The 57,671-nt window shown below is 43.0% G+C and carries 44 protein-coding genes (1 of these 44 running past the window's edge); 23 read left to right on the forward strand and 21 right to left on the reverse strand.

The genetic code is table 11. From position 1 onward, the window contains the following. Window positions 1-360: 360 nt before the first annotated feature. From ACP69U_RS09010 to ACP69U_RS09020, 3 genes are all read left to right on the forward strand, one after another. Window positions 361-1,791 carry a hypothetical protein gene (locus ACP69U_RS09010; RefSeq protein ID WP_426138418.1) on the forward strand — a complete coding sequence of 477 codons (1,431 nt, stop codon included), beginning with the start codon at window positions 361-363 and terminating at the stop codon, window positions 1,789-1,791. A gap of 139 nt (window positions 1,792-1,930) precedes the next feature. Then, window positions 1,931-7,264 carry an SdrD B-like domain-containing protein gene (locus ACP69U_RS09015; RefSeq protein WP_426138354.1) on the forward strand — a complete coding sequence of 1,778 codons (5,334 nt, stop codon included), beginning with the start codon at window positions 1,931-1,933 and terminating at the stop codon, window positions 7,262-7,264. 166 nt (window positions 7,265-7,430) lie between these two features. Then, complete coding sequence (locus tag ACP69U_RS09020; RefSeq protein WP_426138355.1) at window positions 7,431-8,204, forward strand: hypothetical protein; 774 nt, start codon at window positions 7,431-7,433, stop codon at window positions 8,202-8,204. A 141-nt stretch (window positions 8,205-8,345) separates the two neighbouring features. Here the strand turns inward: ACP69U_RS09020 and ACP69U_RS09025 are convergent, their stop codons facing one another. The 4 genes from ACP69U_RS09025 to glpK all read right to left on the reverse strand — a co-directional run bounded on the left by ACP69U_RS09025 (window position 8,346) and on the right by glpK (window position 12,926). Continuing rightward, window positions 8,346-9,038: a TetR/AcrR family transcriptional regulator gene (locus ACP69U_RS09025; RefSeq protein ID WP_055124242.1), complete on the reverse strand. Its 693-nt coding sequence runs from the start codon at window positions 9,036-9,038 to the stop codon at window positions 8,346-8,348. 238 nt (window positions 9,039-9,276) lie between these two features. Next, window positions 9,277-10,305, reverse strand: a complete 1,029-nt coding sequence (locus tag ACP69U_RS09030; protein ID WP_426138356.1) for an endonuclease/exonuclease/phosphatase family protein — start codon at window positions 10,303-10,305, stop codon at window positions 9,277-9,279. Between the two features lie 248 nt (window positions 10,306-10,553). Further along, window positions 10,554-11,066 carry a hypothetical protein gene (locus tag ACP69U_RS09035; RefSeq protein WP_045446919.1) on the reverse strand — a complete coding sequence of 171 codons (513 nt, stop codon included), beginning with the start codon at window positions 11,064-11,066 and terminating at the stop codon, window positions 10,554-10,556. Between the two features lie 267 nt (window positions 11,067-11,333). Further along, the gene (gene glpK / locus ACP69U_RS09040) at window positions 11,334-12,926 is read right to left on the reverse strand and encodes a glycerol kinase GlpK (RefSeq protein WP_426138357.1); all 1,593 of its coding nucleotides are present in this window, start codon (window positions 12,924-12,926) and stop codon (window positions 11,334-11,336) included. A 613-nt stretch (window positions 12,927-13,539) separates the two neighbouring features. Here glpK and ACP69U_RS09045 point away from each other — a divergent pair. The 5 genes from ACP69U_RS09045 (at window position 13,540) to ACP69U_RS09065 (ending at window position 20,102) form a co-directional block, all read left to right on the forward strand. Next, the gene (locus ACP69U_RS09045) at window positions 13,540-15,249 is read left to right on the forward strand and encodes a TolC family protein (RefSeq protein ID WP_426138358.1); all 1,710 of its coding nucleotides are present in this window, start codon (window positions 13,540-13,542) and stop codon (window positions 15,247-15,249) included. A gap of 210 nt (window positions 15,250-15,459) precedes the next feature. Continuing rightward, a complete protein-coding gene (locus tag ACP69U_RS09050; RefSeq protein ID WP_426138359.1) occupies window positions 15,460-16,326 on the forward strand; it encodes a YihY/virulence factor BrkB family protein in 867 nt (288 codons plus the stop codon). A gap of 48 nt (window positions 16,327-16,374) precedes the next feature. Beyond that, window positions 16,375-17,559, forward strand: coding sequence for an HlyD family secretion protein (locus tag ACP69U_RS09055; RefSeq protein ID WP_372815525.1), 1,185 nt, complete (start codon window positions 16,375-16,377; stop codon window positions 17,557-17,559). 3 nt (window positions 17,560-17,562) lie between these two features. Further along, window positions 17,563-18,900, forward strand: a complete 1,338-nt coding sequence (locus ACP69U_RS09060; RefSeq protein ID WP_426138360.1) for an ABC transporter permease — start codon at window positions 17,563-17,565, stop codon at window positions 18,898-18,900. Beyond that, complete coding sequence (locus ACP69U_RS09065) at window positions 18,900-20,102, forward strand: ABC transporter permease (protein ID WP_426138361.1); 1,203 nt, start codon at window positions 18,900-18,902, stop codon at window positions 20,100-20,102. The genes ACP69U_RS09060 and ACP69U_RS09065 overlap by 1 nt, the downstream gene beginning before the upstream one ends. Window positions 20,103-20,231: 129 nt before the next feature. Here ACP69U_RS09065 and sthA read toward each other — a convergent pair whose 3' ends face one another. From sthA to ppsR, 3 genes are all read right to left on the reverse strand, one after another. Continuing rightward, the gene (gene sthA / locus ACP69U_RS09070; RefSeq protein WP_045452107.1) at window positions 20,232-21,881 is read right to left on the reverse strand and encodes a Si-specific NAD(P)(+) transhydrogenase; all 1,650 of its coding nucleotides are present in this window, start codon (window positions 21,879-21,881) and stop codon (window positions 20,232-20,234) included. 81 nt (window positions 21,882-21,962) lie between these two features. Continuing rightward, window positions 21,963-22,367: a DUF4377 domain-containing protein gene (locus tag ACP69U_RS09075; protein ID WP_201501465.1), complete on the reverse strand. Its 405-nt coding sequence runs from the start codon at window positions 22,365-22,367 to the stop codon at window positions 21,963-21,965. A gap of 161 nt (window positions 22,368-22,528) precedes the next feature. Next, window positions 22,529-23,425: a posphoenolpyruvate synthetase regulatory kinase/phosphorylase PpsR gene (gene ppsR / locus ACP69U_RS09080; protein WP_045446910.1), complete on the reverse strand. Its 897-nt coding sequence runs from the start codon at window positions 23,423-23,425 to the stop codon at window positions 22,529-22,531. A 594-nt stretch (window positions 23,426-24,019) separates the two neighbouring features. On the opposite strand from ppsR, the gene ppsA reads away from it, so the two are divergent. The 6 genes from ppsA (at window position 24,020) to ACP69U_RS09110 (ending at window position 29,516) form a co-directional block, all read left to right on the forward strand. Continuing rightward, window positions 24,020-26,404 (forward strand): phosphoenolpyruvate synthase, encoded by a 2,385-nt coding sequence (ppsA, locus tag ACP69U_RS09085; protein WP_045452104.1) that lies wholly within the window; start codon window positions 24,020-24,022, stop codon window positions 26,402-26,404. A gap of 129 nt (window positions 26,405-26,533) precedes the next feature. Next, entirely contained in the window at window positions 26,534-27,529 is a 996-nt protein-coding gene (locus ACP69U_RS09090; RefSeq protein ID WP_426138362.1) for an RDD family protein, read from the forward strand. A 280-nt stretch (window positions 27,530-27,809) separates the two neighbouring features. Then, the gene (gene rpsF, locus ACP69U_RS09095; protein WP_045446907.1) at window positions 27,810-28,214 is read left to right on the forward strand and encodes a 30S ribosomal protein S6; all 405 of its coding nucleotides are present in this window, start codon (window positions 27,810-27,812) and stop codon (window positions 28,212-28,214) included. 16 nt (window positions 28,215-28,230) lie between these two features. Beyond that, complete coding sequence (rpsR, locus tag ACP69U_RS09100; protein ID WP_010198808.1) at window positions 28,231-28,461, forward strand: 30S ribosomal protein S18; 231 nt, start codon at window positions 28,231-28,233, stop codon at window positions 28,459-28,461. 26 nt (window positions 28,462-28,487) lie between these two features. Beyond that, window positions 28,488-28,997, forward strand: a complete 510-nt coding sequence (gene rplI / locus ACP69U_RS09105) for a 50S ribosomal protein L9 (protein ID WP_045446903.1) — start codon at window positions 28,488-28,490, stop codon at window positions 28,995-28,997. A 270-nt stretch (window positions 28,998-29,267) separates the two neighbouring features. Then, window positions 29,268-29,516: a hypothetical protein gene (locus ACP69U_RS09110; protein ID WP_055124252.1), complete on the forward strand. Its 249-nt coding sequence runs from the start codon at window positions 29,268-29,270 to the stop codon at window positions 29,514-29,516. 77 nt (window positions 29,517-29,593) lie between these two features. On the opposite strand, the gene ACP69U_RS09115 is transcribed toward ACP69U_RS09110, so the two are convergent. From ACP69U_RS09115 to cobT, 3 genes are read right to left on the reverse strand one after another with little or no spacing between them, the layout of a single operon-like run. Further along, window positions 29,594-30,145, reverse strand: a complete 552-nt coding sequence (locus ACP69U_RS09115; protein WP_087815001.1) for a histidine phosphatase family protein — start codon at window positions 30,143-30,145, stop codon at window positions 29,594-29,596. 31 nt (window positions 30,146-30,176) lie between these two features. After that, window positions 30,177-31,037, reverse strand: coding sequence for an adenosylcobinamide-GDP ribazoletransferase (cobS, locus tag ACP69U_RS09120; protein WP_426138363.1), 861 nt, complete (start codon window positions 31,035-31,037; stop codon window positions 30,177-30,179). Further along, on the reverse strand, window positions 31,037-32,089 hold the full coding sequence (cobT, locus tag ACP69U_RS09125; protein WP_426138364.1) for a nicotinate-nucleotide--dimethylbenzimidazole phosphoribosyltransferase: 1,053 nt from the start codon (window positions 32,087-32,089) through the stop codon (window positions 31,037-31,039). Before cobT ends, cobS begins: the two co-directional genes overlap by 1 nt. 226 nt (window positions 32,090-32,315) lie before the next feature. On the opposite strand from cobT, the gene ACP69U_RS09130 reads away from it, so the two are divergent. After that, window positions 32,316-33,674, forward strand: coding sequence for a GntP family permease (locus tag ACP69U_RS09130; protein WP_426138365.1), 1,359 nt, complete (start codon window positions 32,316-32,318; stop codon window positions 33,672-33,674). 20 nt (window positions 33,675-33,694) lie between these two features. Beyond that, window positions 33,695-34,831, forward strand: coding sequence for a glycerate kinase (locus tag ACP69U_RS09135; RefSeq protein WP_198330778.1), 1,137 nt, complete (start codon window positions 33,695-33,697; stop codon window positions 34,829-34,831). Between the two features lie 39 nt (window positions 34,832-34,870). Here ACP69U_RS09135 and ACP69U_RS09140 read toward each other — a convergent pair whose 3' ends face one another. Together ACP69U_RS09140 and ACP69U_RS09145 are read right to left on the reverse strand one after the other, a co-directional pair. Continuing rightward, window positions 34,871-35,767: a tetratricopeptide repeat protein gene (locus ACP69U_RS09140; protein WP_176393070.1), complete on the reverse strand. Its 897-nt coding sequence runs from the start codon at window positions 35,765-35,767 to the stop codon at window positions 34,871-34,873. 188 nt (window positions 35,768-35,955) lie between these two features. After that, window positions 35,956-36,825 (reverse strand): LysR family transcriptional regulator, encoded by an 870-nt coding sequence (locus ACP69U_RS09145; RefSeq protein ID WP_426138366.1) that lies wholly within the window; start codon window positions 36,823-36,825, stop codon window positions 35,956-35,958. A gap of 107 nt (window positions 36,826-36,932) precedes the next feature. On the opposite strand from ACP69U_RS09145, the gene ACP69U_RS09150 reads away from it, so the two are divergent. Next, window positions 36,933-37,430 carry a lactoylglutathione lyase family protein gene (locus ACP69U_RS09150; RefSeq protein WP_426138368.1) on the forward strand — a complete coding sequence of 166 codons (498 nt, stop codon included), beginning with the start codon at window positions 36,933-36,935 and terminating at the stop codon, window positions 37,428-37,430. A 204-nt stretch (window positions 37,431-37,634) separates the two neighbouring features. Further along, window positions 37,635-38,447: an enoyl-CoA hydratase gene (locus ACP69U_RS09155; protein ID WP_426138369.1), complete on the forward strand. Its 813-nt coding sequence runs from the start codon at window positions 37,635-37,637 to the stop codon at window positions 38,445-38,447. A gap of 623 nt (window positions 38,448-39,070) precedes the next feature. Here ACP69U_RS09155 and ACP69U_RS09160 read toward each other — a convergent pair. Then, window positions 39,071-39,409: a RidA family protein gene (locus ACP69U_RS09160; RefSeq protein WP_055124581.1), complete on the reverse strand. Its 339-nt coding sequence runs from the start codon at window positions 39,407-39,409 to the stop codon at window positions 39,071-39,073. Window positions 39,410-39,468: 59 nt separating this feature from the next. Beyond that, window positions 39,469-40,716 carry an NAD(P)/FAD-dependent oxidoreductase gene (locus tag ACP69U_RS09165; RefSeq protein WP_109590201.1) on the reverse strand — a complete coding sequence of 416 codons (1,248 nt, stop codon included), beginning with the start codon at window positions 40,714-40,716 and terminating at the stop codon, window positions 39,469-39,471. 392 nt (window positions 40,717-41,108) lie between these two features. Here ACP69U_RS09165 and ACP69U_RS09170 point away from each other — a divergent pair, with 392 nt between their 5' ends. Continuing rightward, a complete protein-coding gene (locus ACP69U_RS09170) occupies window positions 41,109-45,746 on the forward strand; it encodes an AAA domain-containing protein (RefSeq protein ID WP_198330774.1) in 4,638 nt (1,545 codons plus the stop codon). Between the two features lie 221 nt (window positions 45,747-45,967). Here the strand turns inward: ACP69U_RS09170 and ACP69U_RS09175 are convergent, their stop codons facing one another. Together ACP69U_RS09175 and ACP69U_RS09180 are read right to left on the reverse strand one after the other, a co-directional pair. Next, window positions 45,968-46,924 carry a WG repeat-containing protein gene (locus ACP69U_RS09175; RefSeq protein WP_193009362.1) on the reverse strand — a complete coding sequence of 319 codons (957 nt, stop codon included), beginning with the start codon at window positions 46,922-46,924 and terminating at the stop codon, window positions 45,968-45,970. Window positions 46,925-46,968: 44 nt separating this feature from the next. Next, window positions 46,969-49,161, reverse strand: a complete 2,193-nt coding sequence (locus ACP69U_RS09180) for an ATP-dependent helicase (protein ID WP_426138370.1) — start codon at window positions 49,159-49,161, stop codon at window positions 46,969-46,971. 362 nt (window positions 49,162-49,523) lie between these two features. On the opposite strand from ACP69U_RS09180, the gene ychF reads away from it, so the two are divergent. The 4 genes from ychF to ACP69U_RS09200 all read left to right on the forward strand — a co-directional run bounded on the left by ychF (window position 49,524) and on the right by ACP69U_RS09200 (window position 53,555). Continuing rightward, window positions 49,524-50,615: a redox-regulated ATPase YchF gene (gene ychF, locus ACP69U_RS09185; protein ID WP_201501482.1), complete on the forward strand. Its 1,092-nt coding sequence runs from the start codon at window positions 49,524-49,526 to the stop codon at window positions 50,613-50,615. Between the two features lie 185 nt (window positions 50,616-50,800). Beyond that, window positions 50,801-51,301, forward strand: a complete 501-nt coding sequence (locus ACP69U_RS09190; protein WP_087815014.1) for a hypothetical protein — start codon at window positions 50,801-50,803, stop codon at window positions 51,299-51,301. A 62-nt stretch (window positions 51,302-51,363) separates the two neighbouring features. Next, complete coding sequence (locus ACP69U_RS09195; protein ID WP_198329709.1) at window positions 51,364-52,770, forward strand: deoxyguanosinetriphosphate triphosphohydrolase; 1,407 nt, start codon at window positions 51,364-51,366, stop codon at window positions 52,768-52,770. A gap of 104 nt (window positions 52,771-52,874) precedes the next feature. Then, window positions 52,875-53,555: a TetR family transcriptional regulator gene (locus ACP69U_RS09200; RefSeq protein WP_045446867.1), complete on the forward strand. Its 681-nt coding sequence runs from the start codon at window positions 52,875-52,877 to the stop codon at window positions 53,553-53,555. Window positions 53,556-53,612: 57 nt separating this feature from the next. On the opposite strand, the gene gspK is transcribed toward ACP69U_RS09200, so the two are convergent. From gspK to ACP69U_RS09225, 5 genes are all read right to left on the reverse strand, one after another. Further along, window positions 53,613-54,671, reverse strand: coding sequence for a type II secretion system minor pseudopilin GspK (gspK, locus tag ACP69U_RS09205; RefSeq protein ID WP_198329710.1), 1,059 nt, complete (start codon window positions 54,669-54,671; stop codon window positions 53,613-53,615). 39 nt (window positions 54,672-54,710) lie between these two features. After that, on the reverse strand, window positions 54,711-55,565 hold the full coding sequence (gspJ, locus tag ACP69U_RS09210) for a type II secretion system minor pseudopilin GspJ (RefSeq protein WP_198329711.1): 855 nt from the start codon (window positions 55,563-55,565) through the stop codon (window positions 54,711-54,713). Next, window positions 55,562-56,056 carry a type II secretion system minor pseudopilin GspI gene (gene gspI, locus ACP69U_RS09215; RefSeq protein ID WP_198329712.1) on the reverse strand — a complete coding sequence of 165 codons (495 nt, stop codon included), beginning with the start codon at window positions 56,054-56,056 and terminating at the stop codon, window positions 55,562-55,564. Before gspI ends, gspJ begins: the two co-directional genes overlap by 4 nt. A gap of 3 nt (window positions 56,057-56,059) precedes the next feature. Next, window positions 56,060-56,887 (reverse strand): prepilin-type N-terminal cleavage/methylation domain-containing protein, encoded by an 828-nt coding sequence (locus tag ACP69U_RS09220; RefSeq protein WP_227675913.1) that lies wholly within the window; start codon window positions 56,885-56,887, stop codon window positions 56,060-56,062. Window positions 56,888-57,062: 175 nt separating this feature from the next. Then, window positions 57,063-57,671 carry the 3' portion of a TetR/AcrR family transcriptional regulator gene (locus tag ACP69U_RS09225; protein ID WP_045446854.1) on the reverse strand. Its footprint extends 75 nt past the window's final position, so the window shows 609 of its 684 coding nt (coding positions 76-684); its start codon lies beyond the right edge, outside the window; it ends in the stop codon at window positions 57,063-57,065.

Consider the following 57,671-nt stretch of genomic DNA (forward strand, 5'->3'; position numbering starts at 1 on the left):
ACGATTGGTTATGTGTCACCTTTTGAGTTTGAAAAGCAGTATTATGATAATTTAATCCTGTCAGGTGTTGCTGCCTGACTCAAGTAAATAAGCCTCCGATAAAGTCGGGGCGGTTCAGATTTTGCCAATGCCACTATTATCCTTAAAGCTGGTGATGTATCTTCAATTGTAATCAGTGAAAAAACTTCAGGTAATAAGGGTGGTGCTACTACAGATTTAACCCTATCTGCTACTAGTGATTACTTATCTAAAGACAAAGTTACTGGTAACGAGAAAATCACTAACAACGATGATTCAATTACTAAACTACCAGTATTCAGTATCGTAAAGAGAGTAACAAACTCTTTAGATCTTAACAATATTAACGATACAGCAGAATATACTATTACTGTAAAAAATGACGGTAGCGCAACTTATGCATCTGATGCTAAAAATATCAAAATCGTAGATATTTTACCCGCTGGATTGAAACTAGCAACAGCAAACGGTAGTACCTTACAACCAATTACTGTCACTAACTCCACAAGTAGTGATTCTGTAGGTACTACAACTACGACTAGTACTTCAAGCTCAGTTCCTAATGGTTTTACAATTGACGGTGCGAATTTGAAAGTTGGTAGCACCATTACTATCGTTTTCAAAGTCCAAAGAATTGATGCAACGACGGTATTAGCTGCTTCTACAGTCAACCATGTCCGAGTTGAAGACCTCTTAGACGATACTGCAAATACGACTAACACTAGTAAAGTGATAGATAGTACTAATGCTAGCCCTGCTGGCACTCAAGACGATCCTGCTCAGACTACTGGCACATACTATCCTAGTGGTAGTGATTCAGAGACTTTAAATGGTACTGTGCCAACTACTGTTGGTAGTGACTATGCACAATCTTTAATAACCACTAAGCGTGGATTAAAGATTGAGGGATCAGCTACCAAAGAAATTCCAGTAACCACAAATGGAACAACTCGAGCCAACTACGAGTCAGTTATTACTAACTCTGGCGATCAGGTTGAAGGCGATGTATCAGGTGAGCTAACGTTCACTATCACTGGAGATACTACTGATACAGACGTAAACATTGGTAAACGTGCAAATACTCAAGTCAGAGATGTAACCGTAACGATAGGTACTGTCACAAGAGACATTTTTCCTACCACAGTAGGCGGCAATACATATGATATTTTCAGCGCTTTCCCTGCTGGCATACCTGCTAACGGCACAGCAACGATAAAGTACAACGTTGTCTCTTCAAATGCCATTATCAATACTACTAACAATACGCCAAGTGAAACTACTATCGTAACGTTAGTACCACTTGCACCAGGTAATGATAATAGTGTGCCAACAGAAGGTGCTCGAGTAGTAACTGACAATACTTATGTAAGAGGACTACTGTTGAGTAAAAAACAAGTCATAGACACAAACTGTAACGGCGCAGTGGATAGTGGTGAAACATTAGTAAATACCCAAATATCAGCAATTCCTGGGCAATGTGTCATCTATCAAATCGTAGCGGAAAATAATTCATCTTCTTCAGCAACACCGACAGGCTTAGGCTTTAGTATTACAGATCTAATTATTTCAGATGAACTAGCTAAGTTCACAGGTAACGCTATTTATAAAGATGATGCTGTAACCACTACTACTGGTGGCACTATAACAACAACAGCTACAACCTCAGGTGGCTTCGTTACAACTACTGTCAATCCGCTAACTCCTAAAGGTACAGCAACTTTACAGTTTTCAATTCGTATCAAACCTAATGCTGCGACAGTAACACCTAATTAATCTTATAAGGAATTCCAAATTCTACAAGCATCAAACGATGCTTGTAGGACTCCTCTAGCTTGACCTAGTTATTTTAAATTAGACAAGCTAGAGAATCTCTACCCTTACCCTCACTGATATTTTATTGGATAAGCGACATATGACTCTATCTACCATGACACCGTCTAATCGTACTGCATTGTGTTCAGCAAAGATCTCTGCGCTGTCATTGGCAATGTTGCTTATGCAATCAAATATCGCGATTGCAGCTGATGCAGCAAACCCTAATCTGCAAATCATTAACAATACTGCAAATGCTAATTATAACGTCAATAACCAGACTGACGTCACAATATCTAGCACCTCAAACCAAGTACAAGTCAAAGCCTCAGACCTTCCTGAATACGGTATTAAACTCACTCAACAGCCGTTACTCACCGTTATGCCTAACGCCTTGGTCAACTGGGTAAACGTCCTAAGCAATACCAGCTATAGCAACCAGACTGTTGAGCTAACATTGGCTGTATCGCCAACGCTCTCAAACTTAAAAGTCTATCAAGATTTAAATAAAAACGGCGTCGTTGATAGTGGTGATACTGAAGTTATTTTCGATAATTTAAGCGCACAAATCAAACTTGGACACAGTGAAAGTATCCAGTTTATCGTGCAAGCCTTATCAGATGTTAACGGCAAAAGTGGCGATACTGCAGATATTAAAATTGGCGCTGTCGTTCTAGAAGACCCATCCGTATCGAGTGTCAACGCGATTGATAGACTGATCATCGTTGAGCCTGAAATCAAATTTACAACGCCTAAGTTTGACGAAAACAAAACCACCTCGCAAATCGATGAAAATGTCTATATCGATGCCAGCTATGCGCAGTGTAACGTTCAACTAGATAAGCCAGATCAAGTATGGGTCACGATTACCTCTTTGTTGACGGGTGACAAATACGCATTGAAAGCGATTGAGACGGGCAATAGCACTGGTAAATATCAGCTATCAGCACCAACACAAAACAATGCCAACGCTGTCAATGACAAATTTATTCAGACTCTAGCAAATGATACGTTGACTGCAAGTCTAGACGCCTGTATCGCGCCTTCTGTCGGCACTGGCGCTGAGCAGCTACCAAGCGAAGGTGACTTCACCGTACGTATCGATGACTTAGATACACAAATCAATATCGTCGATGATAGCCCAAGCTTAGTCGTCACCAAAGAAAGCGACGTTAAAAGCGCTGAATTTGGTGATTATGTTAGCTACACCATTAATATCACCAATAGTGGCAACTCTACCGCTTACGATGTGCAACTAAAAGACGCCCTACCACGTGGTTTTGCTTATGTAGATGGTAGTGTACGTATCAACCAAACTACTGATATCAGTATCGACCAAGCGCAAACCACTGAGTTTAAAGCTGATGGTAAATATCAGGTGCTAAATTTAGGTAATATGGCAAATGGCGAAAGTAAAAAAATTACTTACCGTGTCTTAATTGGTGCCTCATCATTGGGCGGTGATGGCATCAACCGCGCGACTGCCGTTGCTAGCAATGAACAAGGTAAAAGCTTAGTTTCAAGAGAAGCACAGTGGAAGATTGAAGTAGAGCGCGGCGTCATGAATACTGATGGCATCATCATCGGTAAGGTCTACCACGATATCAACCGTGACGGCATTCAACAAAAAGAAGATGGCGAACTTGGCGTTGCAGGCGTGCGTATCTACATGGAAAACGGTAACTTTGTCGTGACTGATCCTGAAGGTAAATATAACTTTTATGGTGTCAGTGCCAAAACTCACGTCTTAAAAGTTGACCGCACCACCATCCCTCACTCAACCGAGATGGTCACTCAAAGTAATCGCAATGCTGGCGATGCTGGCAGCCGTTTCGTTGACTTGAAATATGGCGAATTACATCGTGCCGATTTCGGTATCGTGGTCGGTATGGGCGATAGCACTGAGCGTTTGAATACGGAGCTTGTCGCTCGTAGCAAATCAGTGAGCGCTAAGAATGATAGCCTTGAGCAAGCAGTAAAAACCGAGCTAACCCTAGATCCTGACTACAATCGTGACTACGATGATAATGTAGACGCCAGTGGCTGCAACATCAATGGCGACTTAGATCTGGGCAGCAACTGTGACTCTGCTATCGTCAATGAGATGATCAATTCAGCCGCCAATCGTGTTGATATGACCGTCACTACGGTAGCACCGCCAGTAGAAAAAGAGCTGGAAGAATATCTCAAAGAAGTGGCTAACAATGACGTGGCTTTTATCAATTTAAACGAAGGTCAACAGCTCAGCACTTATAAACAAATGGTACAGGTGCAAGCGCCACTGGGTTCAATATTTACACTATATGCCAATGGAAAAGCAGTATCAGAACAACAAATCGGCAAAACTGCTGAGCAAGAAAAACAGAATGTGACTGCCTTTGATTACTATGCCGTCGACTTAAATCGCGGCAACAATATCTTGCGCGGTGTCGCTACTGACGTGAATGGCAAAATTATCTCTGAGCAAACCATTAAAGTATCAACGCCAGACAATTTACAAGCCATTGACTATCGCACTCAAGCGCAGCTAGTACCGGCAGATGGCGTTAGCGATTATCAAGTCGTTATTAGCCTAAAAGACCGTGATGGCCGTCCTTATATCGCCTCAACACCTATCACTATCGATACCAATATTGGCCGTATCAATCTTAATGACAGCAGTAAAGATCAAGCTGGTACGCAAGTTATTGTCTCAGGTGGTGAGCTACTCATACCCGTGACTGCACCAAGTGTGCCGGGTAAAGGTGAGTTGGTCATCGACACTGGTAGCAGTAAACAGATTATCCCGCTACAATTTACCGCGCAATTACGTCCTCTCATTGCCGTCGGCATCGTCGAAGGCGCAATCTCACTTAAAGACTTTGATGGCAGCAGCATTACTGACGCCCAAGGCGCTTTTGAGCAAGAGCTCAATGATTTCGCTGGTAACGATGACTATACCGCTTCTGGTCGCGCCGCGATGTTCCTTAAAGGCAAAGTACGTGGCGATTATTTGCTCACTTTGGCTTATGACAGCGACAAAAAAGGCGAGCGTCTGTTCCGTGATATCGAGCCTGGCGAATACTATCCTGTCTATGGTGATTCATCAGCCAAGGGCTTTGATGCGCAATCTACCAGCAAACTCTATGTGCGTTTGGACAAGGGTCGCTCATTTGCTATGTATGGCGACTTAAAAACTCAAATCGATAACGATGAAGGTATTAAATTAGGTCAATATAACCGTACGTTGACTGGCCTAAAAGCCCAATATGAAGATAGCAATACTCGCATTACTGCCTTTGTCGCGGAGACGAGTACCAGCCAGCGCGTCAATGAGACTCGTGGTCTTGGTATCTCAGGCCCTTATCCATTGGCTGAAAACTTTGATGCCGTATTAGAAAACTCAGAAACTGTCGAAGTGATCACTCGTGACGCCAACAATCCAGGCTTGATCATTAGCCGTGAGACCCTTACCCGCTTTGCCGATTATGAAATTGACCCTATCAGCCGCAGCTTATTTTTAAAAGCCCCTATCGCTAGCCAAGACATCGATGGCAACCCTATTTATCTACGAGTCACTGTAGAAGTCGATGAAGGCGGCGAAAAATACTTGGTCGGTGGCATTGCTGCCAAGCAGCAGTTGACTGATAAAATCGCCATCGGTGGTAGCTATGTCAACAGTGATGACCCTCTTAACAAAGAAGAGCTGGCTAGCGTCAACAGCGTTATCAAGTTTAACGATAAGCTAAAACTGGTCGCTGAATACGCGATGAATAAAGCTGAGAATCCAAATTTTCAGCCAAGCAATCAAATCAATGCGACAGAATTAGACGGTCAGGACGCAGAAGGTAATGCCTTGCGTATCGAGCTTGACTTTGATAACAATAAAAACACTCGTGCCAAAGCTTATTATAACGATACTGACGAAGGTTTCGTGACTGGTGCCTCGCCGCAGACTGCTGGGCGCGCTGAATCGGGCGTCGAAGTCACTCATTTAATTAATGACAAAAAGACCGCGCTAAAACTAGAAGGCGTGCGCACTAAAGATCATACCACTGATGCTAGCCGCCAAGGTGTCTTAGCCAGTATTGAACAGCGCTTGAGCACCAACATCGTTGGCGAGATTGGCTTACGTTATTATAAGCAAGATGCGACAGCGGCTTCACGCAATATCCAAGCGGTAACAGACGTCGTAGATATGACTGACAACACCATCTTTAATGACGATATTATCAATCAATCGGCGCTAAATAATGTCAGTGATTCTGAAAAAGATATTGAAGGTACTACCGCCCGCGCTCGTATCACAGCACGGTTACCCAAGCTCAATGACTCTTTAGTATTTGCAGAATATGAGCAAGATATTGATAACAGTAATCGTAATGCCACCTCCATCGGAGGCGAGACGCCGCTAGGTGGTTTAGGTCGCCTATACGCCCGTCATGACTTGATCAACAGTCTATCTGGTAGCTATGGTCTTGATGATACTGAAGAACGCCAGCGTACCGTATTTGGTTTTGATGCCAACTACATGAAAGACGGCAAAGTCTATAGCGAATATCGCATGAGTGACGCCATTAGTGCTCGCGAAGCGGAAGCGGCCATTGGTCTAAAAAACAAGTGGTATGTTCAAGAAGGTCTGACTTTAAACACCTTATTTGAGCGTGTTGAATCATTAGAGGGCGATACCGAAAACACCGCAACGGCAGCTGGCATTGGTGTAGAGTATCTTGCGAAAGAAGATTATAAAGCCTCGGCGCGTTTTGAGAAGCGTTGGGGTGAGACCAGTGACACATTGCTAGGTAGCGCTGGTATTGCTTATCGCTATACTGATGATGTGACTCTGTTGGCCAAAGACATCTACTCGCGCGTCGATTATGACGATGGCAATCGCACGATTAATCGTTTCCAGTTAGGAGCTGCCTATCGTGATTATGATAGCAATCAGTTAGACATGTTAGCCAAGCTTGAGTATCGCTTAGATGATAACAGTACTGGCGATGACGCCTATCAAAAAGATGCCGTTATCTGGTCATTGAGTGGTAACTATCATCCAACGCGTCCGTTGACGTTATCAGGTCGTTACGCGGGTAAATATACTCAGTTTGATGCTGATAATATCAGTAGCGACAATACAGCCCATGCGCTTTATGCTCGTGGTCTATATGACATCAGTGAGCGCTGGGATGTGGGCTTGCAAGCAGGCACTTATTGGAACAAACAAGCAGATGATATGTCTTATATGTTGGGTGCGGAAGTGGGCTATAGCCCGATGACCAATCTTTGGTTGTCACTAGGTTATAACTTCATGGGCTTTGAGGATGAAGACATCGCTTATGACGATAGCACTATGGAAGGCGCTTACTTTAGATTACGTTTCAAGTTTGACGAAGACCTATTCAAACGTGATGATCCACGTAAGAACCAGCGTTTGACGACTCACTCTACATTGTAATTTATCCCCATTGTCGTGTTATCATCTGACGACAATGCGGGCGTTAACGCGCTGTTCATCATATTATATGACAGATATATTTTAATAAGCGATGAGATCAGCGCCGAAAACCGCAAGTACCAATACCAATATTGATACTGATCCGCTTAATATGAGGTTTTGCATCATGCCTAATCCTGCCAACAAAGCAGCCCATTATAAACAGCCCATAAAGGCTTTATTATCAACCGTTTTTTTCCTGACAATGACCTCGGTTGCATCGGCGAGTCATCATGCTCCTGAAGTGGCAGTAACCCGTGACGCTACTCACTGTGCCAATGAGGTTCAAACTCAGTCTCACCACCCAAAATACCAAAGTACGCGCCAACGTGCTATGAATTGTATGTTGACAGAGTTACAAGCGTATCAACAAAAAAACATGAGCGCGCGTCAACAATACTTTGCCTATAAAGCTCAGGCTTGGCTTAACTATGCCCTCCATCAAGACAGCATGAATAGTCGTTCACCTGCTGGGCAGCAAGCCGCACAGGCAGCAGAGACGATTTTGACTACCTTAAAAAATGGCAAGGAACAAGATCTCAACCTTATTCAAGACATACCCTCAAACTCTGCTCTCATGCGCCCCGACCTATGGGCAACCTTAAGCGCGCTAAAAGATAGCGGTGGTATCGAGTCAGCACCACGAGAGATAGCCTTCAGCGAGGTCGCTTTAATTTGGGCCGCTACGAACCAATGCGAGCGCGGCTGGCGGGAATCAGGCATCCATTTTCGCATGGCAGATCGTTGGCTTGAACAAGCCCGCGAAGCTTACGTCAATACCCATGATTCACAGACCAACGTCGCTTTAGAAGAGCTGATCGTCATCTATTATAAGCAATATGAGACATTAGATGCGAGTACTGATAGTTGCCGTGGGCAAGTATTGACGCCTATCCGTTAAGTTCATTATTACCACTACTCATCAAGGCAGTAAATACAAAAAAGCCGACATCATATGTCGGCTTTTTTGTATTTACTTAGCAGATATTAGAGCATGTTAATCACACTCTAATGTCTATACATCATCTAAATAGCGAAAAAACTAGCGATTCTTACGCGGTAGCTTTTCTGGTAAATAGCAACGCAAATAAGCGATAAACGCAGTGTTTGCTTCTTGAATATATTCATTGGTAATGCTTTGATGACGGCGATAAGACAATGTAAATATCGCATTAATAATGCTATAAGCAATCAATAGCGTGTCTTGAATATCATGGAAACTCGGCATCTCATAGCGCTCTGATAAACGCTTATAAACCAAATCGACGATCTGATGATCGATATCTTCACCAAAACTATCACCTTCAAAATCAGGCGTGTTCGTGTCATAAATGAGCTTGGCTTTGGTTTCATCGTTATGGAATATCGTCACACAATTATCAATAAGCGCCGTCAAATAGCCCTGCCATCTGTCATAATTACCAATATCGACTGTTTCTACTATTTCTAATATTTCGATAGCATTCAAAAAACGCAATGCTAAAAATATCGCTTCGATGTTAGGAAAAAAATGATAAGCAGAAGCTCTTGGAATGCCTGCTTCTTCACATACAGCCGCCAAAGTAATGTCATTGATAGGTTGTGTTTCACTTAACTTCTTGGCACCAGCCAAAAGTTTTTGACGGCGCGCACGGCCTTGTTGGCTGGTAAACTTAAACTTATTCGGGACCAGTTTTTTTGCCAGTTCCGAATCTACCAACACATCTTCAATCTTTTCGTCTTTATTTTCGCTCATCATAAGTCTCTTAATGTTACACCCTATTTTATAAATATAATCTTCAATAGATAGTATTCGCCCTAAATTGAAGAATTACATCCTATTAGCTAATAATGTAGCACTGATATTAGCACTACTATGTCTAATGGAGAGGCATCATAAACGCTTGTACACTATCAAGCAAGGGAGATAAATGGGTTAAAAATTAATGTATAGGTCAACCATTTAATAGCGTTAACCACGTAATGTAAAAAATTTAATCATTGAGTTTAATTTTCGCTCTTATAATACCATGATCGATGACTCTATCTGCATAGTCCCACTTTAAATGGTCATTGAAATAGTCTACTCTTTCAACCTGACCCAGTGAAAATTTACTATCAGGAAGAAACTCTTCTGAAACAAATAATTGATCAATCACTTCTGGCATACCTTGATATATATGGGTATATGCCACATCTTTCATCCATCCATAGCGTGCTTGGATACGCGCAGCATCGAATAATGCAACATCGCGCATGCCTTTGTCATAATTAACTTCACCAGTCTCAGCCATCAATTGGGTGGTGACGCTACCGGTGACATCATTCATATCGCCTAACAAAATCAATGGCTCACGAGTATGACGTAAGCGCTCTATAATAGACATGCGAATAGAGGCTGCTTCTGCGGCGCGCATACATAAGCTACGGAGCTTGGCACGGACTCGAATATTTGGATCGTCCATGTCTTCTAACAAGTTGCCACTTTCATCACGCAAGAAAAATGCCCGTTTACTTTTTAGATGCGCCGTAATAATCGTTATCGGTTGACCAAAGGCATCGACCCGTACTACCAATGGTGGACGATTAAAGCGCTGGTAAGGACCAATATCAGGGATATCAATCACCGCTTTTGGTGCAATGTCTTCAAGCAAGCGGCTTTCTAATTGCTCAAAGCGACTAATAATACCAACGGCAGGAGTGTTTTGTGCCCCTTTGCCATGGGTATAAGGGCTTGAACGGTCGTTACTTGCCAACGGAACAACAACATGCTCGGGCTTAAATCCCAACGACACCGTCAATGCTTCAAGCGCATTACTATCCCAGACTTCTTGCACCGCAATAATATCAGCATGAGCTTTTGCTAATAAATCAGTGATGCCGCTTAGCTTGTGCTCATATTCATGGTTATTGTAAGCTGGCACATTGTCATAATAAATTCGGTTAGGGTTGGCAAAATTGAGCAAGTTGGCAGTGGCGATATAAAATTGTCTGGCGCTTTTAGCTTGCGCATTATTGTTCATAGATTACCTATTATTTTTATTCTAGAATATTGCTTCCAAAGATGATTGGCTATTTAATATATTCATACTTAGTAATATACAGCAAAAAAGCCTCCAAAGAAATCTTTGAAGACTTTAAAATAGCATAAATTGAAAGTATTTAGTCTATCAGCAGACCCAAGTCTACAATCAAACTAAGCCCAGTGATAAGGTAGTAAGCTTATATACTGTCTACTTACTTAAATAAAATGTGCTGTTAGTTTCGCTTATTACGATACACGATTCCATGCGTCATACGATGCTTTGCGTGCTTCTTCCCACTCCATGCGTGATTCACCTTTTACTTCATGCCATGAGCGCTCTAATTCAGCTTCATGGTCTTCAAAACGTGCATCCGCAGGATAACGAGCACGGTTGGCGTACCCTACTGCATAAGCTGGATGTAGATCACGGTCGAAGTCATAACCTTCTTTGTAATAATCAACATTTGCATATTCTGCACGCCAGTAAGCTTCTTCACGTGTTGGATCAATCGCTTCTGCTGCTGCATGTCCTGCACCGCCACCAACGATAGCACCAATCGCACCACCAATAAGTGTGCCAAGTGGTCCTGCCATTGTACCGATTGCCGCACCCGCTGCTGCGCCGCCAAGACCACCAATAGCTGTACCTACTGGATGCGAACCTGGCTCACCTGTGATGATATCAGCATTCAGATCCTGCTTAGCTTCTTTTGACATATGCTTTACTTCACTGCGATCAATACCGTCATAGTTACTCATAATTTTATCCTTAAATTAATTTGTTATATTTTAGATTTATTAAGTGCTAAAAATTAGCGGTCTTACTCGATTCATGTGTTACTTGAGTCGCCTAAAGTATAGAAATTTATGGATGACAACAGATAGATAGGTTGTGTAAATTGTGTCCAGATTGCGATTGCCTTGCGTTACAGCCTGTATCTTTATAATGATTTTGTAGGACAGTGAAGCTGTTTTAAGTAATTTTTCATTGAGTTGTTACAATATTTTAACGTGTTTATTCAATACTTATAAGGATGTCAGTGCTCTATCGATGGCTCGTTGCCACTTATTCAGATGTCGTTCACGGATATCACTGGACATTTGGGGTTCAAAAATACGATCGACTTGCCATGATGCTTGCATCGTCCCTTCATCATATAGCCCCGTTTTTAAACCTGCTAGTAATGCTGCACCTTTGGCAGTGATTTCTGTATCTCTCGGACGCAGGACAGGCACATCGAGTAAATCAGCTTGAAACTGCATCAATAAGTCATTGTTGGCCGCGCCACCATCTACTCTTAGCTCAGTTAATGGATGAGGGCTGTCTTTTTGCATGGCAATGAGCACATCATAAGTTTGATAAGCAACCGCCTCTAACGCAGCACGAGCAATATGGGCTTTAGTTGTGCCGCGGCTCATACCAGTAATACTCGCGCTGATATCGGAGCGCCAATAGGGTGCTCCTAGTCCTGTGAATGCAGGCAGTAACACCACCTCTTCACTACTATCAATTTGGCGGGCTAAATCTTCGACTTCACTGCTGTGTTGAATCATACCCAAATTGTCTCGTAACCATTGGACAATAGCACCTGCCATAAACACACTACCCTCCAAGGCATAAGTGACTTCCTTTCTGGGTGGCTGCAACATGCGTTTGCCTGACTCTACAATTTGATCGAAAGATAAATTGTCTGGACGAGTCGGTGTGGATTTTCGTTGCCAAGCGATTGTCGTTAGTAGTTTATGCTCGCTCAGTTTGGGTTTTTGACCAATATTCATCAGCATAAAACACCCAGTGCCATAAGTGTTTTTGGCCATGCCCGCATCGAGGCAGCCTTGTCCAAAAAGTGCCGCTTGCTGATCGCCCAATACCGCTTGAATAGGAATTTGTTTGGCAAACAGTCCTTTTTTGGTTTTACCAAAGTCACCATCAGATGCTAGGACTTTAGGCAAAATATTCATGGGTATCGCAAAACGGGCGCACAGCTCTTCTGACCACTCAAGCTTGTGGATATCATATAATAAAGTACGGGAAGCGTTGGTCACATCAATGACATGCTCGCCACCAGTTAGCTTATATATGAGCCAACTGTCTATAGTACCAACCGCTATTTCTCCTCTGCTGGCTCGTACGCTCAATTTCGGATTGTGCTCTAGTAACCAAGCGATCTTACTGGCACTGAAATATGGATCTAAACGTAGCCCTGTAATGCGTTGCACTTCGCTTGCCACATCATCATGGCTGTCATTCATCATGCCGCTGGCACCCTCAGCTGCGAGTGTTTTACAGTAGCTCGCCGTACGGCGATCTTGCCAAATGATGGCAGGGGCTAAAGGTTTACCCGTTTGTTTATCCCACATGACAATAGATTCACGCTGATTGGTGATCGCGATACTGGTGACGTCGGTAGCAAGTAGCCCTGCTTGATTAATCACATCATGGGCACAGCTAATCTGCGTATGCCAAATTTGTTGCGCGTCTTGCTCGACAAAGCCCGCTTTTGGGGTTTGTAAAGTGGTGGGCTGCTGTGCCATTTTTATCGGGCGGGCACGATCATCGTACAATATCGCTCGACTCGATGTCGTCCCTTGATCCAAAGCCAAAATATATCCTGCCATTACTCACATCCTATTTTGTCGCATTCATTTTTTACATTTATATTTTATAGTCGAGTCTTTATTGATGGCACATACTTTTTGCGAGCAACGCTTATCACAATAGCCAGTTTTATTTACATTAGCACTGCGCCAATGAGCAATTGCTGACGGTTAAAATAAATGCCGTTCATTTTAATCTTGCTCAACGCTATAAGGTGCTGAAATATAGCACACACCACTATTATGTATAGTTTATAAACTGCTTTGTAGTACAACAATCATCACTAACCATCATTATCGCTGAAAACTTTTAAAAGTGATCTAAAATCGATTTAAGTGCTAATGACTTGATAAACCTTTTATTATTAATTAACAAATGATGTTATTATTTGTCTTAACACCCGACCTCTAACATAAAATCATGGCTTATTCAACGCACAGTAAGCAAATACTGAGCATTGACCCGTCACCATTGTGCCACTACAGTGTAGCGCTTGTTATCCATAACAAAATATTGGCTTCTGTTAATGGTTGACCATATTGAACTGTTTGAACAGGGTTTGACCACAACAGTTGATACTTTTTTGCCTGACTCTAAAATACTTTGCATTCTAATTAATGGCTTATGTGACTTATGAAATTTGCTTTATCGACTCTGTCTACTGCGGTGATGACGATTACGTTCATGGGTTTAACGGCGCCTGCTTTGGCAAGCGCTACTGATCATAATATCGAGTCACCGAATGAGGTCACGGCCGTTGCAGTGACGCAAATTATCGACTCTGACACTCAATACAGTACTCAAAGCAGCATTCAAGACAGCGCTCAAAACAACGCTCATAAAAACGAGATTCAAAATAAAAGGTCAACGACAGATACAGACATGGGTCAAGCCGAGCAAAAAACTGGCTTAACAACGCTTATCGATCCCATTACCCATAAAAGTATTGATAATAGCTATCCATTAGCAGTATCTAGCCTGTTAAGCCTTGAGCAAGCTCAAAATATTTTATTGCAAGTGTCACCGAAACTGGCCGCCAATCAAGCGGCGATTGCGGCTAGTGAATACCAAACGGATGCGCTTAAAACCTTGGACAACCCATTAGTGTTTGCCCAATTATCAGCCAACGCTTACAACTTAGACGCGGATCTTGACTTATCATCATTGAAAAACGGTATTGTTAATGACGTTAACAATGGTGTCGAGAATGTGATTCCGCCTATTCCACCATTACCAGATTTGCCGAATTTTGGTGAATTGGTCGGCGAGCGTATCCCAGACTCTTATGAGTTAAAGCGCTCAGGCTCAACGGCTGGTGCAGGTCTGGGTGTGGTTTGGCCCATCTATACTGCTGGACGTACTAACGCTTTGACAGGTGCTTCCAATGCCCGTACCCAAGAAGCCGTCGCAGACAGTCTATTGGATAAAAACGAGCTTTATAACATCCTGATTGAGCGTTACTTTAAAGCACAGCTGGCCATCATTGCCGCTTATTTACGTGAAGATGCTTATGATACCTTGCAGCAGACTGACCATATGGCGCAGCGGCTTTTTGAAGAAGGTTTTATCTCACGTGTTGATCGCTTAGAAGCACAATCTGCGCTTGCCGATGCAAAAAGTGAGTCCGTCAATGCCAATAACGATGCTCGTCTTGCGATGATGGCTTTACAGCGGCTATTGCGTACCGACTATCGTATCAAACCCACGACACCGTTATTCGTCTCTAGCCGTCCTTTACCCGATGTAAACTATTTTCAAAATTTATCACTCACCAATCACCCAGGTCTACAAAAAGTCGCCGCCAAACGCGCACAAGCTGAGCAGCTACATGCGCTATCAGATACTGGTCACAAGCCTACCGTCATGCTCTATGGCTACGGACAAATTGAAAAAGACCCCAGTTGGGTAGCCGGTATATCAGCCAGCTGGAAGCTGTGGGGTGGTCTTGATAAAAATGCATCACTCGCATCGAGTAATGCCAAAATACGCCAAGCAGATCTGTCTGAAATCGAAGTCAGTGACAATTTATTATTACTGGTCGAAAAAAACTGGCACGATGTTAATAATGCCCAATCTCGTTATCAGGCATTACAAAGCAATGTAGATCTGGCCGCAGAAGTATTGCGTTTGCGCCAGTTGGGGCTACAAGAAGGTGTAAATACACCGATTGAGGTAGTCCAAGCACAAACGCAGTCGCTTAAAGCACGTACTGAACAAGCGCAAGCGGCGAACAGCTATGTACAATCGCTGGCCGCACTCATGCAAAGCTGTGGTACACCTCTTGCCTTTAATGCCTATCTTAATGCTGCTGATATTCGATTACCGACTTTGTATACTGAGTAATGATTTAATTTGAAAAATATAGATAGTGTGGATAAGCGTTTATATAGTTGATTCGATTTGAAAGTATGACAAGGCAGCTGAGCGAAGAGGTATATTTGATACCTCAAGCGAGGTTAACGCCCCAATACTATTATAGTAGCCTTACCATACTAATTATCATAAAGCTGTCAATAACCATACTATTGCTAACTCTATTGTGAATACTGTTTTATGAAAAACCCGACTTCTAAATTAATAAGTAATTGGCTGCAGCCTTCATTAAAGACGTGGCGTATTGCGAACAACTCTAATGTTTGGTCACACTGCGCGAGCGTGGGATTTTTTGGTTTCTTATCAATTTTTCCAGTAATGGCGGTGTTTGTACTGCTTTATGGTCTCGCGTTTTCACCAGCTGAGATGCAAGAGCAAATCTCGGTTTTGCGTCCCTTTATACCCGACACGGTGTATGAAGTCCTCAATTCACGCCTAAGCGCATTGGTCTCTAATACCACATCCGCGCTCACGTTCAGTCTTGTCTTATCGACCTTACTCGCCCTTTATGCTGGCTCTAAAGGTGTTAAATCTTTAATTATTCTTATCAATCTTGCCTTTCATATCACTCAAGAGCGCAGCTTCATACAAGGTAACATTTTAGCAGTCAGCTTAACCTTTGGCGCGGTAGTAATCTTGATTATAGCGGTCTCTTCTATTGCTATTATTCCTGTAGGGGCAGCCTATTTCCCCTTCCCGCAAATAGCTAAAACGATTGCGCTTTGGAGCAGGTGGCCTATATTGGCTGGTATCATATTTTTGAGCTTTTTAAGCCTCTATCGCCTAGCCCCAAACCGTGACGCCGTCGCGCTAAAAAAACTGGTGCCAGGAGCAGCTCTGGCGACCATTCTTTGGATTGTATTGTCTGTGCTATTTTCGATTTATGTGCAAAACTTTAATAACTATAGCGCTGAGTTTGGCGCGCTTTCAGCTGCCGTGGTCATTATGCTCTGGCTTTATTATTCAGCATTTATCGTCGCCTTTGGTGCGATTTTTAATTCTGAAGCCTTAGAAAGCGCCAAACCTTATGCTGTACGAATGTACTAATAACATACCCTTTATCCTCAATTTTGCTGCTTTAGGAATCTCACTGTCATGACTGAATCTACCAACGAATCAGACGACTCGCGCAAGTTAAACGACTCAGAGCAATCTACCGACTCAGTCAATAACCATAACGATCAAGCAACTGATGCTGAAAATGAGCAAGCAGTGCCTACTTATAAGCGCCATGCAGAAAAAGCGGATAAATCTGCCATGATAAAAAAGGCACTTCTGGCGCTATTGGTTCTGATTGTATTAGGTGTTATTGCCTATGGTCTATATAAAAGCAATCAGCATAGCGAGCCTGAAGTCGTGACTTTGCAAGGGCAGATGCAGATGCAGCAAACCTCCATCGCTGCAAAAGTGCCGGGACGTATTGCCAAAATTCTGGTCACAGAAGGTGATGCAGTGACAGTCGGGCAACAGCTGATTGAAATGGACTCGCCTGAGATTAACGCAAAGATCAATCAAGCGCGGGCTGGCAAGCAAATGGCACAAAGTCAGTTAGATAAAGCCGAAAATGGCGCCCGTCCACAAGAGATCGCTCAAGCAAAAGCGGCGTGGCAAGCCAACAAAGCTGCTTCTGATTTGGCAGAGAACACTTACCAGCGTGTCAACCGCCTTTATGAAGAAGGTCTTATGGCACGGCAAAAACGCGATGAGGCATATGCGCAATATCTGGCCACTCAAGATCAAACTGAAGCGGCGCGCTTACAATACGACTTGGCAAAAGAAGGCGCACGCAGCGAAGATAAATCAGCGGCGACAGCACAAGTAGCACAAGTCGATGCCCAACTAGAAGAAGCACTGGTGGCAAAAGAAGAAGCCAATTTAAAAAGCCCTATTGCAGGCATTGTGGACAATGTCATTGTCAGCGCGGGTGAAGTCATTGGACAAGGCGTGCCTATCTTGACGTTGGTCAATACCGATGAGCAGTGGGTCGTACTTAATGTCACCGAATCCTACTTAAACCAGTTTGCGATTGGTCAGAAATTTACTGGTACGATTCCTGCGCTGTCATCAGCAAATAAGCCTTATACCAAACAGTTCACCGTTTATGCTACCTCAACATTGTCTGACTTTGCCACTTGGCGCCCGACTAATAATGATGATGGATTCGATGTACGTACCTTCGAAGTAAAAGCACGTCCGACGACTCCCGATGCACGTATTCGCTCAGGTATGAGCGTTATTGTACGCGTCAATCCAGCACTTACTAATGCAAGCCAAGAGTAAGCCATGCACCCGATGAAGTTAAGTAAGGCTTTTTTACGTAGTGCTGCCTATGAGCGACGGTTTTTGACCAAAAATCCGTGGGACTTTAGTATGGTGGTCTGGATACCACTGGCAACCGTCCTACTGATTTGGTGGATATTTTCACAAACACAGATTACGGATTTGCCCATTGGGGTGATAGACCAAGACAATAGCCCGATTGCCAATACCGCGGTACGCTATTTGGAAGCCAGCCCTACTCTGACGGTTAAACAGCTTTATTACTCAGAGGCTGAGGCAAAAGCGGCTATTTTGCAGCGTGATATTTACGCTATTGTCATTATCCCTGAAGATTTTTCTCGGCATATTTTATCTGGTAAGCCAGCTCCATTGATTTTACAAGTAAATGCTCAGTACGGCACACATTCGGGCATTATCCAAACCAGCGTTCAAGCGGTCGCTGGGACGTTATCGGCAGGCGTTGAGATACAGCGTTTAGTCAAACAAGGCATGGCACCGTCGCAAGCTGCGATTGCTTACTCGCCGATTGGTATACAGCGCATCAGCCTGTTTAACGCAGCCACCGATTATCAGCAGTTTTTGGCTTCAACCGTCATACCCGCGCTGCTGCATATTTTAGCGATGGTGATCGGTGCAACGACGATTGGTCGTGAGCTGCGGGATAAACGACTCGGCCACTGGTATCGCTTTATCAGTACAGGTCATCCTGATTTGACGCGAACCACACAAAACGAGTCAACATCAGGGCAAATATTAAATGCCGTAGAAAACAACCAATACTTGAGCAAAAACGATCAAATCTCAGTCTCTAGCCATGCGAATGAAGATATAACGGAAAGTGCAAACGTTTTAGTATTATTGTTTGGTCTGTTAGGCAAATACTTTTGGCCGACATTGGCCTTTAACATTTGGGCGATGTTGGCTCTATGGCTTGCCACGCCGCAAGAATCCGTTGCCATGAGCTCAGTGCTTGCAACTTATGCTGGTTTGATATTATTAATAATGCTATCGTTTTGGCTGGGTGCTATCTTTACCTTAGGCTCATTTTCATTACGCATGGGCTTGTCTGCTACTGGTTTTATTTCAGCACCTTCTTATGCCTTTGCTGGTGTGACTTTTCCTTATATTGCTATCAGTGACAGTGCTCGGCATTGGTCAGATGCACTGCCACTCACTCACTATCTAAAACTGCACATTGCACAATTACAGATGCAAGCGCCTGTTGCTGTGTCATTGCCGATCGTCTATGGTCTGGCTATTGCCACGACGATTGCGATGAGCTTGACTACTTTATTAACCAAACGCGCGCTGGCGCATCCTGAACGTTGGGGGGCGCGCTAATGTCATTACCACCAAAAGACCATTTATCTTCGACAACGTCAGATTCAACCAAGCAGTCCTCAACACCTAGTTTCTTAGGTAGTTTTTTACAAACCATTAAGGACATCTTTTCTGATAAAGGTGTGCTATTACTCTTACTGATTGCCCCTATTATTTATGGTTTCTTTTATCCTTGGCCGTATTCGACAGAAGTAGTCAACCATGTACCTGTTGGTATCATTGATAACGACAATAGCAATCTATCACGAACCATCGTTCGCTATGCCAGTGCCAGTCCGCAGTTAGACACACAGCTTTTTCTCAACGAGCAGCAGGCCAAAGAGGCCATGTGGTCAGATGAAATCGCTGGGTACATGGTCATTCCAAGTGGGCTTGAGCAGCAAGTACTATCGGGAAAAGCGGCGAGCGTCAGCGTATTGGGTAATGGCGGCTACTTTCTGTTAAATAAAAACGTACAGATGGGGTTTTTAAAAGCAGTCAGTACGGTATCAGCAGGGATTGAAGTCAAAAAAAATGTGGCACAAGGTGCTTATTCAGCAACAGCGGCTGCTAATACTCAAGCGGTGCCATTAGTGATTGTCCCTCTATACAATCAAACGGAAGGTTATGGCGCTTACGTGGTGCCAGCAGTCTCTATTCTAATTTTGCAACAAACCTTATTAATCGCCACAGCGATGCTGATTGGTACGTGGTATGAGCAGCGGCGACATGCGACAACTATCCGTGGTTGGCTTGGGCGAATTGCTGCGCTCAGTATGTTTAGCTTCATTATTGGCTGCTTTTATTATGGCTGGACATTTGAGCTACACCACTATCCGCGCGGGCAAAACATGCTTGGCAGTTTACTGTTCCTTTTGTTATTTTGTCCAACCGTGGCGACACTTGGCTGTGTGCTTGGACTCTGGTTTCGCCAGCGCGAACGTAGTATGCAAATCCTAATTTTTAGCTCACTACCGATGTTTTTTGTCAGTGGTTATCCGTGGCCAGCAGATCAGCTGCCCACAGTTTTACAAATCATACGTTGGTTCGTACCCACGACACCGGGTATCAATACCTCCGTCCAGCTTAATCAAATGGGGGCTAGCATACCCCAAGTTTCTACTGGATTTTATGCACTAGCCGCCTTATGGGTGTTTTACTTTGCGCTACTTATGTGGGTGCGCTGGCATGACGCGAATAAAGTACTTAAAACAGTGTCCTAAAGCAAAAGACGATTGCATGTCATTAACGCCTGCCATCAATAAAAGCCAAATCGATGATCCTGAATCAAAAAAAGCGCCTGCTAACATAGCAGACGCTTTTTTATTTATAACGTTTTAAGATTCTATCACTTAAAAAACACGATTAAGACCATTTAGTGCCGCCACACGATAGGCTTCTGCCATCGTTGGATAGTTAAAAGTAGTATTCACAAAGTACTCAAGTGTATTATTACTCTTACACTTCATCACGGCTTGTCCAATATGGATAATCTCTGATGCATGGTTACCGTAGCAATGGATGCCTAAAATCTCCAACGTATCACGATGGAACAAAATCTTTAGTACGCCTGAGCGTTCACCAATGATTTGTGCACGTGCCAAATGCTTAAAGAACGCTTGACCCACTTCGTATGGGACTTTTTCGTCGGTTAGCTCTTGCTCAGTTTTACCAATACAAGAAATTTCAGGAATCGTATAGATACCAGTTGGCACGCTTGACACTGGTTCCGCATCGCTATCACCAACCATAAAAGCCGCCGCACAGCGTCCTTGGTCATAAGCGGCAGAAGCCAAAGATGGCCAACCAATCACATCGCCTGCCGCATAGATATTTTCGATTTCGGTACAATAGGTATCATCAACTTTTAATTGACCACGGCTGTTTGCTTTTAGACCAATCGCTTCTAAGTTTAAGCCTTCTGTGTTACCTGAGCGACCATTTGACCAAAGAATGGCATCAGATTTGATGCGCTTACCACTTTTTAGATGCAAGACGACATAATCGTCATGCGTCTCAAGGTGATCAATCTCTTCATTACTACGAATCAATACGCCGAATTGTCTAAAGTCATGCGCGATAGCATCGCTAATCTCGCTATCGAGATAACTGAGCAATTGATTTTGGTTATTAATCAAATCAACCTTATAACCAAGACCCGTAAAGATAGAGGCATACTCACAACCGATCACGCCCGCACCATAGATGATAATTTTTTTGACCACATAATCCATTTGCAAAATTTTATCAGAATCAAAAACGCGCGGATGGTTAAAGTCTAAAATTTCAGGGCGATAAGGACGACTACCAACCGTTACGATGGCTTTATTAAAGGTAATGGTTTCAAAGACATTGTCATCGGTTTCAACACGCAAAGTATGAGCATCAATGAAACTTGCCCAACCCTGAATCACTTCAATGCGGTTGCGTTCATAGAATCGTGTGTGCGTACTAACCTGATTGCGAATGACTTTTCGAGCATTGGCAAGCACTCTATTTAGAGGAACTTGCTTGTACTCCATCGCCTTGGTAAACATAGGATCACGGCGAAAGTTAATGAGGTTAAATACCGATTGGCGCAGTGCTTTACTTGGGATCGTGCCCACATGGGTAGAGTTACCACCTACCTGATCACGTGGATCAATGACCACCACTTTTTTGCCAGATTTAGTCAGTTTCATAGCCGCCGCTTCGCCAGCAGGACCTGCTCCTAAAACGACCGCATCATATTCATACTCGTGGTTATCGCCTTTTAAGCGACGTGAATCTTTCGTATAACCAGACTTGATATCGATTCGCGTGTCATCGAGCGGATTAATAAGATCAGGATGGTGCATGACATCATCAGTGACCTGCTCATGGGTTTGTTCAATATTTTGTTTTTTATTTTTGCCTTCAGTATGTTCAGGATTCGGCACGCGACCGCTTTCTTTATTTGATACTTCGGTATGAATGTCTTTACCAATATCATTGGTCGCGTCGCTTGGTTTTTTAGTTCCCATCGTGTCCTCTTTACATTTACTTATTTATTTGATTTTTAGACTGTGTATGAATCAATAATTGCTTGAGTCAAAATCACACGACTAAGGCGTGCCCACCATACGTTGTGACACAATATTTTGCAGTGTCCAATGCCCAGTCGCGCTTTTCTGTCCCTCATCAATCTGCGGACGCGCACTAATCACATATTCTGTGCCAAGGCTTGGTTTAAAGTCATCAATCCAATCATAAGGTACCTGAAACACGCTGCCATTTTTGCTTGATTTGGCCAGTAAACACTGCATCGGTAATGCTGAGGCGCAGGCCACACGATTGGGCATAATTGTTAGCGTTTGCGCTTCACCCAATACGATGGTTGGGATATAACGTGGCTCAGGCACTGGCTCACGTGAAAAAGGTGACGTTTGGCAAGCACTCAGTAAACTGACCGCACTCAGCAAGCTGGCCAATAATAAAGGGGTCTTGCTAGACTTATAAGATGAACTCATAATATTCTCTATGTGATAATGAGATGGTATTAAATGATGGTTATTAATAGTGATGCTTTAAATAATGGTTCTTTTTTGAGCAATCGTTATTGCTAAATCGTTATTGCTAAATAATTAATTGATTGATTGATTCAAGCAATTAATTGATAGCTTATATTTTATTAGCCGATACGGCGTTTGAGACCCGTCATCTGCAAGATGCGCGTAGCGATTTCTTCAACGGACATCTCAGAGACATCAAGGCTTGGAATACCATGCGTGATGTAAATCCCCTGTATCGCCCGCTGCTCCTGCTGACATTGCTGATAGCTCGAATAACGACTGCCCGCACGGCGCTCTTGACGGATTTTCACCAAGCGATCAGTATCGATCAATAGACCGAACAGCTTGTCTTTGTGCTCGCGCAATGCTTTTGGTAATTGATTATCGTACAAGTCATCTTCGGTCAAAGGATAATTTGCTGCTCGAATACCGAACTGTAAGGCTAAGTATAAAGAAGTCGGTGTTTTTCCTGAACGCGATACGCCCACCAAAATAATATCCGCCGCATCGTAATGACGCGTACGCGCACCATCATCATTGTCTAAAGCGAAATGCACCGCGTCGATACGTTCTTTATAAGTCTCAGAATCCACATCGTCGTGTGCATGACCCGAATGTCCGTCTGGCTCCACACCCGTTTCTTCAGCGACGCGACCTATCAAACCCTCATACATATCCAAGTTACAGCTTTGGGCAGAATTAATCTTTTCACGAATATCAGGGTTAACAATCGTATCAAAGACTAATGGCAACAAACCATCTCGTTGATACGCCATGTTGATTTGCTCAACAGCGTCTTCTGCACGCTCTAAGCTATCGACATATGGCAACACTCGTGTTTCAAAAGGTACTGAAGCAAACTGACTCAAGATAGCGCGGCCAAGCGTCTCCGCCGTAATCGCTGTGCCATCTGAGATAAAAAACGCGGTTCGAACGGCTTGAGAGCTGTCTAAGTTTAATGCGTTGCGATTTTGAATAGTGGGATTCAGTTGTTCAGCTGGATTACTTGAGTACATAACGTTGGCACCTCGATTGAAAACACAATGGTAATTTTCATTTGGCTTTTATTTTTGATCAGCTTTAGACTTGATTTTTAGACGTAATTTTCGTTTTGTATAAGCGCTAATATTGCACATTTATATCAGGATAAACCGCTACTATTGATGCTCTACATTATACGCATAATAGCGACCTAATAGAAATCAATGTTACAGGCGTACACTTAGAAAGCCACAGTGCCCTTAATCTCATCATACCGATTAATAGCCATTATTTTGCTGACTGGTTACTCATACTAGCGCAGCATTACCTGCTATATATAAAGGCAAATATTATAAGAATATCCTAAAGCTCTTCTGTTATTTATTTTAAACCCTCTATTTATCAGCCGATTTATAGGTATATTTTGATAATTATAGTGATCTTTACTCGCATTTTTACGTCATCTCAAAAATAGAAAAATGAATAATCTTCTATTAATTATGTAGCAAAGCCCACAATTTGTATCTTTTTGACAAAAATATTAGTTCAACCCCTCGAAATTCTCCAAATATAGCGGTATAATTCACCGTTATAATCTTTACTAAATAACCTTATTTTCTGGAGTTATCATGGCAGCGCAATCTACAGCACTTGTAATCAATCTTGATCAGCTAGGAAAAGACGACATTGAAATGGTCGGCGGCAAGAACGCCTCATTAGGTGAAATGATCAGCCATTTGTCTGATTTGGGTGTTAGTGTACCAGGCGGCTTTGCCACCACGTCAAATGCATTTAACCGCTTTTTGAATGAAACTGGCCTGCTTGACAAAATCAACAGCGAACTAAAAACGCTAGATGTTGATGATGTCAAAAAACTTGCAGAAACGGGTAAAAAGATTCGTACTTGGATTATTGAGCAAGAGCTGCCAAGTGATCTTGAGCAAGAAGTACGTCAATCGTTTGAAACGATGAGCGGCGGCGAAGACATCGCGGTTGCTGTCCGTTCTTCTGCGACTGCCGAAGATTTGCCAGATGCCTCGTTTGCGGGTCAGCAAGAGACTTTCTTGAACATTCGCGGCATTGATAACGTCCTAATTGCGATTAAAGAAGTATTTGCGTCTCTTTATAACGACCGTGCCATCTCTTATCGTGTCCATAAAGGTTTTGAGCATGAAGGCGTTGCCTTATCTGCTGCTGTACAACGTATGGTTCGCTCAGAAACTGGCGCAGCGGGTGTGATGTTCACGCTAGATACCGAAAGCGGTTTTGATCAAGTGGTCTTTATCACGTCAAGCTACGGCCTAGGCGAAATGGTCGTACAGGGCGCGGTTAACCCAGATGAATTCTATATTTCTAAGCAATTGCTAGCCAATGGTAAACCATCGGTGATTCGCCGTAACCTAGGCAGCAAGCATAAGAAAATGATTTACGGTGATGAAGGTAGCACCACTAAATCAGTGAAAACTGTCGATGTTGAAAAACAAGATCGTATGCAATTCTCATTATCGACTGAAGAGCTAACCTCACTTGCCAAGCAAGCCGTGACGATCGAAAAGCATTATGGTCAAGCGATGGATATCGAATGGGCAAAAGACGGCGATACCAACGAAATCTTTATCGTTCAGGCACGTCCTGAAACCGTTAAGAGCCGCCAAGACAGCAATGTCATGGAACGTTATATCATCGACACCACCAACGCTAAAGTATTGTGTGAAGGCCGCTCAATCGGTCAGCGTATCGGTTCAGGTAAAGTCCGTATCGTTAGCAACTTAAATGAGATGGACAAAGTACAGGAAGGCGATGTATTAGTATCAGACATGACGGATCCGGATTGGGAACCAGTCATGAAGCGTGCTTCTGCTATCATCACTAACCGTGGTGGTCGTACGTGTCACGCAGCGATTATTGCTCGTGAGCTAGGTGTTCCAGCCATCGTTGGTTGTGGTAATGCAACTGAGCTATTGGTTGATGGTCAAGACGTCACTGCTTCTTGTGCCGAAGGTGATACTGGCTTCATTTATGAAAGCCAAATTGATTTTGAAGTGCAGACCAACTCTGTTGAGTCTATGCCAGAGCTTGCCTTCAAAGTAATGATGAACGTTGGTAATCCAGATCGTGCCTTCTCATTCACGCAAATGCCAAATGAAGGTATTGGTCTTGCGCGTTTAGAATTCATCATCAACCGTATGATTGGCGTGCATCCAAAAGCACTACTGAACATGAACAGCTTACCACGCGAAATTGCCCAAGCCATCCAAGAGCGTATTGCTGGTTATGCGTCACCGGTAGATTTCTACGTGGATAAGTTGGTCGAAGGTATCTCAACGCTAGCCGTTGCCTTTATGGATCAGCCAGTTATCGTTCGTATGTCAGATTTTAAATCAAACGAATATGCTAACTTGCTTGGTGGTAAATTATACGAGCCATCAGAAGAAAACCCAATGCTTGGTTTCCGCGGTGCCAGTCGTTATGTGTCTGACAACTTCCGTGACTGCTTTGAGCTTGAGTGTAAAGCACTAAAACGCGTACGTGATGAGATGGGCTTGACCAACGTCGAGATTATGATTCCATTCGTTCGTACCGTTGGCGAAGCCAAAGAAGTCATCGAATTACTTGAGAAAAACGGTCTAAAACGTGGCGAAAACGGTTTACGCGTTATCATGATGTGTGAGCTACCAACCAACGCCCTATTGGCAGATGAATTTCTAGAACACTTCGATGGTTTCTCAATCGGCTCTAACGACTTGACTCAGTTGACACTTGGTCTTGACCGTGACTCAGGTATCGTCTCACATCTATTTGATGAGCGTGATCCTGCGGTTAAGAAACTATTGACCATGGCGATTGATGCGTGCCGTAAAGCAAACAAATATGTCGGCATCTGTGGTCAGGGCCCATCAGACCATCCAGATCTTGCGTTCTGGCTGATGGAACAAGGTATCAGCTCAGTGTCGTTGAACCCTGATTCTGTACTAGATACTTGGTTCTTCTTAGCTGGTGAAGAAGCGAAGTAAGCCCTAACGTTCAGTCACAGCAGTAATTCACACAGTCATTAAAGAAACAATGATTAGGGTCTATGTGAAAAATATTAAATAGACCCTAATATTATGTATCATATATAGTGACTTAAGATATGACTAACTATGCAGGCAATTATGCAGATTTTCCTTGCTCGAAATAACGTACAAGCTGGTCCCTACAATTTGGAGCAGCTTAATATTATGTTGGCATCTGGTGAAGTACTGCTGGATGATTTGATGTGGCATAAAGGCTTAGACCAATGGCAGCGTGTCGGTAACTTGACCAATAATCAAACGGTTTATCGACCTACCAACCTTGGCAAGCCTCAAGTTAATGACTCTATTATCAATAATGTAACTGTTTTTCCTGAAGATAATGCTAGCAATAGCTCGGATAGCAAATCAGTTTCATTAGATAGATTGTATGGCAAGCCTGAACGTCCGAAAGACACGGATAAAAATGTGAAAGCTGACATGACCACTAATCGTCAGCAAACACCGCACAATAATGTGTCACTAAACAAGGCTAATAGCAATAAGACTGCGTCTAGCAAAGACAAAGTCGTCGGTAATGTGGTACTTGCACCGATTATGTCGCGAGTATTAGCAACAGCCATCAATGGACTACTCTATCTACTGGCTATTTTTCCGCTAGTGATGGCATTGACAAAAATGGATGTGGATTATACCAAATTCCAAAATATCCAAGACATGGATGCGGCTTATCAGTATTCAATGACACTGATGGAGAGTCTTCCTAGTAGCACATTGATGATGTCGCAAGTGATGGTATTTGGCTTGTTTGCGCTGCAATTGGTATTTATCACACTGCGTGGTCAGTCACTCGGTAAGCTGATTACGGGTATTCGCGTGGTGGATCAAACCACCCATCGGTTGCCCTCTTTTACCAAGCTTATTGGTGTGCGTACTTTGTTATTGTTTATTATTTATAACTTATTGTTCTCGTTTACCAGCTTCTTAGGGTTCGTGATTATTGCTATTCACTATTACATGGCATCGAAAAGCCCTGAAAATATCGGCTGGCATGACAAATTGGCCAAAACTTTGGTGGTAAAAGCAGATAGCAGTCAGTTAGTGAAAGAACCAAAAATAAAATAGCTTGTTTATTAACAATCCATCTTATTGTTTTGATAAAAAAGCAGCGTGATATCGCTGCTTTTTTATGAACCGAGCATTTCTAATTATTGTTATAATTTATTAACGGTGGCTCAGTGATTAACCTTTGTGTTAGTTGCTAAGTACTGTTATAATACGGCGCTTTATAAACTAAGCTTATTTCTTATTATTTTTCATAATAATAGCTAGAAATCGGGCTTACCTTATAAATCTCCTTGCTATTAACATAGGGTTAATAGCTACTAATCCGTAAGGAGTCATAATGCGACATTACGAACTGGTGTTACTTGTACACCCAGACCAAAGCGACCAAGTGGTCGGCATGGTTGAACGCTATATCAAGTTGGTTCAAGACAACAACGGTGTTATCCATCGTTTAGAAGATTGGGGCCGCCGTCAATTGGCATATCCAATCAACAAGATTCACAAAGCTCATTACGTTCTTTTCAACATTGAAACTGACGGTGAAACTTTAGCTGAACTTGAAGAATTATTCCGTTATAACGACGCGATCATTCGTAGTCTAGTTATGCGCCGTGACGACGCTGTCACTGAAGAGTCGCAGTTAGCCAAGAATGCCGATGAAAAACGCGCACGCAAAGCAACTACTCGTCGTCCAGACAGTCGTGAAAACGATAATGACGACAACGACAACAGTGAAGACTAATTAAAGGAGAATACTCATGGCACGTTTCTATCGCCGTCGCAAATTCTGCCGTTTCACTGCTGAAGGCATCACTCACATCGATTATAAAGATGTTGAATTGCTAAAACAGTACATCAGTGATAATGGTAAAATCGTACCAAGCCGCATTACCGGTACATCTACTAAATATCAGCGTCAACTAGCTACTGCTATCAAGCAAGCTCGTTATTTATCGCTACTTCCATACACTGATAACCATCAGGGTTAACCGTTAATTTTAACTAGGAATGACTCATGCAAATTATTTTGTTACAGCGTATCGTCAACCTTGGTAAACTCGGTGAAACTGTCGATGTGAAACCAGGTTACGGACGTAACTTTCTTATCCCTTTGGGTAAAGCACTACCTGCTACTGCAGCTAACATTGAAAAGTTCGAAGCACGTCGTGCCGAGCTTGAAGCTGAAGAAGCGAAAGAAGTAGCTGTTGCTCAAGAACGTGCTGATGCGCTAACTGACGTTAATGTCATCATGCGTGCTAAATCAGGCGATGAAGGCAAGCTATTCGGCTCTATCGGTACTCGCGATATCGCTGAAGCATTGACTAACTCAGGTCTAGAAGTAGACCGTGCTGAAATCAAGCTTCCTGAAGGCACTTTACGTCAAGTTGGCGAATACAATGTTGATATTCAGCTACATCATGACGTTACCGCTACTATTCTAGTTACCATTCTTTCTGAAGATGGCGACAACGAAGAGTCAGCAACAGAAGTTGAAGACGAGAACGAAGATTATTCAGAAGAGTAATTTTTTGAATATCTAGATCTAGTCTAAAAAAGCCAGTAACGTCATGTTGCTGGCTTTTTTGCGTTTTGCTATCGCGCTTAATTGATGATTTTATCAGGTATCTTGAACAGTGATATATTCTAGCAACTATTTGTAATAAATAGCTTGGAAAGCCTATACTTAACAATAAGATACTACCTATAAAGTCATCTTTATTATTGTCACCTGAGTTGATATGCTCGTTGTATTTGATTGATAGATTTTATTTAGATAACGATAGGCTGCAATGACATGATAAATACTGACGACAAATTACGCTGTACCCAAGGTAATCATTTTTATAGCGAAGGTGAAATTTATAAGGTGGGTAGAATCGTTAATAATAAATACTTTCAAATCCTAACCGATAATGATGCAGACCACTGGTATGCAACACTGGATGATAGAGGCATTTATGTGAGCTTTGATTCGAACCTAGGATTAGCAGAAAACGAGAGAGCCTATTTTGAAAAAATCGATGAGCTACAAGCTGAAAGCTAGCAGCCTCCTAAATTATTCAAAAGCACTCAAAAGCATTCAAAATTTAAAAACGGTCAACATAAGGGCCGTTTTTTTAATTAAATATCAATACGATTACAGGACAGATATGCGACAGAGCGCGGCCACTCAGCGGCTGTTTTCGGCACTTCTTGGTCAGCAGCTATTATCTTGGCTGTACTTATCCAGCCTGCATGACCGATGACTAATACTGGGCTATCTTCTTGTTCAGCTGAAACCTTAACCAACCAACCTTCAACACGCTCAAATAGCTGCTGCAAGCTCTCTCCATGACTGGGCGCAAAATGGGTAAAATTGTTACACCACTCATCAATCTCTTGCTTGGTGATTTGCTCCCACCGACATCCATCCCATTCGCCAAAATTAATCTCAGCCAATTCAGGTGCGACTCGACACTCAAAACCACGTTGCGCTAATATTTTCCCAACCTTTAGTGAACGTTGTAAGGGGCTGACCCAAATTGTTTTTGGTAATTTATGCAAACGCACAAAGCGTTCGATTTTATTGGCAAGACGTTTCAACTTACGTTTATCGACGCCGATATCAGTTTGTCCAATACAAATTCCTTCAGTATTCATCGGTTTGGGATGACGCCAAATATAGAGAATCATGAATGAGTATGGTCCTTGTTGACGATTTGATTTAAATAAAGGGTATAGAAGCGGCCAGTCCAATATAAATGGCGATTTCGCTAAGCTGCTGTGTGGCGCCAAGCCCGTCACCCGTGTAACCATCCAAGCGCCTGCGCAATAAACGTCGCATGTAGTTAGTGGCTATCAGCGCCAGTATCATGGCTAACAACCATTGAGCAAGCCCAATCTGCTGCATCGTATTGGGAAATATAAGGGCGACTAAAATAATAGCCAATATTAGCCAGCCACTGCTATATAGCCCTTGTATTGGCGTCAACTGCTGCGCCATCGGTTTGGCTTTTGCGTGTTCTATTTCTCCACCATAAGGCAGTAAAGACAGCAGGCTAATGCAAAGTAAACGCGATGCGGTATGTCCTATGATAAGCGCGATGACAGCCATCGATATCGGCATCGAGGCAAGTAAGCTAATTTTGAGTAATAGCGCCGACACCAAACCTAATACACCATAAGTACCTAGGCGTGAGTCTTTCATAATAGTCAGTGTGCGCTCGCGAGTCAGACCACCGCCGAGACCGTCACAGCTATCCGCAAGACCATCTTCATGAAAAGCGCCAGTGAGCTTAATTCCAAAAGCTGTGCTCAGCACTGCAGCAACTAGGGGCGTAAATAAGAGACTGCCCAGCCAAAACACGCCAGCACAGAGTAAGCCCACCAGTAAACCGACTGCGGGGAAATGGCGGCTACTCTGATGCAACCATTGCGGATCATAATGCTTAAATGGTGGTACTGATAATCTCGTTAAAAATTGAACGGCGACCAGTAACAATATCCATTCATGCTTTATCAATTGAGCAAGGGTTCGTCTAGGCGAGGATGGCTGATTTGATGGTTTGTTTAATGATTGTGACATCAGTTGTTTTGCTCACTGATACCGGCGTCACTAAAGCTTGCCATCTCATTGATAATGGCGCAAGCGGATTGCAACAATGGATACGCGAGCGCAGCCCCGCTACCCTCGCCTAAGCGCATGCCCATATTAAGTAAAGGCTCAGCATTGAGTGATTTCAATAAATGCGCGTGCCCCGGCTCAACAGAATGATGAGCAAAGACCGCGTATTGAGCAACACCGGGTGCTAGGCGTTCAGCCCCCAATAATGCGCTACTGGCAATAAAACCATCAATCAGGAGAATACGCCGTTCACTAGCAGCCTGAATCAGCGCACCCGCCATCATAGCAATCTCAAGCCCGCCAAATGCAGCGAGTACATCAAACGGTGCTTGTGCCTGTTGATGACGCTCTAATACTTGCGTCAAAATATCCGTCTTATGCTTTAATCCTGCATCATCAAGTCCTGTACCGCGACCGATACAATCAGCAATAGACAAGTCGCCCAGTCTTGCGAGCAAAAGACTCGCTGCTGAAGTATTACCTATGCCCATTTCACCAACAATCAACAGATTGCCCGCTAGATTCTTGACGACTTTCATGCCGTTTTCTAGCGCTGCTAAACACTCTGTTTCTGTCATCGCAGGCTCTGTTAGCGCATCACGACTACCATGACGAACCTTGTAATCCAGCAATTTTGGATGAGGAGCAAAGTCGGCATCCACCCCAGCGTCAACAACCTTTAACTCAATATTATGCTGGCGTGCCAGTACGTTGATGGCGGCACCGCCTTGCAAAAAGTTATGAACCATTTGCGCAGTGACAGCACTAGGAAACGCTGATGTACCATGCTTAGTTAAACCATGGTCTGCCGCAAACACTCGTATTTGCGCTTGCTCAATATGCGGTGTGATCGTTCCTTGAATCATGCCCAACTGCACAGCGAGTGCCTCTATTCGCCCAAGCGCGCCCAGCGGCTTGGTTTTTAGGTCTATAATCTGCTGTAGCTGCAGACGTAATTCATCATTTTCTATATTGGCTATAGTAGGCGCGGTAAATATGGTCAAGGTAGGCATCCTGATAATGGTACGTGTGAAGCAAAAAGCACATACTAGCAGAGTATCTAAGCTTTACCATGAATAAAATAAAATATGAGCCGAATAGATTCCCTAGCAGCTTGGATTTACTATAGAATATGCCCCTTTAAAAATCCATATACCTATTGATGCTGCTATTAATGAAATAATAGCTCAGTAGCAGCATCCACAATTATCGCTATCAACCCTACATGTAGAGACAGTAATGATCGTATTTTGGCTTGTGCTGACCATTCTTTTTATTATTTTTGCCACAGCAAAGTTAAAGTGGCATCCTTTTTTAGTATTGATATTATCAGCCTTTTTAGTAGCGCTATTTTACCAAGTGCCGCTTAATACTGTTGCTAAAACCATCTCGGATGGCTTTGGCGGTATTTTAGGTTACATCGGTCTGGTTATTGTCTTTGGTACTATCATCGGGCTAATCCTTGAAAAAACAGGTGCCGCCATTGTAATGGCAGAAACGGTCATCAAAGTTTTGGGACCACGCTTCCCTACTTTGACCATGTCTATCGTTGGTGCTGTGGTTTCAGTGCCAGTATTCTGTGACTCTGGCTATATTATTTTAAACTCATTAAAAGAAACATTGGCCGAGCGTTTACACGTGTCCAGTGTGGCGATGAGCATTGCCTTAGCGACAGGCTTATACGCAACCCATACCTTTGTACCACCAACCCCAGGTCCAATTGCCGCAGCAGGTAACTTAGGATTAGAGTCCAATTTAGGCTTGGTTATTATGGTCGGTGTGGTGGTGACAGCGGTTGCTGTACTGGCTGGCTGGTGGTGGTCTAATCGCTTCTTAAATGTCGCTCCCGACAATATCGATGCACTGGACGCGCCAGCAGCGACTTTGCCTGAAAATATGAAGTCACGCGACGACTATAGCAGCATGCCGTCAGCAACAATGGCGTTTTTGCCTATTATTATCCCTATCGTATTGATTTGCTTATCGTCTGTTGCGAACTTCCCAAGTGCACCATTTGGCAGTGGCACGTTGACAGATATTTTAGTGTTTATCGGCAATCCACTCACGGCATTACTGATTGGTTTATTCTTGTCTTTCTTACTAATTAACACTGAGCAAAAAACACAGCAAATTAGCGACAGCATCTCTCAAGGTTTGGTTGTGGCAGCCCCTATCCTATTGATTACTGGCGCAGGCGGTGCATTTGGTGCCATGCTAAAGGTCACACCGATTGGCGACTATTTAGGTACGACATTGTCCGCATTAGGGCTTGGTATTTTTATGCCATTCATTGTCTCTGCTGCGTTAAAAACTGCACAAGGTTCGACCACAGTCGCCTTGGTCACCACCTCTGCGATGATCGCGCCGTTATTGGATCAAATTGGTCTCGACAGTGAGCTTGGTCGCGTATTTTGTGTGATGGCCATTGGTGCAGGTGCCATGACTATCTCGCACGCCAATGACAGCTTTTTTTGGATTGTCAGTCAGTTTAGTCGTATGAGTGTGGCGCAGGCTTACAAAGCCCATTCTATGGCAACGGGCATTCAAGGCGTGACCAGCATCGTCTTTATCTGGTTATTAACCTTGGTATTTATTTAAAGAGATTCAAAGAGACATTCATGAAAATTTTAATTGCTCCCGACTCATTTAAAGAAAGCTTAGACGCACTGGATGTTTGCCGCGCCATTCAATCTGGCTTCAGTCAAGTGTTTCCAGAGGCTGATTATAAGCTATTGCCGATGGCAGATGGCGGTGAAGGCACCTCTGCGGTATTGTCTTATGTATTAGGCGGACGCTGGAAAGAAGTGGTGGTACACGACCCACTCATGAGATCGATAACGGCAAAGTATTTGTTATTGCCCGACGCTACGGCTGTCATCGAAGTTGCTCAAGCGTGCGGATTACATCTACTGACAAGCGATGAACGCAATCCTGTCATTGCTAGCAGTTACGGTGTCGGCGAGCTGATTGCTGATGCGTTAGAAGAAGGGGCTAAACGTATCGTGATTGGTCTAGGTGGTAGCGCAACCAATGATGCAGGTCTTGGCATGCTAATGGCATTAGGCATCACCTTTCACGATATCAATGACACTCTACTCACTCATGGTGGTGGCGCACTTGCCAGCCTACATAGGCTTGATAATATAAATCTTCATGCAAAGGTATTAGACACAGTATTTGAAGTCGCTTGTGATGTGACCAATCCATTATGTGGTCTTTTGGGTGCGAGCGCAGTATTTGGTCCACAAAAAGGCGCTTGTCCAGAGCAAGTAAAAGCCTTAGACAAAGCACTCAGTCACTTTGCCACCATGTGCGGTCATCACGGTTATGAGGACTGCCAACATGTCGAAGGCGCTGGAGCAGCTGGTGGTCTTGGCTACGCGATGATGACATTCTTTCAAGCTAAGCTAAAATCAGGTTTTGACACAGTTGCTGAGGTGGCTCATTTGTCGCAGCATATTGCAGAGGCTGATCTCGTTATCACTGGCGAAGGTAAGCTCGATGCGCAAACAGCCATGGGTAAAGTGGCAGGTGGCATCAGTCAGCTTGCCAAAGCCAGCCATACGCCGGTCATTGCTATTTGTGGTAGTGTTGACGGACTCAAACCTGCGCAAACTAGCCAGTTCGAGGTCATCATGCCCAGTATTCAAAAAGTAGATACCATCGAAAACGTACTGAGTCAGGCTTATGACAATATTGAAACCACGGCTGTAAATATTGCTGCTGCTATGCGCTTAGGTATTAAGATGAGATAGATGTTTTTATCATTTCAAAGCAGAACAGAGCCAAACCATTTAATCTGTTTTTTGGCTCCATTCTGTATACATATCACAATATTTCTGGATGCCAGTGTCACAGATACGCTTTAACCCTGCTAACCCACCTACTCTATCGCCATGGACACCATCACTTAGAATATAAATTTTTGCTAATTCGTTTTGCACGTCTTGATATCCTAGCTGACTATAGCTTTCAAACCAATGCGCTGCTTTGCTATAGTCTAATTTTACACCCTCGCCTTTATAATACATAAAACCAAGGTTAAACTGAGCTTCTGCCATGCCTTGCTTAGCTGCTTTTTCGAACCATTCAGCCGCTTTTACGTTATTTTTAGAAACCCCTTGACCCTGCTGATACAGAACACCTAAATTAAATTGAGCACCAGCAACGCCTTGTTCAGCAGATTTTTTGTACCATTTAAACGCTGTTATATTATCTTTAGGGACACCTTTAGCATCGGCATAAGCAATGCCTAAATTAAACTGTGCTAACTTGTTATTTTGCGCAGCTGCCTGTTGCCAATGTTCAAGGGCGCTGATATCGTTTTGAACGACACCTTCACCTTTAGAGTAAAGATTACCAAGATTATATTGGGCTCTGCTATAGCCTTGTTTAGCAGAATGGCTATAGTAGGTAAAGGCTTTTTCATGGCTTTGTGGTACAGCTATACCTTGATCGTACATAACACCGATATTATATTGCGCTTCAGCTAATCCTTGACTGGCAGATTTATTCAACCACTCAAAAGCTTTGACATTATCTTGCTCGACATCTGAACCTGCTGCATACATAACACCCAAATTATACTGAGCAATAGCATTTCCTTGCCGTGCAAGCGACTCAATAGTAGCCAAATCACTTATCAACACTGAATCTTCGGCAATAGCAGGTATTGGTAGTCCAGCTATCATATAAGTCATTACAATATTAAAGTATGTCTTTTTTAATAGCTGTATATTCATTATTAGTCCATAGATGTAGCATAAATCGAAAATATATCTAAATAAATTATGGCGTGTTTCACGTTCATATATAGATACTGTTGCTAGCCAAACTGTATTACAAACAAAATGTAAGGCTAATTATTCATGTATTAATGCTATAGCCATTTCGTTACTTCATCAATGACAGTATGCATTCTATTAGAGAGTGCATGCTGTCGTCTTACCGCAAGATATAGCGTCTCGCTAACGGCAACAGGCAGATGATGGTTTTTAATAAGCTCAGGCTTTTGATAAGCAGCCACTGCATGTGCAGGTAGCACGGTAAAGCCTATACCCCTACTCACTGGCTCTAAGATTAATCCTATCTGATTCGAAAAGCCTTTTTTCTCAAAATCATTGATGTGTTGAAATTGCTCATAATTGGCAGTCAGTAGCATGCCTGCATGATGGGCACCATCTGGATGATCAATAAAGCCAAGCTCGGTGAGATGCTCCCAGCTCGGCTCTACCGTAGTTGCAGGTGTCACTAATATTAGCGCTTCTTGCGCCATAGGTTTGCAACTAACCGTTTCATCATCTGAGATATCCGTCATAAAACCAATGTCAATCTCATGATTGGCAAGTGCCCGCTCAATATCAGAATTTGGGGCAAAGCGATAATCAATCACTAGCTTTGGGTGCTGCTGTTGTAAGGTCAAAAGCTGCGGATATAGCTTGAGTCCCACACTACCAGGCGACATCAAACGCACCAATCCTTCATAATGAGGATCTTCACCGATACGCTGCTCCAGATTTGATAAGCGCTGCAATATCTCGCCTGCTTCTTCATAGAGCTGCTCACCTGCATTGGTCAATGAGAACTGCTTTCCTTGACGAATCAGTAAGTCTGTGTCCAACTGATCTTCTAGCTTACGTATATGCTGACTCACGCCAGATTGGGTCATGTGTAAGCGTTCAGCCGTACGAGTAAAGTGCCCGAACTCGGCAAGCGCACAAAAAGTGCGCAACCATGTGATATTTATCATTACGATACATAATTATTTATATAATATTTGATAATTTTACATAATAATCGTATGTTTGTATACTGGCCTCATGTTAAATAAGAGTACAACTAACAGGAGCAAAAGCTATGAACAACGTTTATCCAAGGAGTTTTTCGCACATCGGCCTTTCAGTTCCCGACCTAGAAGCCGCCGTAAAATTTTATACTGAAGTAATGGGTTGGTACACCATCATGGAGCCAACAGAGATTGTTGAAGATAATAGCCCGATTGGTGAGATGTGTACTGAAGTATTCGGTTCAGGTTGGGGCAGTTTCCGTATTGCTCACCTATCTACTGGTGACCGTATCGGTGTTGAGATTTTTGAATTTAAAAATCAAGAAAACCCTGAAAATAACTTTGAATATTGGAAAACAGGTATCTTTCACTTTTGTGTTCAAGATCCAAATGTTGAAGAGTTGGCTGAGCGCATCGTTGCAGCAGGCGGTAAAAAGCGTATGGAAAAACCACGCTATTATTACCCTGGTGAAAAGCCTTACCGCATGATCTATATGGAAGACCCGTTTGGCAATATCGTCGAGATATACAGCCACAGCTACGAGCTTATTTATAGCGAAGGCGCATAATAAATACAGCTTAATACAGCTTAATACAGCCCTGACTTGTATCTGACTGATAAACAAATAGCGACCTCAGAATATGAGATCGCTATTTTTATTTGTCTGCTTTCTACATGAGCAACCTATTATATAAGAGGTAAGCCATGCTACTATTTAGGTAGCTATACATAGCATCTACCAAACGAAACAACCCATTATCAAGGATGATAAATGACAAACTCTGACGTTGCCTTAAACATGGACGACTTTCTCGTTATTAGAAAAGACGATAGAAAAAGTGGCGTGGTCACTCTCACCTTAAACCGACCAAAGCAATTCAATGCCTTATCCGTTGAGCTACTCTCTGCGCTACAATCGGAACTGGACAGTATCGCTCAAGATGACAATATCCGTGTAGTCGTCATTGCAGCAAATGGTAAAGCGTTTTGTGCCGGTCACAATCTAAAAGAGATGCGCGCACATTCAGATGAAGACTTTCAGCGCGCCCTATTCCAACAATGCAGTCACATGATGCTCACTATTAATCGTATACCGCAAGTCGTCATTGCAAAAGTGCAAGGTATCGCGACAGCAGCAGGGTGCCAACTGGTCGCCGCCTGTGATTTAGCCGTTGCCGCTGATAAAGCCAAATTTGCCACTTCAGGGATAAACGTTGGGCTTTTTTGCTCCACACCTGCTGTAGCCGTCAGTCGCAATCTACCTCGTAAGCAAGCGTTTGAGATGCTGATTACTGGTGAGTTTATCGATGCACATACCGCCCTACAATATGGATTGATTAATCGAGTTGCACCATCAGAGCAATTAGAACAAGTCTTGCAATCGTTGATAACGGCGATTACTACCAAATCTCCAGTAGCGGTAAGAACTGGCAAAGATATGTTTTATAAGCAATTGAATATGAGCGTCGAAGATGCTTATGACTATGCCAGTGAAGTGATGACTTGTAATATGATGGCAGGCGATGTGAGTGAAGGTATTGACGCCTTTGTTGAAAAGCGCCAAGCGGTATGGAAAGAATGCTAACTGTTTGACGAAAATATTCTGACTAAAAAAAGATGACGTTGCTATTATTATGAAGCCATCAAAGCGCCCACAATCATAAATGCAACGGCTATGAGTGATCTCAAAAATGGTGAACTGCACTCTGCCCAGCGAGTGATAATAAAGTATAAATTGGCAAATGGAAGAAATAGATATAACAGCCCCCAGAGTACCGACTCTTGGAAGGCTATAATAATTAACTTAATGCTATAAATAATGCACATGATGCTTGCGATGACAAGTAAAATAACACCTATGAATTCCACGTGAATTTCCTCAAAATGTTCAATAAGAAACAAACTATTATTAATTTAAAAAGACATTGAAAATATAACTACCAGCAGTTTGCTTAGCCATCAATGCTAAAAAATGATGGTTTTGAGAGGCTGTTTATTATCTCAGAACTGTTGCTGGCGTATAATAACAGGTAACGTGAGAAACACATAATATTATAAAACATAAGTTGAATAAATATAGCTTAATCTACTTTGATAGCTTATAAAAATATACTCACAACCAATCTATGAGAAAACAGGAAAACAAAAAAAGGCCATGATAGCGATATCATGGCCTTTTTTAAACAACTACTACAATCAATCTGTTACTTACTCAGCGGCGATGGCAATCATCTCGACCAACAGCTCAGGACGTGCCAATGCAGACTCGCCACAAGCACGAGCTGGCGGCTGAATGCCTTCAAACCACTGGTCATAGACTTCATTCATAGCAGCAAAGTCTGCCATGTCTTTTATCCAAACCGTTACTGACAGTAGTTTTGATTTATCGCTACCCACTTCTTCTAATAACGTTTGGATTTTCTCCAAACAAGTCAATGTTTGCGCTTTGATATCGTCTTCTGCATTACCTACCTGACCACACAAATAGATAGTCTGGTTATGGATTACGGTTTTACTCATACGTTGATTGCTATGTAGCTTCTTAATCATCTTATATACCTTCAATTTATTAATTTAAGTCTGTGCTAAATCTGTCAAATGCGCTGTTAATTAGAAAAACGTTGAGCACTGAATGGCGCAACATCTACTAATAATGGCTTGTCATGAATCATTTCTTCAACCAGACGCCCTGTCATAGGCCCTAAAGTAAAGCCTTGATGACTGTGACCAAAGGCAAACCATAGTTTTTCATGCTTGTCTGCAGGACCAATAACTGGCTTCATATCAGGCATACAAGGACGCGATCCTGCCCATGCTTCGCTCTCAACCGCATCTTCTAATGGTAAGATTTTGCGAGCCAGCTTCAGAACCGTTTTTAATTGACCAAAGTTCTTTGGTGCATCCATCGTGGTCATCTCAGCACCGGTCGTGATACGGATACCCTGCTGCATTGGCCCCATCACAAAGCCTTTGTCCATATCAAACATACTATGATTGATGGTATTTTTTTCTGTCACTTTGAAATGCTGATGATAGCCACGCATTGGGAACAATGGCAGATTATAGCCAAGTGGCTTGATCAAATCATTAGACCATGGACCTGCTGCGATAACCAACTTATCACTATAATAAGTGTCATTATCAGTAATGATTTTCCAACCTTCACCGTCTTGTACGATTTCTTTTACATCGCTCTCTTTAATTGTACCGCCCATCTCTTGGAAATTTTTCGCATAGGCTTTTACTAGCGAGCTTGGGTTCGATACTTGCCAAGAGTTTTTCCAATGAATCGCACCAACGAAACCTTCAAAATTAGCGCTAGGCTCCATGGCTTTTAGCGCTTCAAGGTTTAGTACGTTATGCTCAACGCCTTGATTGCGCGCATCAATGGCTGATGCTTGTGCTTCTTTAAACGTTTCTTCCGAGCGATGCAATTGCAACCAGCCGTCACGAGTGATTAGTTCGTCAGCACCAGATGCTGAAATCATTGTCTGATGCTCACTGGTACAATGCGCGATCAGTGTCTGCCATTCTGATTCTATTTTTTTGACCGAAGCGGGCGTAGAGTATTTCCAGTACTGTAGCAGCGCTTGGTGATAACGCAAAATTGCTGGAATACGATAGCGAATATCGGTACCTTGGTTCGGCAATACTCGGATCATCTCAGTCAGTTGACGAGGAAAAGGATGGGTATGAATGGCTTCGCGCTGAATCAATCCTGCATTGCCATACGAGGTCTCTGACCCTGGCAACTTCTTGTCTAACATCAGTACTTTTGAATTATTTTTTTGTAAATGCCACGCGACTGACGTGCCAACCATACCTGCACCGATAACGATCACTTCATAGCGCATAACCTATCCTTTTCTTATGGTGTTAATACAAAGTATCAAATATGAGGGTCTAACGGAATAAGGTGGTAATAGTAACGCATTGAGCTGAATATTAAACCCCAATCTCATAAATATTTTTGCTATTAAATACTTTTGGTTATAGGGTTTTAAAGAAAGTATTTTTGATAGGAATAATGAGAGTTTGGTTTATAAAATAGTAATGATTAGCCATCATTTTTAAAAATACTAGATGCGACTTAGTGCTATCAATTTCTGTGCTATAGTTTGGTCTTTTTTTTAATTTAGAAATGATCAGCCGCCTAAGCATTTTAATTATAAAATCTGATAAACAGTATTTATGATGTGCCAGTGAGGTCAGGGCTAATATTTTGATGATTTGGAAGGTTTAACAAATGAGTATTTACGCACAAAGACTGGCCTCTCAAATTGAGTTCATCAAGCAGTGTGCTTTGATGAAAAAAGCGCCTACTCAAGATTTTGCTAAACACAGTGATTTCACTTGTACTGAGGAGCAATTATTAGGCTTGCCGGGTATCAACCTTAACATCACCGACGATACCCCAGAGGACGTTTGGCTTCGTTTAGAGCGATTGCGTGAAAACTCAGCACCTAAATCCAACAGCGCACTGTTAGCACATTGGTTAAAGTTTCCAGTTAAGTTTAGCGATCAACCGTCATTAAAAGAAAAAACATCTGTGCAACCATTCATCGATGATGGTCTGTTGTCCTCGGGCGCTACAGAGGTATTTACTCCGTTTGAAGTTGACAATAATTATACAAATGAATCATTAGAGGTAGAGGAGCCATTACAAGCAGAGGTTTACTTAAAAGACTTTCCTGCGAAAGACACTGTACGAGATGAATTCAATACATATCTCAAAGACGTTTGGAAACCTTGGCTAGCAGAAGAGAAACTCGTTCGCCAAAGCATTGCTTTGTATTCCAGTCTATTCATGCTTAACCAACAGCTTCAGGGCAATCTCGCTGATGCACAGTTAGAGTTGGTGTGGGGTGTGGGTATTGCCACACGAAAAAGCACGGACGATGAGCAGAGTAGCAAGCAGATAAAGTATCCACTATTGACGCAATCTGTTGAAATCACCTTAGATCAAAAGACAATGGCATTACTCATCAAGCCTACCCTATCCGCTCCCACGCTTGAAACGGAGCCTTTTTCTATAGAAGAAAATCAGGGTTTAGCGAAGTTATTAAAGAACAGCAAAGATTTTTATGATTCAGAAGATGTGTCCTTAAGTCCTTTTTTGCCAAGTAGCTATGAGCCTATCTTAAAGTCAGCCGTTACTTTGCTTGATTCCTCTGGCGTTTATCAACCAGATCATACCATTGCAGATGATCGAAAAATCCCTAAAGCGCAAAAAAACCTGATTGTTACTGACACATGGGTCATTATGGCTCGTCCTAGAAGTAACAATATCTTTTTGCAAGACTTAAACAACTTATCCATTCAGCTAGAATCGGTCACTGACATTGATTTACCGAGCGCCCTTAAGGCAATGCTGACAGAACCTGCTACAGAAAACAAAGAAAATATACTGCCTGCTTATCGTGGTTTGTCTATGGTGAGTGGCAGTGATAGCTATATCGGCACGCCAGCCGAGCTATATTTCCCCAAAGCGTTCAACGATGAACAAGTACAAATCATACAGCAGTTAGATGTCCACGATGGAGTCGTCGTTCAAGGCCCGCCCGGCACAGGTAAGACCCATACTATTGCCAATGTTATTTGTCATTACTTAGCACTTGGCAAGCGAGTACTGGTCACATCGATGAAAGACCCTGCGCTAAAAGTACTGCAAGGACAACTGCCTGAATCTATTCGTCCCCTCGCCGTTAGTCTACTAACCAGTGAAAACGAAGGGTTAAAACAGTTTGAACATACCATCAAAAAAATATCGAGCGAAGTATCTAGTATCAATCGTGAGGCCTACAAAAAAGACATTCTCATGTTTGACAATCAAATTGATACCATCCATGCACAGCTCGCAAGCACTGACCATAAAATTACGGCTTGGGCAAGATTAAATCTTGATGACATCACTATCGATAATGAAACGATCAAGCCCATAGATGCCGCGACTGAGGTTGCTCAAAACCAGCAGCTTATCGAAAGCTTTCCCGATAAATTGGGCATAGAAGAGATGTTTAAGCCTCGATTTACTCATGCTGATATCACAGCGCTAAAAGACGCAAGAGTAAACCTCGGCCATGATTTGAGTTATCTTAATAAAAAAATTCCTGCTGTTGTAGATATGCCGCCCACCAATGCTATCAAGCAACTTCATAAGGATTTGAGTTACCTCAATGAGTCGCAAGCAGCTGAGCAGCAAGGAGAATTACCAAGCTTAATAAATGACAGTGCTAGCACAATAAACATTGCTCAGGAAATCACTGCCAGTACATCTCGTTTGACTGACCTGATACAAAAGATTGTAGCGGCTGGCCAGAATTGGACGACGGATATTCAGCAGCATTTGGCTAATGAAACTAAGCAAGACATTATCGCTCATCTCACTATATTGAACGATGAGATCAAAGCCATTTTTGATGAGAGAACCATTTATTTAACCAAACCTATTACGATGACTGATGATTTTGATAAAAATCCAGAGCTCGTTGACGCGGTTAAAAACTTATCTGAAGGCAAAAAGCCATTTGGTCTCGCTGGTATTTTTGGCAAGTCTGCTGAAAAGAGAAGCCTTGAGTCTATTACGATAGTCTCATCAGCACCATCAAGTACGGCAGATTGGCAGTATATATCCAGCTTTATAACGTTTAGAAAAAAATCTCAAGCGCTTATCCTTCGCTGGAACGCCTTATCAAATGAGCTGTCCTTACCGATATTTGAGGTATCGCCCAATAATCTGTCTGCGTTACATTCAGCCGTTCATCTATACGATGAAATCGTTGCTAGTCACAACTTGCAGCACAGTATCAAGCAGGCGTTAAGCACTATATTTATAGATTGGGGTGTTATCTCTACAGCACCTTATAACAAAGATATTTTGACTGAGATTGAAAGTGTTCTTAAACAACATTTAAAGAGACATAATCTGGCTGAAAGTCTCACGTTAAAAGAGTCCTTACTGACTAATCTTGCCGACTGTAAAGGCTCTATTAGTGAAAAAATGACGGCATTTGTCACTCAAAAGATTGGTGACCCAAATCTATCTGATGAACAATTACAAACAGACTATCAAGAACTGTTAAATGAGTTGCAACGCGTGAATAACCTTGCAACAGATTTACAGACAGTCGCTGACGTTACCCAACTCATTGAAGATAACGGCGCACCACTTTGGGCAAAGAAATTGCGTTATGAACCTCATAATAATTCTCAAGACACCTTGGCATCAGATAACTGGCAGCAGATTTGGCGAATTGCTAGATTGACTAGCTTTATAGACAGCATCGATGGTCGCAAGGAATTGGTTCAACTGGCCAAAACTCGTGGCAATTTAGAAGTAAGCTTAGCCAGACTCTATCAAGAAGCCATCACCAAAAGAGCATGGCTAAAAGTTGCAGAAAATGCGACACCAAACGTGAGAGCCTCTTTAGAAAAATACCGCTCTGCCATTATGCGTATCGGTAAGGGAACAGGCAAAGGCGCGCATTATTATCGCCGTGAAGCGCGCGAAGCTTCTGCGGGAGCAAGTGCTGCTATTCCGTGTTGGATTATGCCGCATTATCGTATTTCTGAGTCCTTGCCAGCAGAATTTGGCAGTTTTGACTTGGTTATCATCGATGAAGCGTCTCAATCTGACTTAACGGCATTGCCAGCCATTATGAGAGCCAAAAAAGTGTTAATCGTTGGTGACGATAAGCAAGTGTCACCAGAAGGCGTCGGTCTCGATATCGAGAAAATCCGTAACCTGATGGCACAGTATTTGAGCAATCAAGTCCCTGTTTATCGCTCACAGATGTCACCTGATCGTTCAATCTACGATTTATTCAAAGTCGTTTTTGCAGATAGCAGTGTGATGCTAAAAGAACATTTTCGCAGTGTGGCACCTATTATTGAGTTCTCAAAACGTGAGTTTTACAATCATGAGCTGATACCTTTGCGTAAAGCAAAACCCTCAGAGCGCTTAGACCCACCATTGATTGATGTTTATGTCACCGATGGCTATCGTCTTAAAGGCTCTGATATTAATCCTTCAGAAGTCAGATTTATCGTCGATGAAATCAAGTTCATCGTTTCTGATCCAGCTTACAAAGGTAAAACCATCGGTGTTGTCTCGTTGCTAGGCAATAAGCAAGCACATAATATTATGGAGATACTCAACAAAGAACTAGATGAAGCGGTAATGACTGCTTTTGACATCGCTTGCGGTGATGCCAGAACCTTTCAAGGTAAAGAGCGCGATATCATGTTTTTGTCATTGGTAGTGGTACCCGGAGCGGCCCATGCACAAACGAGAGACACTTTCGCCCAGCGGATGAATGTCGCTGCTTCAAGAGCGCGCGATAGAATGTATTTAGTACGTAGTATTGAACTGGATGAACTAAGCCAAGCCGATTACTACCGAGCAGAGCTTATTAAACACTTTCAAGCACCATTCATGCAAGATGAGGAAGAAGTCTCTGATTCGCGTCAAAAATGTGAGTCTCCCTTTGAAACGGAAGTCTTTGATCTTCTGGTGGAGAGAGGCTATCGAGTGGTTCCACAGGTTAAAGCAGGTGCCTACCGAATCGATATGGTAGTCGAAGGTGAAAACGACAACAGCCTAGCCATTGAATGTGATGGCGATAGATATCATGGTCCTGACAAATGGGACAGCGATATGCAACGTCAGCGTATTTTGGAGCGTGCTGGCTGGAAATTTTGGCGCTGCTTTGCGTCCACTTTTGTCACTCGTAAAAAAGAAGTCATCCAAGATTTATTAGCAGAATTGGAACGCTTAGAGATTTATCCAATCACTACCGACACGGCACATAGCAGCTCGTATGTTGAATCTAGAGTCGTCACTACGGTTGAAGAACCCATACTCGATATTGAAGCTGAGACCTAGACATTTATAGCCTGCTAGATACTCAGTTCATAGCGACTATCATAATTATCTTAAGAAAAATCCGTCTTTTATCAAAGCACGGATTTTTCTGTTCTTAACTATATTTGAATTTAAATAATTCCGATACGAGGAAGCCGAGTGCAAGCTATACATTAGTATGGTTATCGAGGCTGACGATGTAGCTGATTTATATGAACTTGACTATACTTAAACTTAAAGAATCACCATTCACTACAAGCCACTATTTTACCTAGCTTGTTAATGCAGACAGACGTACCATCACTTTTCTCTTCTATCTGCGCTGTACCATTATTAAAATTGAAATACGTTGCACCAAAAGAAGTAACGCTCATCCTCTGTACTTTATCGTCCGAGAACTTGAAAGGAATGACAGTTCTATTGGCACCATCTATGAAGCCCCAACGATTACCTTTACGCACGCCAGCGAGCTGCTCACTAAAAGGTCTTATTTCATCATAAATGAAAGGGACAGCAACAGCTCCCGTCTTGGTAACAAACCCCCATTTATCATCTTTAATTACACCGAGCAGACCTTCATGAAAACCATAGTGTCCACCCAAATGACCATCCAGACCGTCGTATTGCGGGGCAACAACTTCTTTACCGTTAGTGTCTATAAGACCCCATAACTCCGTATTAAAGTCATAAACAGGAGCCCTGTCATTGCTAAAAAAATCCATCATGGCGTAGTTATTTTCAAAACTGAGAATAACTTTATTGTTAGTATCGATGACACCATATGCACCATCTTTTACAACGACAATTTTACCTTGATAAACAGGGTTTGCCCAAACCTCATTATATTTATTATTAGGATCTATTAAGTTGTCGTAAATAGTAGGTACGACCAGTTTACCTTGTTCGTTGATATAGCCGACTTGATCGTTTTTTAAAACAGGAAAAAATCCATCGCTGTACAACCACGCCTCAACTTTATCAAAATCTTTGAGACTAGCTGTTACTTTACCTTTTATATTGAGTAACGCTTGTGGACGATAATCGTCATCATAAGCAACAAATAGATGCTTATTATCAGTACATTGAATATTTCTATAGTGACTCGTCGGCGGCATACAGTCCTCAACAGCTAAAGCAGGAAAACTACTTATTGAAGCAATAATTGGGACTAATAAAGCTTTAGCTATTTGCTTATACAAAACCTAATACCTCGAAATATTATTACTGTGAATTCGATAAAACACTACCACCACACTGGATCATCACTCTCTTCTCTCACTTGTTTAGAAGTTTCTACCGTCACCTCATCAGCAGACAGCTCAGCGATAAACCGCGATGGCTTGTCAAAATACCCTGAATAACTGGCAAAGTAATCAGGTGCCGTTAGATACAGTCTGCTCTTGGCGCGACTACAAGCAACGTAGAATAATTTTCGTTCTTCTTCTAGCTCCTCAAAATCATCCAAAGAGCGATAGTGCGGCGTGATACCATCGACCAATGAGTTAACAAACACCACTGGCCACTCCAGCCCTTTGGCACTGTGAATGGTCGAAATAGTCACTTTATCTGTGTCATTATCCTCTGGTTTATCCATGGCTGCGACCGAATCATTAGGCGGATCGAGTGCCAAATTTTCTAAGAAGTTATCAAGGCTACTGTGTTCTATTGCCAAATTTTTGAGCACACGAAAGTCCTCGTTGCGCTCTCGCCAATTTTCCTCAATCGTTTTTAGGATGGGAACATAAAACGCTAAAACATGCTCGATGACTGTCTCGACGGATTCAGCCTGATTTGCCTTAGTCAGCGTATTATATAAAGGCTCAAGCTGTGCACTTTTTTTAGCAAACTTTGGCGTGAGTAGTGGCTCAAAGGAGTTGTCATCGGCATTAATCGCTTGGGTCAAACGCGTCGCGGTGACCGTCCCCACGCCTTGGAACAAGGTCAAAATACGGTGCCAAGCAATCGTATCATTCGGGTTGTAGAGTACTTTAACAAAAGCCAAAACGTCTTTGATATGTCGCCTTTCAATAAACTTAATACCGCCCACCACAATGAATGGAATATGACGCTCCATAAACTCTAGTTGCACATAGTTAGATTGAAACGACGTGCGGCACAGTACCGCAAAATCATTGTAATCATAATCCGACTTTAGCTCGATGATTTTTTCGGCGATATACTTGGCTTCTTTTGTCTCGTCACTTAAACGGCTAAATACTGGTTTTTGCCCAATTATTGATGCGCCAGAGTACAATTTTTTTTGATAGCCTAGCGTGATCTGCGCTGACAGAGCATTGATATAATCCAAAACAGCAGGCGTACTGCGATAGTTTTGCTCGAGCTTAATCAGCTTGGCATCGGGATAGGTCTCACCGAATAACAGAATGTTTTCGTAATTGGCACCGCGGAAAGCATAAATACTTTGATTGTCATCACCGACTACCATCAGCGAGACCGACTCAGATGCACCAATCAAATCTATCAGCTGCTTTTGCGGAATGTTGGTGTCTTGATATTCATCAACCATGATGTAGCGATATTGGTTTTGTAGCATTTGGCGAAAGGTATCATTCGTCTTCAAATGGCGCACGACCTGACTGATAATATCGTCAAAATCGTAGAGATGATTGGCACGCTTATACTCATGAAAATCGACCGCCAATTGTTCGATAATAGGAATATGCACGGCGATATCAGGATAACTGCTTTCGATTAAATCACGGATATGAATACGTCTATTCCGAGAGCTAGAAATAATATTTTGCAGTGTCTTTTTGCGCGGGAATGCTTGGCTCTTATTTTGCGCGGGATACTTTTTTTCTTTGTGAATTAAGTCGATGGCATCTTCGCTATCGCCCGTGTCTAAAATCGTAAATCGCGGATTGATGCCCAATAAACCTGAATACTGACGCAGCAGCATGTTGCAGAATGAGTGAAAAGTACCACTGGTAATACCGTTGAGCCGTTTATCCGTTGGCAGCTTATCCTTTACCAAGTCTTCATCAGACTGTTTATCAAATAAGGTATTCGCAAGTAAGGTTTTGGCGCGACCTTTTATTTCATTCGCTGCTTTACGCGTAAAAGTCAGTAGCAGGATGCTTTTGGGCGTGATCCCGTTCTCTAATAAATAACTGGTACGGTACGTGAGCGTTTTAGTCTTGCCAGAGCCTGCACCAGCAATGACTAGCACCTTGCCTTCGATAGTGGTGGCTGCTAATAGTTGGTCAGGATTTAGTTCACAGGCATAGTTTACTTTCAATCCTAATTCAATATTCAGCCTTTCATTTAACAGCTCAATATTTGCAGCATTATTAGCATCAATTAAATTTGCCTCTAGCTTTTTAATTGCCTGCTCAAGTCGTGCCAGCTTGGGCTTAATCTCGATGAAGTTTTGCGGATAATTGTAGTGGCGCGTGTCAAAAATCGTGGGTGTCATTATAGGGTTTTGCCTTTCGTTTTATTTTAGCGGCCTTTATCAATACGGCGCATTTATACATAGTGGTTTGCAGATTTGACTGAGAGCGCTTGGTGTTCATAATGAAGATTACTTGTACAGTGTGACGAGTCGTAGGCGCTTACCTGTCATACGCCGACAAGCCAAACTATCATTTTATAGCACAGCTTACCATAATCGATAAAACAGCAAAATTACCAGTCATGACCAAACGCAAAATCTCAGTATACAATACAACAACCTCACCCCTATTCAGGTAAATTTGCTACAATGTGCCCAATTTTGATTTATCATTTAACCAATCTTTATACCAACTGATTTTATTACTATATTGAGAGAATGTTATGGGTTTTAATTGCGGCATCGTCGGCCTACCAAACGTGGGTAAATCCACCTTGTTTAATGCGTTAACCAAAGCGGGAATCGCCGCTGAAAACTTTCCATTTTGTACCAAAGATCCCAACACAGGTATCGTACCAGTACCTGACCCACGCCTAAAGAAACTGGCTGATATCGTTAAGCCTGAGCGCGTATTACCAACGACGATGGAGTTTGTGGATATCGCAGGTCTAGTCGCTGGTGCTTCAAAAGGCGAAGGCATGGGCAACCAGTTCCTAGCCAATATCCGTGAGACTGATGCGATTGCGCACGTCGTACGCTGTTTTGATGATGACAACGTCGTCCACGTTGATGGTCGCGTCAGCCCTATTGATGATATCGAAACCATTAATACTGAATTGGCATTGGCAGATTTAGAGGCCGTTGAGCGTGCCATTCACAACCAAACCAAAAAGGCCAAAGGTGGTGATAAAGACGCGCAAGCATTGCTTGATATCTTTAAAAAAGTTGAGCCTTTATTAGCAGAAGGTAAAGCGGCACGCGCAGCGAACCTAGATGCTGATGAGAAAAAGCTTATCAGAAGTTATGGTTTAATCACCCTAAAACCAACCATGTATATCGCCAACGTCAGTGAAGATGGCTTTGAAAACAACCCTTACCTTGATGCAGTACGCAACTATGCGACTGGCGAAGATTCTATCGTTATCGCTCTATGCAACCAAATCGAATCTGAAATCGCTCAGCTTGATGAAGACGACAAAAAAGACTTCCTAGCTGAGATGGATATGGAAGAAGCCGGTCTTGATCAAGTGATTCGCGGTGGTTATGATTTGCTAGATATGCAGACTTACTTTACTGCTGGTGTTAAAGAGGTGCGCGCTTGGACGGTTGCAGTTGGCGCAACGGCTCCGCAAGCCGCTGGCGTGATTCATACTGATTTTGAGCGCGGTTTCATTCGTGCTGAGGTCATTGCGTATGACGACTTTATCGAATACAACGGTGAAAAAGGCGCAGCTGCCGCTGGCAAATCACGTTTAGAAGGCAAAACCTATATCGTACAAGATGGCGATATCATGCACTTTAGATTTAACGTGTAGTTTTAAGCAGTACATCCTGTCTGATAGTTAATAAGCCGATGTTGGAAATTCTCCATCATCGGCTTTATTTTATCTTAACATTGTTATATTATAACATATCTTTATTTTACTATTTGAGGACTTATACTGTGACTGACTATTTCTCTTTTTCTAGATTTGCCAGTGTTGCGCTTGTAGGAAGTATCATGACAGGCTCTCTATTGGGCTGTCAGCCTAATACAGAAAGTGATACGGTAGTATCTGAAGAAGTAACGCCCGTAGACGATCACGCTGAACATGCTCATGAAGAGCACGATGCTATGGAAAAAGGTCATGAAGGACACAATCATGAAAGTCATAGCCACGAAGAAAGCGCGCACGCAGGCCACGATCATGCAGAACATGCCAGCAACAGCACACCATTCTCTTGTGAGCCTACTGCTACTATCGGCGTGTCCTACCATGATGATGCTCCATTGCAGACAGTGCACCTACTCATCGATGGTATCGAATACGATTTGACCGCTACTTCTGATAGCGACGCCAGTACTGAAAAAACCATCTATACTAGTGATATCGGATTAGATAATACCCATGGCATTATATGGCAAGTAAATGGTGACAAGGCAACGTTGCGAAATAAAACATTGGGCAGCAATGTAGCTATCGAAGAGGAAGAGGTGCTTTTTAACTGCCAGAAATCTTAGTAGCTGTACCAAGGGCGCTATTTTGCTATGCTAGAGGCTCCCTTGGTTTCGGATGTTTCAATATGCTAACTACTCCAACCTCTTTGCCGTCTCCTACCACACAATGGTCTCATCTCCTCAACTCGCAGCGTCTTGGTGCTGCCAAAAAGTTTAACACCAATACGAGTACTCGCTCTCAGTTTCACAAAGACTACGACAGACTGGTATTTTCTCACTCCTTTCGGCAGTTGAATCAAAAAACCCAAGTCCATCCATTAACCAATCAGCTCGGTATCCATACACGTCTGACTCATTCGCTTGAGGTCTCCTCTATTGGACGCTCTCTAGCAATGATGGCAGCAGAAAAGCTCCATGATAAATTGGCCAGCGGTCTACCAGCAGGCGTATCGCCAGCCGATGTCGGTGTCATTGTACAAGCAGCGTGCCTCGCTCACGATATTGGCAACCCGCCTTTTGGTCATGCGGGAGAGTATGCCATTCGAGATTGGTTTAGGCAGCCTGACCCTCAAGCGATATTACAAAAGTTAAGTAGCAACGAGCGCTTGGACTTGCTGGCCTACGAAGGTAATGCACAAGGGTTTCGACTGTTGGCGCGTAATGAGCACCATCCCGATAAAGGTGGTATGCGTCTCACTTGTGCGACCTTAGGCGCTTTTATGAAGTATCCGTGGCTTGCCTCTCACAGCAACGATGACAATGATAAATACCATCAAAATGTACAAAAATTTGGCTGTTTTTATAGCGAGTCAGCACAATTAGAAGAGTTGGCAGCCTGTTTGCATTTACCGCGCTCAACACAGCACGATGGTTTTGCACGTCATCCGCTGGCTTATTTACTAGAAGCGGCAGATGATATTTGCTATGCCTTGATCGATTTAGAAGATGGTATCAATCTCAATATGCTGACCTATAGTGAGGTTGCCGCCATATTTTATGAGCTGATTGGTAAGCGCCCTAACAGTATCAATCTGCCCGTACACATGTCTGTCAGGCAGAGCTTAGCGTCATTGCGAGCCCGTGCGATGATGCGCTTGGTCAATACCGTGACCGATGCTTTTGTCGCCAACAGTGATGCATTGCTGGCTGGTACACTACAAGGCAGTTTATTTACCCATTGTGATGCAAATGTGCAAAATGGCATCTTGCAGGCCAAGCAATTGGCACGCGAAAAAATATTCAATCACCCAAGTAAAGTACGTATGGAATTGATGGCCAATCAATGCTTGCACCGATTATTAGACGCCTTTATACCACTGGCTTGGGCAAACGCAAAAGCTACCCCCACCTCCTTTGAGCAGCAGCGCCTACTAATGTTGTTACAGCCACATCTGGATGAGCATCGGCGGGTATTATCAGATAATGTCTATCATAATATCTTAAATATATTGGACTTTATCACTGGGATGAATGATCATGAGGCGTATCGATTGGCACAAGAGTTACAAGGCCATTGGGGTACAATGGTTTAAAAGACCCGTGCAGGTCTAGTAAATTAACACAAGTTGCGTATTTCAGTCGTATTTTTACGCTGAAATGAGTATGATAAACCCTTATTGGACAATTTTGAAATATTATGAGCAGTCGCGAACAAAAGAAACTTCAAACTCGGCACGCCTTTTTTAATGCCGTGCTTGATTTATGTATGACAGGGCAGTCTTTTAGCTCTATCAGCCTCCGGCAAGTAACGCGTGAGGTTGGCGTGGTGCCGACCGCATTTTATCGGCATTTCGATGACATGGAATCGCTTGGTCGAGCATTGGTGGTAGAAGAGCTAGGCGGTACGCTGGCGATCCTAAGCGATAGCTTGCAAATTGGGCGTAAACGTAGCTTTGATCGCCAAATTGCTAAGAGCATTCAGCTGTTCTTGTATATGGTTAGTGATCAGCCTTATTACTGGCAATTTTTAGTCAGTGAGCGCTACGGTGGCTCAGAAGCTGTACGCAAAGCTATTAATGAACTTGTCAAAAAACATGCTCAAAGCTTGGCTGATGATTTAGCGCTACAGCCTGCTTTTACTCATATCAATGCCTATGACCGTCGCCTACTGGCTGAAGCTGGGGTAAATATGTTCTTTTCTTGGATTATCGATTGGTTGGAGCTGACTTATACTGAAGACCATGATGATGAAATCGATCTGAACGAGATTGAAGAAAATAAACAGCTGATGCTCCATAATTGCACTCGCCAAGCACAGATGTTGTTTTATGGTGCTTATAACTGGAAATCTACGGAAGAGACGCACTTAGGAGATTAGGTGGCGTCAGATATACTACCTCGGCACTGATTGAGACTCTTTTTAGGTGACTCAACGTTAGAAACTGGGTCTAAATGCCCATAAACGCTGTGTCACCACTTTAATTTCTTTGGCTTTTTTATTATTGCCATTCTCATTATTATTGTTAGGCGTGCTGTTATTCGCATTACTCCCTACTGCCGCGCCAGTATCAGTCGCAATTTTACTAATCAATACGGTTGCAAACCGTTGTCTTTGTTGACCAAGACTTGCACTATCCGTTGCGGTAATAAGCGCCATAAAGGCTTGGCTATCGACTGCGAGCAGTGGTTTTAATGCCTTTCGCTGATCATCATTTAAGCTGCTCAACATCGGCAATTTCCACACATCATCGATAGAGGCTAACGCCTGCTTTGCCCGCATATCGACCAATCCCTGCATCTGTTGGCTGGTTGCGCCATCTATCAGTGCAGCCAGCAAAACTGGACTGGCCGTATTGACATTAATAGGCACATAATATGGAACCGCCGTAATATAAGGACGTAGTGCCGCTAATACTTCAGCATTTACCCCTCGAATCTCTTGCAATTGATCGACACTGACCAATGCTTGATTGGGCAAAGTCTTACTCGCTGAGCCACTTGATTGCTGAGAATAAACCACACTCTCATCACCACCATCTTGATAAACGTCGCTATCCGTATCTTGATAATCAAGAACAGCAATAGCAATATCAGGTTCCAGATTTAATTGTGTCAACAGTCTTTGAAATATGGCTAAGGCGGCACTATCAACCGCGCCATTCTGATATAAGTTATTAATATTAAAACGACTGGCTTCATCGCGCAATTCGATACTGATGCTATGATTGGCTAAAGAATAAGGCGGCAATGGCTGCGCCCAAATGTCTTGCTCGCTATCTGTGTCATTCAGCTTATCGTCAGCACGAATCATCGTGATGGCTAATTGCTGACCAGCATTGATATCTTGTGACAGCTGATTTTGATCAAACAATAAGCCGCTGCGCCTAATAGCAATCTTTTGACTGGCAAGCATCGCTCCCGCTACCACGGTAATACTGACCACCAATAGTAAGATAGTGAGCAGCGCTACTCCGCGCTGAGAGTGCGCTATCATTGACTTAAGCCGCCTTTATTATTGACCCAGTGGTACATTTTAAATATTACTTCCTGCATTGTTATTTACATTGCTATTCGGGTCGTCATTATTAGTCTTATCACTACTATCGTTATTGCTACCATTGCCATTATTAGCAGCATTGTTATTGCTTTTGTTGGTATTGTTAATTGGCATTGGTTGAGGAGCAAGCGCCCACTGCCAAGTGATGGGCATATCCTGATAAGTAAAATTGACAGCAATGCCTTTGGGCAATAAAACCACTGCTGGCTTGGCGCTTACAGCATTGGTCGTCTGCCCAGAGGTTTGATTTGTACTGCTATTGCCGTTATTACTGCTGTCTTTATTGGGAAATTTGGTGCTCAGTTCAGGTAAATATGCTTGCCAACGCCCTGCGGTGACGCCTTCGAGTAATACACTGTCTAGGCTGATGCTATCGCGCCCACCATCGATGCTGGTATATTGACGGCGAATTAAACGCTCATCGGCAAAAATGTATTCGATATGTTGGACACTCATGCTACTTTGATAACGTGGATCAGGGTCGGCAAAACGAACAAAGCTGACATGCTCACCATCCAAGCTCACAAAAGGCTCAGGCACTGTTTCATTGGCTTGGGCGCTATTGTTTGTGCTATCACTGGCGTTTGTACTGTTATTTGTCACACTGATATTTTGAGTATTTGGTATTTGATAAGGGATAATTTGACCCATGTCTTGCTGTAGCTGCAAATAGGCATATTGCAAAACAGCTAAGTTATCAGCATGAAATTGTGCACGTTCGCGAGCGCGGTTGACGCTATCAAACACTTGCCAGCCAGCCACCGCCAGCATCGCAAATATTGCCATGGCAACCATCAATTCAAGTAGCGTAAATCCACGCTGCGACTTCACGGATTGCCTCCAGACTGCCCTGCAATATCAGCACCCAAACTGCTTAAGTCCAAACTGCCAACGTCTTGCTCCACATTGCTCAATATTACGTTGATATCAGTCACGGCGGTACGCGTCTGTCCATCTATAATGGGTGCGACAGCGATATTCACCTCTTTTAAAGCGGGCGTAATGGCATCACTAACCGTCATCACTACTTGCCAATCACGCCCTTGAGCATGGATTGTTTGTGTGCGATTGGCCGTCAGCCATGTCTCTTGGATACGCAAATCAGCGGCCGCATTCTGTGCGACAAAATGTGCCAATGTACGTGTGCGTAAGACATCCACTGAGCTGAGATAAGCACTACTGGCACGGCTAGCAGCCACAGCAACAACTGCTAAAATCGCTAACGCCACCATTACCTCAATCAGAGTAAAGCCGCTTTCATGCTTTGATAGCATTGGCTTTTTGTTTATATCAGCAGATATAATGCCATCCTTATCTATCATCAGCTACAGTCCTTGTCCGATCGTCATACTACCATCAGGCATAATGGTAATGACCTCGCCCACCAGACGCGAATTATGCAGCACCTCAATGGTGACAGGCGTTGCTTGCCCTGTACCAAACCATAATATCTGTGGGACTGCTTGATCGGCAAACCAAGGCTGCAATGTTTGCCCCTGTTCAGGCATTGATAGATTGCCAGCCTCCAAGCTTTGCACCCTTAAACTAACCCCAGCAGGTAACTCTGGCAAACTGACTTCTGGCTCAATCTCCCAGCTAGGCACTGGCTGTTGCTTTCCCATCGCCCCCGACCTACTTGTCAGGTCAGCAGACAATTCCATCGAATTTTTAGGCGTGCTGTCCATGCTATTTGACGGGGTATCATTGGTCTGATAGGCAATATAAGGATTTGATAAAGTCACAATCACAGGAGCTACTTGACCTTGTTTATCTGCTTGTAAACTTAAACCCATCGGCTGCATACGCTCAGCAGACAACAACCGTACATAGCTCAGTGAATCCGTTAAATGCTCATAAAACGCACGGTTTTTACGCGATTCACTACTGCCCACCGACAAGCTCATCATGCCGGCAAAGATAGATAGAATAACGACCACCACTACAATTTCGACAAGGGTGAAACCCTGTTGTGCCTGAGCAAGGCTTGAGGATTTATAAGGGGAAACGTAAGCGTTGTGTACTGGAAAGGATTTATGCTGATAAACCAGAGGTAAGAGATATCTATCCGTGTTTTTATACTGCAAATATTGATGACTTAAGTGTGAATAGCAAGTGACCGCTGAGCTGGACGGAATCTTGGCAGTGACCGGCATATTGCACCTATAAACCTATGAGTAGGTTGTGGCATGAAGAATAAAACTATAATTGGGCGCTAAAGCTGGTAAGCATATATCTATTTTTAGCATGGATGCACCGTGCTGCGATAATGAATATAGCAACACGAATTTAAAAAACTTGCGTTAAAAGACCATAAGTTGAATAAAGATATTAATAACTGGTATTACGGTGCTCTTCTGACTCAGTATCGATTTGCTCGACCAACTCCTGCATATCTTCATCCATCACCTCATCGTCAGCCGCAGGATAATGGCTCGGCAACTCAAGCATTTGCTGAACGAAGGCATAACGTAGGGTATCACGGCGACCCAAATACCGCTGGTAAAAGCTTGAATTTAATAGTCCAGCACCGCCCTGACCCATCGCCCAAATCGAGGACAAATAGTCGCGCGTGCTCAAACTACTGTGCTGCTCTTGTAAATACGCGCTGATAATGTCAATCAAGCGTTTCATACGCTGACGGCGAATATCATATAGCTCACCAAACAAGCGATTGAGACCCGTCACTGATGCCGCCAAACGCTCTTCGATTTGATTGAGCAACATGGCTTTTTGTGGGTTAAACAACTGCTGAAAGATCATACGAGCAACGCCTGCTGATGGACAATCATCAATACGATTAATCTCGAACAGTTGTTCTTCATAGCGGATAATAATACGCAAATAGAGTTCATCTTTACTGGAGAAATGCTTATACAGTGTACCTTTAGCCAGATCCAGCTGGTCTGCCAAACTGTCTAAAGTAATATCACCATCGCC

The organism is Psychrobacter sp. TWR1-1-1 (assembly GCF_049895865.1).
Lineage (GTDB): Bacteria > Pseudomonadota > Gammaproteobacteria > Pseudomonadales > Moraxellaceae > Psychrobacter > Psychrobacter immobilis_A.

Excerpts from the sequence above, each read along its gene's own strand:
- sthA (WP_045452107.1), bottom strand. The coding sequence starts at position 21,881 with ATGGGAACTAAAAAACCAAGCGACGCGACCAATGATATTGGTAAAGAC.
- ppsR (WP_045446910.1), bottom strand. The coding sequence starts at position 23,425 with ATGTACTCAAGTAATCCAGCTGAACAACTGAATCCCACTATTCAAAAT.
- ACP69U_RS09035 (WP_045446919.1), bottom strand. The coding sequence starts at position 11,066 with ATGAGTAACTATGACGGTATTGATCGCAGTGAAGTAAAGCATATGTCA.
- ACP69U_RS09195 (WP_198329709.1), top strand. The coding sequence starts at position 51,364 with ATGCTAACTACTCCAACCTCTTTGCCGTCTCCTACCACACAATGGTCT.
- ACP69U_RS09140 (WP_176393070.1), bottom strand. The coding sequence starts at position 35,767 with ATGATAGCTGGACTACCAATACCTGCTATTGCCGAAGATTCAGTGTTG.
- ACP69U_RS09170 (WP_198330774.1), top strand. The coding sequence starts at position 41,109 with ATGAGTATTTACGCACAAAGACTGGCCTCTCAAATTGAGTTCATCAAG.
- ACP69U_RS09135 (WP_198330778.1), top strand. The coding sequence starts at position 33,695 with ATGAAAATTTTAATTGCTCCCGACTCATTTAAAGAAAGCTTAGACGCA.
- ACP69U_RS09015 (WP_426138354.1), top strand. The coding sequence starts at position 1,931 with ATGACTCTATCTACCATGACACCGTCTAATCGTACTGCATTGTGTTCA.
- ACP69U_RS09190 (WP_087815014.1), top strand. The coding sequence starts at position 50,801 with ATGACAGGCTCTCTATTGGGCTGTCAGCCTAATACAGAAAGTGATACG.
- ACP69U_RS09050 (WP_426138359.1), top strand. The coding sequence starts at position 15,460 with ATGAAAAACCCGACTTCTAAATTAATAAGTAATTGGCTGCAGCCTTCA.
- ACP69U_RS09180 (WP_426138370.1), bottom strand. The coding sequence starts at position 49,161 with ATGACACCCACGATTTTTGACACGCGCCACTACAATTATCCGCAAAAC.
- ACP69U_RS09155 (WP_426138369.1), top strand. The coding sequence starts at position 37,635 with ATGACAAACTCTGACGTTGCCTTAAACATGGACGACTTTCTCGTTATT.
- ACP69U_RS09030 (WP_426138356.1), bottom strand. The coding sequence starts at position 10,305 with ATGAACAATAATGCGCAAGCTAAAAGCGCCAGACAATTTTATATCGCC.
- ACP69U_RS09150 (WP_426138368.1), top strand. The coding sequence starts at position 36,933 with ATGAACAACGTTTATCCAAGGAGTTTTTCGCACATCGGCCTTTCAGTT.
- cobT (WP_426138364.1), bottom strand. The coding sequence starts at position 32,089 with ATGCCTACCTTGACCATATTTACCGCGCCTACTATAGCCAATATAGAA.
- ACP69U_RS09075 (WP_201501465.1), bottom strand. The coding sequence starts at position 22,367 with ATGAGTTCATCTTATAAGTCTAGCAAGACCCCTTTATTATTGGCCAGC.
- rplI (WP_045446903.1), top strand. The coding sequence starts at position 28,488 with ATGCAAATTATTTTGTTACAGCGTATCGTCAACCTTGGTAAACTCGGT.
- ACP69U_RS09090 (WP_426138362.1), top strand. The coding sequence starts at position 26,534 with ATGCAGGCAATTATGCAGATTTTCCTTGCTCGAAATAACGTACAAGCT.
- gspK (WP_198329710.1), bottom strand. The coding sequence starts at position 54,671 with ATGATAGCGCACTCTCAGCGCGGAGTAGCGCTGCTCACTATCTTACTA.
- ACP69U_RS09200 (WP_045446867.1), top strand. The coding sequence starts at position 52,875 with ATGAGCAGTCGCGAACAAAAGAAACTTCAAACTCGGCACGCCTTTTTT.
- ACP69U_RS09065 (WP_426138361.1), top strand. The coding sequence starts at position 18,900 with ATGTCATTACCACCAAAAGACCATTTATCTTCGACAACGTCAGATTCA.
- cobS (WP_426138363.1), bottom strand. The coding sequence starts at position 31,037 with ATGTCACAATCATTAAACAAACCATCAAATCAGCCATCCTCGCCTAGA.
- ychF (WP_201501482.1), top strand. The coding sequence starts at position 49,524 with ATGGGTTTTAATTGCGGCATCGTCGGCCTACCAAACGTGGGTAAATCC.
- rpsR (WP_010198808.1), top strand. The coding sequence starts at position 28,231 with ATGGCACGTTTCTATCGCCGTCGCAAATTCTGCCGTTTCACTGCTGAA.
- ACP69U_RS09130 (WP_426138365.1), top strand. The coding sequence starts at position 32,316 with ATGATCGTATTTTGGCTTGTGCTGACCATTCTTTTTATTATTTTTGCC.
- ACP69U_RS09165 (WP_109590201.1), bottom strand. The coding sequence starts at position 40,716 with ATGCGCTATGAAGTGATCGTTATCGGTGCAGGTATGGTTGGCACGTCA.
- ACP69U_RS09020 (WP_426138355.1), top strand. The coding sequence starts at position 7,431 with ATGCCTAATCCTGCCAACAAAGCAGCCCATTATAAACAGCCCATAAAG.
- ACP69U_RS09115 (WP_087815001.1), bottom strand. The coding sequence starts at position 30,145 with ATGATTCTCTATATTTGGCGTCATCCCAAACCGATGAATACTGAAGGA.
- ACP69U_RS09220 (WP_227675913.1), bottom strand. The coding sequence starts at position 56,887 with ATGCCGGTCACTGCCAAGATTCCGTCCAGCTCAGCGGTCACTTGCTAT.
- gspI (WP_198329712.1), bottom strand. The coding sequence starts at position 56,056 with ATGATAGATAAGGATGGCATTATATCTGCTGATATAAACAAAAAGCCA.
- glpK (WP_426138357.1), bottom strand. The coding sequence starts at position 12,926 with ATGGCAGGATATATTTTGGCTTTGGATCAAGGGACGACATCGAGTCGA.
- ACP69U_RS09045 (WP_426138358.1), top strand. The coding sequence starts at position 13,540 with ATGAAATTTGCTTTATCGACTCTGTCTACTGCGGTGATGACGATTACG.
- ACP69U_RS09110 (WP_055124252.1), top strand. The coding sequence starts at position 29,268 with ATGATAAATACTGACGACAAATTACGCTGTACCCAAGGTAATCATTTT.
- ACP69U_RS09055 (WP_372815525.1), top strand. The coding sequence starts at position 16,375 with ATGACTGAATCTACCAACGAATCAGACGACTCGCGCAAGTTAAACGAC.
- ppsA (WP_045452104.1), top strand. The coding sequence starts at position 24,020 with ATGGCAGCGCAATCTACAGCACTTGTAATCAATCTTGATCAGCTAGGA.
- ACP69U_RS09145 (WP_426138366.1), bottom strand. The coding sequence starts at position 36,825 with ATGATAAATATCACATGGTTGCGCACTTTTTGTGCGCTTGCCGAGTTC.
- ACP69U_RS09025 (WP_055124242.1), bottom strand. The coding sequence starts at position 9,038 with ATGAGCGAAAATAAAGACGAAAAGATTGAAGATGTGTTGGTAGATTCG.
- rpsF (WP_045446907.1), top strand. The coding sequence starts at position 27,810 with ATGCGACATTACGAACTGGTGTTACTTGTACACCCAGACCAAAGCGAC.
- ACP69U_RS09060 (WP_426138360.1), top strand. The coding sequence starts at position 17,563 with ATGCACCCGATGAAGTTAAGTAAGGCTTTTTTACGTAGTGCTGCCTAT.